Source organism: Paraglaciecola sp. 2405UD69-4 (assembly GCF_047525415.1).
Taxonomy (GTDB): Bacteria; Pseudomonadota; Gammaproteobacteria; order Enterobacterales; family Alteromonadaceae; genus Paraglaciecola.
The window spans coordinates 57,672-115,342 of the sequence record NZ_JBLIXM010000006.1; the positions used below are offsets into that span (position 1 = coordinate 57,672).

Genomic DNA, 57,671 nt, shown 5'->3' on the forward strand with positions numbered 1-57,671 from the left:
TGAAAACCCTACTTGACAATTTGCCCATAAAAAACAAATTGAAACTATTTAGATAATATAAGACGCTAAATTTCTATATATTCGAGCGCGCCAATGCTGATCTTAAAACCGCTATTAAATCACATCCTGTAATTAACACGAAACTTAAACTGGTCTTAGAAGTCTAGTCTGCCATAAAAAGCGGCCCTAATGGATGCTTTGGTAAACTAAATGGCTCAGGATAAGTAACATGTACTAAGTACAATCCATGGGGCTTAGCTGTAGCAGCGGCTTTAGTGCGGTCTTTACCTTCTAAAATACTCTTCATCCATTCAACAGGCTGTTCTTTTTGACCAATAACAACTAAAGATCCAGTAATATTGCGTACCATATGATGCAAAAAAGCATTGGCTTGAACATCTATCAAAATATAATCACCAAAACGCTTCACACTAATATTGCTCAAGGTTCTTATTGGTGTGTTAGCTTGGCAATTTACAGCTCTAAACGCGCTAAAATCATGCTTGCCTACTAAATGCTGGGCAGCGTCATGCATTAATTGCGCATCTAGGTCGTTGTGAATATGCGTCACACCATGGGCCAAAATACTATTTCGCATACGGTTATTATATATAATATAGCGGTAGCGCCTCGCTGTTGCTGAAAATCTAGCATGGAAATCGTCATCCATACCTTTGACCCACTTTGCTGCAATAGAATCAGGTAAATAACGATTAATACCAATTGTCCAGGCTTTGTCTGGGCGCTGACAATCAGTATCAAAGTGGACCACTTGACAGGTAGCATGCACACCCGCATCGGTACGTCCCGCGCATACTATTTTAATTGGCTCATCTGCTATTTTCGACAAGGCCTCTTCAACATGTTGCTGAACACTCGCGACGTTTTGTTGGCGCTGCCAGCCATGATATGGCGCGCCGTTATATTCAATACCCAATGCAATTCGCATTAATGCCTGCTACCTCAAAAAAATTCCGCGTATTGTAAGGAAGTTAACTGTAAAATACAGCGATTTTTACAATCTATAGACAAACCGGTTGCATTAGCCATAAGTTAACTAATTAAGCTCTTTTGAAGTCAGAAGAATGTAAGTCATGCTTTTTCATTAGCTTGTGCATATCTGTGCGATTTCTTCCTGCTATTTCTGCCGATCGCGTTACATTTCCATCTGTCATTTTTAGCAACTTAAGTAAATATTGATGCTCAAAAGCGTCTCTAGCCTCCGTCAATGTCGGCCACTTTTTTTCGGTTGCAGACAAAGCCTGCTCTACTAAATGGGACGCAATAACTGGCGTTTGAGTCAAAGCAACGCATTGCTCAACGACATTCACTAACTGCCTGACATTTCCCGGCCAGTGAGAGGTTGTTAATATTTGTAATGCGTCGTCCGAAAAACGACTCACTTTAACTTGGTGCCTAGCTGCACTACTTTTAAGTAAATGTCTCGCTAGCAGAGGAATATCTTCTGAACGCTCTCTCAAAGTAGGTAACGTTAGGTTGACCACATTTAAACGGTAGTACAAATCTTCTCTAAAATTTCCAGCTGCCATTTCTTTACTAAGGTTTTTGTGGGTCGCTGAAATGACTCTAACGTCAATAGGAATTTGTTTACTGCCACCTACTGGTCGAATCATCTGCTCTTGCAGCGCTCTTAATAATTTTACTTGGAGCGGAATAGGCATATCGCCGATTTCATCTAAAAATAAAGTGCCTCCATCAGCCTCTCTGAACAAACCTTTGTGTTCATTAATTGCCCCAGTAAACGACCCTTTCGCGTGCCCAAACAATTCTGATTCAAGTAAGTTTTCAGGTAAGGCTCCACAATTAATAGCTACAAATGCTTTATTCGCTCGCTTACTGGCTTTATGGATGGCACCTGCTAATAATTCTTTTCCCGTTCCACTAGCGCCACTAATTAAGACACTCACATCCCTTTGAGCGACGCGAAAAGCCTGATCTAAAAGCTGCTCCATCTGCATCGAACGAGTAATAATATTTTCACACCAAGGCTCATTTTTGAGTGTTGATTTTTGGCTTACCGCCTTTGCCATTAATGTACGTAACTCATCATGATCGATTGGTTTAGCTAGAAAGCCAAACACACCTCTTTGAGTTGCTTCAACAGCATCCTGAATAGTTCCATGTGCCGTCATCAAAATAACGGGGATATCTTTTCGAAGCGCCATCATCTCTTCAAATAAACTTAACCCATCTAAACCTGGCATGCGTAAGTCGCTTAAGACTACATCAAAGTTTTGTGCACTAATTAACTTTAACGCTTCTCTACCTCCAGATGCACTTTGAACATTATAACCTTCACCCTGCAATCTAATTGTCATTAGTCTTAGCAGATTTTCATCGTCATCTACTAATAACACACTGGGATCTAGCTCATTGGTTTGACTCATTATTTGTCCTCTTGCCCATTTTTGATCATCGACGCTTCAATATTTAACAATTGTTCGATTTGATGCTGCTGCTCTTGCAACTTTTTCTTTTGTTGTTCGAGCTCTATGCGCCGCTCTTCAATACTCGCTACTTTTTGAGTATTTATTTTACTTAAGGTCACCAGGGCAGACTCTAATTCCAATAAACTCTGACTCGGTGTGTATAAGGCAACTTCTAGAAATGTCCTCATACTATCGTTTAATTTTGGAAACACTGATTCAGCCCACATCTGTGCTCGCAAACGGTTCTGATAAGGCGTACTTTTGCCTTGGCTCAATATTACTTTTCTAAGTACATCAGCATCACTGTCACTCAATGTGTCTATTTTGGCTTTACGCTCTGGCCAATCTATATTCTCTATATTCCCCCAATAACCAAGCCAGTAGTGGATATCGCAATCTGCCTCTGTTGCTTTAACTTTCCAAATACAATAGGTTTGCTTAAATTGTGTTTGAGTATTTTCCTGTGGAGTAGTTTTAAGTAGCTCACAACTAGTCATCAAAAACAGTACAGGGACAAATAAAAATTTTAACTTCATAAACTCACTTCTTTGTTACTTGGTATCTGCACCCTAAAACACACATCAGAGTAATCTACGTCTACCATAAATGCTTTACCAAACATCATTTTGGCACAGTCCGAAACAATAGATAACCCTAAACCTGAACCTGTCACCCGATCATTGCGCACCCCTTCTCCACGACTAAAGGGTTGAAACAAAATATTGCGCTGCTCCGGCTCAATTCGTTTCCCTCTGTTTGAAAAATCTAACACCTGCATATCACCATCATTGTAAAGGCGAATATCAATTGGCCTACCTTTACTTCCGTGTGCAATAGCATTGGACAACAAATTATCTACAATTCTCCGATATAATTTTTCATCGGCATACATAACCTCGATATCAAGTTGCATATTAATTTGGTTATCATGTTGTTGAATAGCTAAGCTATTATCTGTAAGAAATTCATCAAAAAAAGACTGGGTTTCAAACTCACAAAACACTGGCTTTGACTGCTGTAGTAAAAGGTTGTAATCAAGCAATTGAACAATCAAGAGATTGAGTCTATCTGTACTGCTATTAAGTAATTGCAACACCTCTTTTTGCTGCTCATTGACCCCACCAACGACTTCTTCAGTTAACAGAGAACATCCTTCTTTTATGCTGGCTAAAGGGGTTTTAAGTTCATGGGAAGCGTGGCGCAACAAGGCATGACGCAAATTTTCTAACTGCGATAATCGTGATGCTAGGCCATGAAGTTTATGCTCCAGTGAGATAAGCTCTTTTGGTCCAGACTTAGAAATTTTGGGTAAGTTTTCATCTTGGCTAGCTATAGCTCGAATGACTTCTTCTAACTTAGTGACTGGCTTTAATATTCTACTTATACCAATCACAATAAGTAAAAATGACACACTAACCAAAAATGCTGTCAACCAAAATTGTGTTTGCCTGACTGAACTTACATATAGCTGCTGATCGTGAATATTACGGTCTAATTGCGCATCAATTTGCACAACCAAGTCAAGTTGGCGGTTTCTAAACTCGGCGAATTGGGCATCAATTAAGAGCTGGTCTTCATGGGAAGAAAAGTCTGCAATCCAGGCTAATCTCTCATCTAAAGCCAAGCAATTCCTTTGGTCAACTACTTGTTTACAGATATACTCTTTGTATTCAATAAAGCGCGTAACAGACTTCTCAATTAGGTCCTTGAGGGCATCTTTTTCTAAGATACTGTATTGACGAACTAACCTTTCAATATCGACCGATAAGTTCTCCATCTTACTTACTCGACGAACTAAATTAACTGAATACTCTGCTTCATCACTCGCTATTTTTCCTATTTTACCAAAGGTAAGCTGGCTGTAGCCAACTAACATGGCTAGCGGCACTAACACCACGACAAAACTCACAAATGTCAGTTGCCGCAACGAGCCAAGTTGCATAAACATATCCTCAATTTATTATAGTTAGCACATTAAATAAAAAGGCCGATTGAGTCGGCCTTTTTGATGTACTGCTAGTTCCATATTTATTAACTAGACTCTAACGTGCTTCGCTTCTCTTCGGAACTAATTTTCGCTTTTTTAAGCTCTGTCTTACTGATTTTACCGTCATTGTTACGGTCAATAGTTCCAAACGTAACTAAAATTTTCGGCTCTGCTACCGCTTCTCTTATAGTAATATGCCCATCTTTATCCAAATCTAGTTTTTCAATTAATACCTGTGTCGCCATACATGGCATACTAAGCATTAAAACCAAAGAGCAGCCTAAGGATAAAACCCTAGTAATGCGATTTACTTTTTTCATTCCTTTACCCACGTAATTTGCTTTCATATTAACCATCCTTGCTAAAATAAAAAATATGCGTAATCCTGTTGAAGTGGTTATCACAGAACATGCCAAAAACAAAATATCCTTAATTATCAGCTGGTTAACGAAAAGCATTCGAATTAAACTAGCATTAAAGATATAGAATGTTTCCTTATGAAGACACTCTATCTTTATGACTTTATTTCACTAAAACTCAACAAATCATCATTGTTTTTGCTACTAAAGTATATAAAACCAACTTCAGGGATCAGTATAGTGAATAATTTTCACCTTATAAGGAAAAGCAAATAAATATTTGTGCAATAAACATTCAAATAAGAAGGAGTCTCAATGTGTTGTTTATTAAAGACAGTAAAAAATCAAAACAAAGGGACATTGCAAACAACTGGCTAGGATTTAGATTCGAGTTTACTTTGAATAAACTCACTATGTGGTAGATACAACAAATCAGCAATTTTTCTTATTGTATATTCTTCATTAGGATTAAGTTCATGATCTGCATAGGCTATTGACCATAGTGAGTCTAAAACCTTGCGCTTTTCGTCTACCCCATAAACATCATTAAGAACCCGTGTAAATTGCTGATAATCTGTCGCTTCTTCAGCTTCCTTCTTTGTTAAATCACATAGTGTAGAAAGTTGAGTAGCTGACAATGAAAAGTGTTTATTTAGTTGCTCTTCATAATTTTTAAATTCAAGCTCTGTAAATTCGTGATCTGCTCGCATTACTTCATATAGCAAAACCGCAGTCGCTAACTCAATACTTGGCTTTTCAGATTCATCATTTACGTCAAACTGCTGTGTAAACCACTTATTAATCGCTGATAACATGGATCCCCCAGTTACTTTAATATTATTGTTCAGTTGCCAGGTCTAAGTGGCAAATTATGACTATTTACAAGCTTGACTAATCAGTTGCCGAGAACACAATTAAATGTTCTAAGTCCAAACGGATCCCCCAGTTACTTTAATATTTTTGTTCAGTTGCCAGGTCTAAGTGGCAAATTATGACTAATCAGTTGCCGAGAACACAATTAAATGCTCTAAATCCAAACGGATCCCAAACTTTTCGCCTATTCCATGATCATGATGACTCAGAGCCAGACACAGTAATTTTTGATAATTAGGTTCTAATAGTTCCAATTCATAAAGAATATGAGAACCTTGGAACGTCCTAGCTACAACCCTTGCCACTGTTTTACTACTATCATCATGGACTATGTCATCAGGACGGACCAAAAAAACTAGGTTTTTCCCTTTTTCAAAGGCATCATCTGAATTTAGTTCAAATGTTCCTAATGGACTCTCGAGCAGATTATTTGCGCCTAACTTAGCAGGTAGAAATACACCTTCACCTATAAAACTAGCAACAAATTTATCAATCGGCTTATGGTACAGACCATATGCATTAGACCATTGCTTTAGATGCCCATCCGAAATAACACCTATCATATCAGCCATTGCAAAGGCTTCTTTTTGATCATGAGTTACTAGTAAGGCTGTGGTATTTTCGTGCTTTAATATTAAACGAATATCTTTAGCTAGTCCTTCCCTTAATTCGGCATCTAAACTAGAAAAAGGTTCATCTAATAATAATAAATCTGGTTTAGGTGCCATGGCTCTGGCTAACGCTATACGCTGCTGTTGACCACCTGACAATTCATGGGGGTAACGCTTTTCATAACCAGATAGATTAACTAAGTGTAATAATTCCAAAACTCGCTCAGATTTAAACAACTGACTTTTTTGATGTAAGCCAAATGCGATATTCTGAGCAACCGTAAGATGTGGAAACAATGCGTAATCTTGGAATACAATTGCAACTTTCCTATTCTCTGGTGGCACCATTATTTGCTGCTCATTCACCACTTTATCTCTAAGTATCAAGCTGCCTGAAGATATAGTTTGAAACCCTGCAATTGCCCTTAGTATTGACGTTTTTCCACAACCAGATGGCCCTAATAAACAACCTATCTGTCCAGTTTCAAGATTAAAACTAACACGATCAACCACCACCTTATCCTGATAGGCGACACTAATATCTTCAAGAATTAACATAGCAATCTTTGCCTATAAAAAAGTTAATGTGGCTATTCATGGTTACTTTTATCCATAATTTTAGTCAATAATATAACGGGTAATATACCTACAAAAACTATCGCTAGCGCTGGCAAAGCAGCATCCATCAAACGTTCATCAGATGCTAACTCAAATGTTTTGATAGCTAAGGTATTAAAATTAAACGGCCGTAGAATTAAGGTTGCTGGTAACTCTTTTAAAACATCAACAAATACCAACAATAAAGCGCTTAGCACGCTTCCCTTAAGTAAAGGAATATGGATGGACTTGAGAATTTGAAAAGGTTTATACCCTAAAGACCGAGCGGCCTCATCCATACTAGGTTTAATTCTCACTAAACCCGTTTCTATGTTGTGTTGTGCTACAGCTAAAAACCTGCAGCTATAAACTAAAACTAATGAAAATAATGAACCTGACAGTATCAAGCCCACACTAGTATCAAATAGAGTTTCAGTTAGAAAATTTAAACGTAAATCTAACCAAGTCAGTGATATTAAAGCCCCAATTGCGATAACCGTGCCAGGGACAGCATAACCAAGTTTAACTATGCTTATTGAGACTTGAATAAAGCCCATTTGGTTGAGTCGCTTTCCGTAAGCAAAAAACAAAGCCAAACTTACTGCAGATATAGATGCCAAGGCCGCTAAGTAAAAACTATTCCAAAGTAATGTTAAAAAGCTTTGATTAAATTGTGCATTGAATGTCTCTATTGCCCAAATTATTAATTGTAAACACGGCACTAGAAAACCAAACAAAACAGGAAGTAAACATAACAAGCATACCCATATACTTGGCGCTTTATTTAACTTTACCCTCGCACTTGGTTTAGCCACCTGCCCTTGTACATAATATTTAACTTTACGGCGAGAAAAAAACTCCAAAAACAATAATAAAATAACAAACCCAGTTAAAACTGCTGCTAATTGAGCTGCAGCTATTCCGTTATTTAAACCAAACCAAGTCCTAAATATGCCAGTTGTAAAAGTACTCACACCAAAATACTGAACCGTGCCGTAATCAGCAAATGCTTCCATCATTGCAAGTGCAGTACCCATGAGTATTGCTGGTCGCGCCAATGGAAACACAACCTTGAACCAATACTTAGTTGGAGTGACTCCTAGGCTTTTGGCTGTTTCTTCTAAACTTTTAGGTTGTTCACTAAAGGCAGTTCTAGCTAACAAGTAAACATAGGGGTACAACACCAAGGCCAACATAAAAATCGCGCCACCTAAAGAGCGAATTTCAGGAAAATAATAATCTCCATATTGCCAGGCATATTTGTCTCGCAACCAAGTTTGCACCGGCCCTGCAAAATCTAGTAACCCCGTATAAGTATAAGCAATAATGTAGGCTGGCATTGCCATAGGTAAAAGCAACAACCATTGTAGCTGCTTACGCCCAACAAACTCGTAGCGAGCAACACACCAAGCTACAGGAGCACCAATTAATACAACCAAGGCACCAACACCAAAAGCAAGGGTTAGTGAATTCACTACATAATCAGATAAAACAGTATTAAAAAGGTGCTGCCAAACTTCTAGCTGAGGAGAAAAAATACTGGCAAAAACCAAAGCTGTGGGCATTGCCAGTATAAAACAACTTATTCCAATCCCCCATACCCAAGGGTTAGCCCACTGAGATTTTTTCACAAAAATAACAGTACTGACCGAGACGCTTTATCAATGGTTGCTTGGCTTACTTCCACCCAGCGCGATCCATTATTTTTACAGCATCTGCGTTATATACGCCTAATTCTGTTAACGGAACTTGCTCCATTTTAAATGTACCAAACTTTTTCAATACATCACTCCATGCAATATCAGGTAAAACCGGGTATTCATGATTAGTCGTTGCATACCATTGTTGTGATTTCTCATTCAATAAAAAATCAATCAACTGAGAGGCCACCTCTGCATTTGGCGCATACTTAGTCAATGCTACGCCAGAAATATTTACATGAGCACCTCGTGAATCTTGATTTGGCCAAATCACATTAACTTTTTGAGCTTGAGATACAGTAGTTTCATCTTTAGAAGTTAGCATTCCAGCTAGATAATAGGTGTTTGCTATCGCCACATCACATTGACCAGCAGCAACCGCTTTAATCTGGTCCCTATCCCCTCCTTGTGGTGGACGAGCAAAGTTCTTAACAAACTGCTTTACCCATTCTTGGGTGTTAACTTCACCAATCTGACTAATCATAGATGCAACCATAGACTGGTTATAAATATTACTAGAGCTGCGGATACATATACGACCTTTCCATTCCGGCTTCACTAAGTCCTCTAAACGAGTAATCGCATTAGAGTCAACCCTATCAGCCGATACCATTATTGGTCTGGCACGCAACGACAAGCCTATCCAATGCCCCTGAGAATCTCGGAAATTACTCGGTACTGATGCTGTAGCTTGCGTAGTGTTAATGGCTTGAGTTAGCCCTTGCTGTTTTGCTCGATATAGCCTCCCGACATCAGTGGTCAACAACAGATCAGCTGGGCTATATTTGCCTTCATTGGCTAGTCTCGTAATCAAGTTGTCAGCATTCCCTGTCACTAAATTGACAGAAATCCCCGTCTCTGCAGTAAACTTATCAAGTAATGGCTTGATAAGCGCTTCTTTGCGGGCTGAATATAAGTTTATCTGTTCAGCCATAACAAATGGCGAAAGAAAAGATGCAATAACAAATATACTGGTGATTATTTTTTTCAAGGGAATACCTTCTAGGTCACTAAATATAGAGGAGCTGAGATGCTATTCTAATTAAGAATGTCTCTCAACAAAGATTTAATTATTCTTCAAACATTAAGTAATGGCTCTCATCCATGCCTAAAGAACGATAAGTTTTTTGTGCTACAAAATTATCTTTTTCTACGTAGAGCCTAAAACCACACACGCTTTGGTCCTTAGCAAGCTCTTTAACTTGATTATATAAGGCACTGTATAAGCCTTTCCTTCTACTCTTGGGTACTACATACACACTCTGTATCCACCAAAAAGTACTATTTCGCCAATCGCTCCACTCAGTGGTCACCATTAAACTCGCCACTACTTTGCCGTCTTGTTCAGCAACAAGATAAAACCCTTTATTCTTGTCTTCTAAAAGCCCTGCGACACCTCTCGTCAACAAAGCTTCATCAAGTGTTTTTTGTTCCGTTTCAAAAGCCATTAATTGATTAAACTCAACCAATGTTAATAAATCCACCTTACTTGCAATTCTTAAATTAAATCCCGACAACTCGTTACACCTCATTAAATTTTAAACAACACGCTTACTGAACGACCGCAATGACTATATTCAATTGTTTCGCAAAGACTTCTCACCAAGGGAATGCCTCTACCATAAGAGTTTTCGAGTGAGTTTCCTTGTGAGATTTTCTTCACATCAAAGCCAGTACCTGAGTCTTCTACCTGCAAACTTAAGCGCTTCTCTTTAGGTATATACTCAATTGAAATTGTAATTTTGGCTTGTACAATAGACGCTAGTTTTGCTTCTCTTAAGTTATAGTATTCATAAAACCCTTCATCGGTTTCCTTTAAGCTAGAATCTAAACCCAATACTCCATGTTCTAATGCATTGTTATATAACTCACTTAGAATAGTAAATAACTCCGAATGGTGAGCAAACAACCCTAACTCATTAGTTACAATATTCACCAGTTCAACTATGGGGTCGAATGCTTGCATATAATCGATTGAGATATCACTGATAATTTTTAGTGGTAACTGGGATACAGATTCAGGTTTACAAGACTGAGTTAGCTGCTGACTGGTATAAATAACCACAGTGACATCATCTTGTTGCTCTTCGCCAGCCAAATACTCCTTAACATTTAATAAAACTCCTTTTGTATCAATGTCAGGATTTTCGATTAGCCAACTCTCTAACCCTACCTCTCCTAACATTCGACCATCCCTTGGTTGTAACTCAATAATGCCATCGCTGAAACCAATAAGCCTTTCTCCGTAATTTAACTCATAGCGTTCGACTTCGGACTCAAATTCATGTTTCTCTAATATACCTAAGGCCATATGCCTAGACTCAAACCTACTCTTAATATTTCCATCACGTCCTTGCACTAATAGTGCTGGCATCCCTCCGTTCCATACATCAATTTGCTTACCAGAATGGCTCACTTCTACAATTAGAGCGGCAAAGAACATGTTATCTGGTAACAGAGAAAGAAGGATTTGATTAATCGTTTCTGACATTTCCATCAAAGATAAGCCTTTCTTAGACATTGCTTGAAAAGCCTGAGAGACGGGAATAGCGCCAATAGCCGACGCTAAACCATGACCAGTAAAGTCACCAATCAAAAAATAGAAGCCACCATTAGGGCTTGCACACGCTAAAAACAAATCACCATTGAAGGTGCTAGCTGGCGTTAAACAGTAATCTATATACTCAGTATAAAATTCATCAATAGCCAAGGCATTATTAAAAATATGTTCAACTATTTGATGTTCTCGTTCGATGGCATTTCGATAGAAAGTCAGTTGCTTGTTTTGCTCATAAGCTCTTTTACTTAATTGACGGGTTCTAGCATGGGCTCTTATCTTTGCAGACAAAATAACCTTATCAAATGGCTTTGCAACAAAGTCATCGCCGCCGACGGCTAAGCACTTAACTAACGCGGCCTCATCATCTAAACCAGTTATGAAAATTATTGGAAGATAAATATCACCGGCTTTTTTCTTCAACCTTTTTGCAACTTCATAGCCGTCTATACCCGGCATTACCACATCAAGTAAAACCAGATCAGGACTTACCTGAGCAGCAACCTTGAGAGCAGTTTCACCATCCTGAGCTTCAAAGGTATCTAAATAACCTTGCTGCTCAAGCATGTGAGTTAACAAAAATCGATTAAGGGAGTCATCGTCAATGATTAAAATGCGCATCTAACAGTTAACTAATAGTAAATTTTTTACTAAAGCGAGCGATACCTAAGATTTTAAGCACCTGGGGCCGACAGTTTACAATCTTAAAAGTAGATACCTGTGAACCAAGTGTTTTTTGCATGTTTAACAGCATTCCAAGTGCAGAGCTGTCCATATATTCAGTTTTGTGTAAATCAATTAAAATCGTAGACACAGTATCACTGTCTTCAGAATATGCCGCTCGGAATTCTTGCACTTGGTTAAAGTCAAATCTTTCATTCACAAAAATAGTTAACTGCGTCTTATCTTCAGAGAACTCTCGTTCTATACTCATATGCAACTCCAATACTCTATTAGAACTAGCCAAAACAATTAACATTAGATTATAGTTTTCTCACTTTTCCTACAATCAATAACATTTTTTTTATAAAATAGTTGAAAATCAATATTTGAGATGAATGGCATGAATGATAACAAGCTCGTTTACAGTACAGAAGTTGGACGAATTTCACCCCAAGCCCCTCCCAAACCAAAATTAAAAACAGATGGAATAATTCGTATAGGAAGAGAAACAAAAGGTAGAAAAGGTAAAGGAGTCACTACAATTAGTGGTTTGGCACTTTCAGCAGATGAAATCAAAGCATTATGTACCAAGTTAAAGAAAATGTGTGGCACTGGCGGTGCTGTCAAAGAGGGAGTAATTGAAATCCAAGGTGACAATAGGAATAAAATTAAGACAACATTGGAACAACTAGGCCATAATGTGAAGCTAGCAGGCGGTTAACTTTAAAATTAGTTGGAGTGTGAATGCACAATATATCTTTATCTGAAGTCAGCATTATTTTAGCAGAGCCCTCGGATACACAACGAAAAATCATTACAAAACAATTAGCAACAGCAGATATTTTACATGTACAAGCTGTTAGCTGCGTAAAAGATGCCCTAGAAGCTATCTCAAAGCACGGTGCTGACTTAGTAGTAAGTGCAATGTATTTTGAAGACGGTTCTGGATTAGATATCATCAAGCAGATTAAAAATGATGACTCGTTAGCGTCTACGCCATTTATGTTAGTGTCCAGTGAAAGTCGACCAGAAAAGCTTGAAGAGTTTAAGCAATCAGGTGTTGCTGCGATTTTACCTAAACCTTTTACTCCAGAAAATTTATCAAAGGCCTTAAGTGCCACATTAGATCTAATTAACTCTACAGAGTTAGATTTAGAGTTATTTGATGTTCATGATGTAAGAGTGCTATTAGTTGACGATAGTAAGCTCGCAAGAAACCATATTTGCAGGGTTCTCAACAATTTAGGTTTACAAAAGATTCAACAAGCTGAGAACGGAGCTCAAGCGTTAACCCTTTTGAAAGAGAATACATTTGATCTGGTAGTTACCGATTACAATATGCCCGAAATGGATGGCAGAGAACTTTCAGAATTTATTCGGTTTAACCCAGATACATCTCACATTCCAATCATAATGGTTACAAGTGAGTCATCATCGAGCCTGCATATGGCCAATATTCACCAAACAGGTGTAAACGCACTATGCGATAAACCCTTTGAAGTAAATGAAGTACGTTCAATGTTGGCTTCTTTATTAGATAATTAACAATAGAAACCTAATATTTTGATGGTTTAAGCGTTATTCTTAAATCATCAAAAAACTCGAAATTAGTCCTAAGTAAATGATTGACTTATATTAGGTGAATTTATAAATTTATGGGCGAATTCCCCACCTCGTAGCCAAAAGATAACGTTATTCATAAACAATAACGATAGGTAAGTTACCTATACGACTAGCCTGAACCGAGGTATTTCTTGAAAAATACAAGTGAGCATTATGCCGTCATCAGAATTAGAACAACTCAGAATTAACATCACTGAACTCGACACTCAATTGTTAACCTTTTTGGCGAAACGACAAAAATATACTAATCAAGTTGCTGAAACTAAAATTAAGAATCACATTCCTGTACGAGACCAAAAACGGGAAGAGCAATTGTTGATCAGGCTTATAAAAGAAGGCAAAAAACATGGGTTAGACCCACATTATGTCACCCAGCTTTTTCATGTAATTATCGAAGATTCTGTTTTAAACCAACAAGCCTTATTGGCAGCTAGAGCAAATCCAGGCAGCACCCTTCCATTGAACAGAGTTGCGTTCTTAGGTGATAAAGGTTCATATAGTTATCTTGCTACTCAAAAATACTTTTCACGGCGACCTGGCGAGCTTTTAGAGATTGGTTGCCAAAGCTTTTCAGAGATTATTTCTAAGGTAGAAACTAACGAAGCAGATTATGCTGTACTTCCTATAGAAAATACCTCTTCGGGTAGCATAAACGAAGTGTATGACCAACTGCAGCACACTAACCTGTCTATCGTAGGAGAGCTTACTCACCCTATAAAACATGCACTACTAGTCGCAACCGATACAGATATCAGTAAGATCAAAACTCTGTACGCACACCCTCAAGTTTTTGCCCAATGTAGTCACTTTTTAGCAGAACTTGGAAGCGTTGAAGTTAAGCCATGTGATAGTACGTCTTCAGCCATGTTAAAAGTTGCTGAACTAAATTGTGAAGACGCTGCAGCTATGGGAAGTGAAACAGGCGGGAGGCTTTACGGTTTACATTCAATTCAGTCAAACTTAGCCAATCAAAAAGAAAACCATAGTAGATTTTTTGTTGTAGCAAGAAAAAGCGTTAATGTACCTTTGCAGGTACCAGCCAAAACAACACTTGTGATGTCAACAGTACAAAAACCTGGTTCGTTAGTTGAAGCGCTTATGGTGTTGAGAGACAACAATATTAACATGACTAAGTTAGAATCAAGACCCATTCCTGGCAACCCTTGGGAAGAGATGTTTTACCTTGATGTAGAAGGTAATATTCAAGATGGACCTATGCAAAAGGTTTTAGAGTCCTTGCAAGCCATGACTCGTTATTTCAAAGTTTTAGGATGTTACCCTAGCGAAGAAGTAAACCCAACCAAGGTTGCAGCGGCGTCAGCCTTGGCTGAATAGTAAATATCCTTGCTAAATTACATAGAGCGAACCCATTAAGCGCTTTAACTAATCAAGCCCGATAATAAAACATTATCGGGCTTTTTATTTTCTAGACTTTAAATCGAGCAACCAAATCACCAGCCTTTTTAGCAATTTTTGCTAAATTTTGTGCTGCCTCACTGGTTTGTTCTGAGCCGCCTTCTACTGCCTCTGCTAACAAACTAATACTTTTAACATTCGCTACCACCGACTCAGATGCATTTGCTTGCTGTTCAGTTGCTGTGGCTACAGTATCAGTTAGCTGCAGCACTTGTTTAAGATTTTCAGAGAGCTCGTCTAATGCAACTGTCACTAAATCTACCAGATGAATCCCTCCACTAGCAGCCTCTGTAGCGCGCTCCATAGAACTGACTGATTTATTTGCTGATTGATTCATGACTTCAACCAAATTCGAAATCTCCACAGTACTTTCTCTAGAACGGGTGGCCAAAGCTCTAACCTCATCCGCAACAACGGAAAAACCACGACCAGCTTCTCCGGCTCTGGCGGCTTCTATCGCCGCATTTAAGGCCAATAGATTAGTTTGATCTGCGATACTGGTAATCACATTAAGTACTGTGGTTATCTGATTAACTTCATCTTTTAAGCTATATATTACCGTACTGGAATCATCGATAAGCTGCACCAATAGTTTAATATTATCGGCAGCTAGATCTGCCCTTTCCATATTTTCGTTTAAGCTTGTTTGAGCATCAATACTTTGTTTACTGGTTTTAAGGGTAGACTCATTAACATCAGATACCGCTAAGCTAAGTTGTTCCATCGCAGTAGAAACTGTTTTAGTTTGATCTCGTTGGTCTTGGGTTTTCTGAACACTGTCAGCTGTTATAACCAGCAATTGCTGAGAAGCAGTAGATAAACTATCTGCGTCAATTTTAACTTGTGCAATGATATCTCTAATCTGTTGTATAAATGTATTAAACCCATTGGATATGCGATCTATCTCAGGAATACCTGAGTGAACAATCTGTATGGTTAGATCCCCTTCCCCATCAGATAACTCTTCACAGGTTTGACCCAAATTTTCTAATGGACGAATTAATCGTGAAGCAATCCATAGAGTAATCACAATCGAGATACCAAGCAGAATAAAGCTTTCTACTAAAGTAAACTTTATAAGACGAGAGCTTACGGTAGTTGCTGCACGCAAAGCTTCTTCCACATCCATTTCAGCCAAAAGTGCATAATTATACTTCCCAATTTTCAAAGGAGAATAAGAAACAAACACTTCAACACCTTGGTAATCTTTCATACGAGCAAACCCTTTGTCACCCGACAAGGCTTTTTGAGCAGCCTCTGATTTAAGTGATTGAATACCGACTGTTGTTCCTTTTGCTGAAATTTGTGATGCTAAATCAGAAGAGTTTTTATTAATTATTTCTAGATATAGAGGTTTATCTTCAATGAAGAAGCGGGGTTCAGTAACCAAGTAACTTTCATCGTTAAGTAAGTAGGTTTCTCCTGTTTCTCCAAAACCATTATCAGCCCAGTGCTCCGAATGAGTCAGTACACTATTTATTTTATCCATAGGCATTTGAAAAATAAGTACTGCGATAGCCTTACCTTGAGAATAAATAGCAGTCGATGCAAATCCTGCTAATGCATCATAAGAAGGGCGATATTTTTCAAAGCGGCTATAAAAAACCTTGCCTTCTTCTGAGGAGTTTGCAGCTTGAGCGAATGCTCTACCTATACCGCTATCTGCATAAGGGCCAGTGCTTATATTTGTTGCATAATCGAGCTCTTTAAACACACTGTATACAATATTTCCCGTCTGAATATCAGCTATAAAAATATCGTAATACCCAAACTCCTGTAGATAATTTCGAAAACTAGGGTGATACCTAGAGTGAAGCGAGGCGTAAGTTGAACCATTATTGAGATCATATAATGTGTCTTTTTCGCCCAACGGATAAGGAGATCCGGCGATAAAGTCATACTGTAATGTTAAAGTTGTATTACTAAAATTACTTAAGACATTTTCAACATTAGCTGTTGGAGTAGGATTACTCGCGTTGTACTGCTGAGTAAAATCCTTGGAATAATAGTTTTCTAATTGTTGCTTTTGTGTTGAATCAAGAACACCGCGTTGTGAAGTGTATTGATTAAATGCATTAATAAATCCTTGGGTCGCCTCTACTACGGAAATATCAAATGCTTTGGTTCTAATTTGCGATGTTATAAAGTTAAAGTACTCTAGAACAGCTTCATTGGTTTGTACATTTTGAGAAACGAGCCGATCTTTAGCTGCGTCCGTTAACGCAGCATTTGAACCATTTACCGCTACTTGAACTGATACTACCCCCATCAAGACAATTGAAAATAAAACTAATGATAGGGTAGCTAGTAGTAACCGTGATTTTAAAGACATTATTGGCTCTCCAGTTAAAATACAAATCTCTTAAAACTTCGCGAAAACAAATTTCGACAATGGACACCAACAATAACTGATTGATTACTTATTTTTAACAATTATCTATCAAAGTTCGATCATCATCAGCTTTTAATAAAAGCTGTTTACTGTCGACAAGGCTTTGCTTTGCATACTCACCAAACCAAGCACTTACCTGATTAAATTGCTCTATAAACTTTTCTTTATCATTACTCTCCACTAAAGACAGTGCTTGATTAAATTTCACACTAAACTCAGTTAGCATAGCAACACTATCTTTGTTGTCGAAAATAATATCGGCGTATAAAGCTGGAGCTTGAGCAAATAATCGCCCAACCATACCCAACTCTAAACGATAAATAGGAGAACTTAATGAAATTAACTGCTGTAAGTCAGGATCTTCTCCCGCTAGATGAGACCCAAATACAAAACTACAGAAATGTCTCATTACTTGGATAAAGACCATAGCATCATCATGCTCTTTCGCTTCGCATTGCTGTAGAACGCCGCCCCAGTTTCTTATTTGTTGCAGTAACCAATCATATTGCTCAGGCTCTCTTCCATGGCACACAACCACCACTTGCTTCACTAAACTAGGAACATCAGGCCCAAACATCGGGTGTAAGCCTACAACTGGACCTTGGTGAGCCTTAATCATTGCCGCTAATGGCTTTTGCTTAGTACTTGTTACATCAGCCAAAACACAATTTTTAGGTAGGTTGGTTAACCGAGATATAATACTCTCTGTAAGTTTAATAGGCACTGCAACCAGAACTAAACCTGCGTCGCCTAAGATAACCTCTGACCGTTCCCAATCAGCTTCTTCTAACACTTCAACCCTGTAACCACTGCGCTTAAACAAATCTACAAAGATCCTTCCTAAGGCTCCAGCTCCTCCAATCACAACAACCTTTTTAAGATCAGGATTAGTACACAGGAACTCAGAACTCTTTGTATGATAGGACTCACGCATAATTCTACGCATCAAATCTTCAACCAAAGTAGGTGAAACACCTAGGCGTTGAGCCTCTTCTTTACGAACAGAAAGGGCATCAACCTCTTTTTCTGCCACATAAATAGGCGAACCCGCTCTACTTTTATAATGTCCAATTTTTGTAGAAATTTGAGCCCGTTTTGCTAAAAGTGCAACGAGCTGTTTATCTATAGACTCTAAATCATCACTTAATTTATCAATTTCAACTGGTAACACTGACATACATTTCCTAATGCTAAGCTTAGTTCACTCTATTTAAACGCATAGGTAGTACTGTAATCAATTTATCCCTCATATGGTTAATTAATTCTTCAGTTGTTGACCAATTAATACAACCATCAGTGATTGAAACACCGTAATCTAGCTCAGCGGGAGTTTTACCGTTACTACTTTGATTGCCATGATTTAAATGACTTTCAAGCATTATACCTAATACAGATTGATTACCTTCTAGAATTTGATTAACTACATTTTTAGCTACTAGAGGCTGACGCTTAAAGTCCTTACTAGAGTTGGCATGACTGCAGTCAACCACTAGTGCCGCTTCGAGCTTTGCATCAGCTAGCTCTTGTTCACACTCAGCAACACATACTGAATCGTAGTTTGGTTGCTTACCACCCCTTAAAATAATATGCCCATCAGGGTTACCTTGAGTGGTAATAACACTCACTTGGCCTTCACCATTAATTCCCATAAAGCTATGGCCAGATGCCGCAGATTGCAATGCATTAATTGCTATTCCTAAGCTCCCGTCAGTTCCGTTTTTGAAACCTACTGGCATTGATAAACCACTAGCCATTTCTCTGTGGGTTTGCGATTCAGAAGTACGAGCACCGATTGCTGACCAACTAAAAAGCTCAGCTAGATACTGTGGACTGATAGGATCTAAGGCCTCAGTTGCTACCGGTAATTCCAACTCTGCCAACCATATGAGAAGCTCTCTGGCTTTACGCAGCCCAGCTTCTATATCAAACGTTCCGTTTATATGGGGGTCATTAATTAAACCTTTCCAGCCTACAGTAGTTCTAGGTTTTTCAAAATACACTCTCATCACAATGTACAAAGTATCTTTACAGCTTTCATGTAGCTCTTTTAGTTTCAGTGCATATTCTTTAGCAGCATCAATATCATGGATGGAACACGGTCCACAAATAACTAGAAAGCGATGATCTTCTCTGTGCAAAATATTACTTATGACTTTTCTAGAAGATTGAATCACCTCTAGGGCAGATTGACTGACTGGGAGTTCATTTTTTAACGCTTGAGGGGTAACAAGTACCTCTTCAGACGATACGTTTATATTGTTTATACTGTCTCTTAACATGACTAGGCTCTTTCAAATTCAAATATTAGGAGTATTAAGCGTAAAATTCGAACCGCTCAACACCAATTAATTCTTACTAATAAAAATGTACAGTTATCTTTACGCTAAAAATTATTTTATTTACGGTGAATTTATTGACTTTTTAACAGTAAATGATAAATACGACAACCTTTAATTGAAAACATTGTTAAAGTCGATTGTTTTTCAAGCAGTTAAACAGTTATTTAAAGGTTTTTAATGACTTTTGCGGGCACTCCAGCAACTAAAGAATTTGCAACAACATCTTTGTTCACCACAGCACCAGCAGCAATTACAGCATTATCACCTATAACTACGCCTTCTAAGATCTTAGCGCCCATACCTATCCAGACATTGTTTCCGATTGTAATAGGTCGAGCTATTTCAATGCCCTTCTTTCTTTTCTCAGGATCCAAGGGGTGAGTTGACGTTGAGATAAGTACACTTGGCCCTATCATTACGTCATCTCCAATTTCAACAGGTCCAGCATCAAGTATTATTAAACCGTGATTAGCATAGAAGTTTTTCCCCGCTTTAATGTTGTACCCATAATCGCAGTAAAAACTTGGCTCTATCCATGCCCCCTCATAGGAGCCGAATAGTTCTTTTATAAGATTTCGGCTACCTTTTCTGTCATCAAGATCATGTTGATTGAACTGCTGACACAGTTTTTTAGCGATTGCTCTTTCTTTTTGTAAAACCTTATTACTCGGATAATATTCTAGACCCGCCAACATTTTTTGTTTCTCGGTTAAATCATCCACATGCTTTCTCCACTTAAAAATTTAAAAGCGCCACGCAATGAAGCGACTAACTTTTTGGCCCTGTGACATATTAATCACTCTAACATCTGTTATTGATGCTTTTTTCAAATGTAATTTCACCTTGCTTAAATTCTCTTTCTTAGAAACTAAACAAGTAAACCAATCTATCTGTGTCCTAAACTTGAGGCTTTCTTTAATCATGGTTCGGATAAATTTTAGCTCTCCACCATCACACCATAATTCATTAGATTGCCCACCAAAATTCAAATGGTTTGACATCGCTTTTTGAGTAGAAGCTAGACCTTGCTTATTTTGATTTTTATGCAAATTAGCATTCTTGCGCGCAGATCCTTGAGCTGCTTCAGCGGCACTTGAGTGAAAAGGTGGGTTACACATGCAGAATGTGAAATGCTCTCCAGGCTCGACAATACCTGCAAATATATTTGATGTGTTCGACTGAGTACGTACCTCTATATGACTACTCAGAGCAGGATTTGAATGAATGATTAAGTTAGCGTTTTTGATTGAAACTGGATCAATATCAGTAGCTACCCATTGCCAATCATACTCACACACTCCTACAGTGGGATAAATTAAGTTGGCTCCTGTCCCTATATCTAAACCTCTAACCTTTTTACCTACTGGAATCCTACTGCCACAATCTTTTGAAAGTAAATCTGCGATGTAATGAATATAGTCAGCTCGCCCAGGAATGGGAGGACATAAGTAACCTTTAGGGATATCCCAATGCTGAATTTTATAATAATGAGCTAATAAAGCAGCATTCAAGGTTTTAACTGCTTCTGGATCAGAAAACTGAATAGTCTTTTGGCCATCAGGTTTAGACTTGATAAATCTCTTTAACTTAGGATAAGACTCAACAAGCTGTGCCATAGGGTAACCGTCTTTATGTACGTTTCGATTATGTGGCAAAATGAGACCTAAATAATTGAGAAGTTTATTAAAAGCAAAAACCCGCCAGAAGGCGGGTTTTCTTATAAGTTAACGGTAACGCAAAAATTAAATTAACCTAGCTTCTCTTTAATACGTGCAGAACGACCAGAGCGTTCACGCAAGTAGTAAAGCTTAGCACGACGAACAGCACCACGACGTTTCACTTCAATAGAACTGATTGCCGGGCTGTGTGTTTGGAATATACGCTCAACACCTTCGCCGTTAGAAATCTTACGAACTGTAAAAGCAGAGTGTAGGCCACGGTTACGTTTAGCGATTACAACGCCTTCGTAGGCCTGAAGACGTTCTTTGTCGCCTTCTTTAACGCGTACTTGCACAACTACTGTGTCACCAGCACCAAATGCTGGAACGTCAGTTTTTAGCTGCGCTTCTTCAATTTTCTTGATGATATCTTGATTTACTTTACTCATCATATCCTCTCATTCTAGATTAACTGTCATCATGCTGCGGCAAATCCTTTAGATATAAATCTAATAATCTTTGCTGCTCCTCAGTCAGAGCTAGATCGTTTAATAATTCAGGGCGTCGTTGCCAAGTTCTACCTAGCGACTGTTGTAAACGCCACTGCCTGATTTTTTCGTGATCACCACTCAACAAAACCTTAGGAACCAGCTCTCCGTTCAAGTTTTCTGGCCGAGTATAGTGTGGACAATCCAATAAACCATGACTAAAAGAGTCTTGTTCAGCAGATTGCTCATGCCCTAATACACCGGGTACAAATCTTGACACTGCATCCATTAAGATCATCGCAGGTAATTCACCGCCACTTAACACGTAATCACCAATCGACCATTCCTCGTCGACTTGTGTTTGTATTACCCGTTCATCAATACCTTCATATCGACCAGCAACTAGAATTACGCTTTCATTTTCAGAAAGCTTTTTCACACCTGTTTGATCAAGCTTTTTCCCTTGGGGAGAAAGGTAAATCACTTTTGTTTTTCTTCCTGCAGCTTGTTTAGCTGCCAGAATAGCATCTGTTAATGGCTGAACCATCATCAGCATTCCGGGACCACCACCATATGGTCGGTCGTCTACAGTGCGATGTTTGTCATGGGTAAAGTCTCTTGGATTAAAACACTCTACTTGCAACAACCCGTTTTTCACGGCTCGCCCTACCACTCCCTGCTGGGTAAAAGTTTGAAACATTTCAGGAAACAAACTTATTACACCAAACCAACGACTTGGAACCCATTTAGGATCTTGCATTAAAAAGCAGGATCCCAATCAACTGTGACCATTCTAGCCTGCCGATCCACTTGCTTAATTACTTGTTCAAGCAAATAAGGGATCATGCGTTCTTTTTGACCAAAAGCGTCATTCAAATTAGCTTTGACTAACATAACGTCATTTGCGCCTGTTTCGAATAACTCTTTTATAACACCTAAGTTATAACCTTTATCAGTAACAACTTGCATGCCGACCAACTCACGCCAATAAACGTCGTTGTCATCTAATTGAGGTAGCAATTCTGCTTTAATAGAAATCTCAAGATTCTTGATACTTTCAGCATCATCTCGAGTTTCTACCCCAACCAGTTTGGCAACTAAACCTTTATTGTGGGTTCGCCACTGGTCAACGACGTACTCATTGCTTTCTTGCACTTGGCCCAATAGCCAAGGAGTGTAAGCAAACACGCCATCTAAATCATGGGTATAAGACGTGATTTTAACCCAACCTTTGACACCATAAGGTGCACCGATTTTGCCTATCACTAATGTGTCTACTGACGTATCAGACGCTTGACTCATTTCTTAAACCTTTTTTGCAACTGCAATTAAGCTGCTGCTTTTTGTGCATCTTTTACCAAGCGTGCAACACGGTCAGATAAGCCTGCGCCTACCCCAACCCAATGCTCAACACGGTCAAGATCTAAGCGTAAACGCTCTTCTTTGCCCTGTGCCGTTGGATTGAAAAAACCAATGTTTTCAATAAAACGACCATCGCGTGAACGACGGCTGTCTGCAACCACAACTTGATAAAATGGACGCTTTTTAGCGCCACCACGCTGTAAACGAATAGTAACCATATATGCCTCAAACTCGTTGTAGCGTTAACGTTAACTTATGTACCTTGTCCTAACCATTATCAGTCAGATAAAAGGCCGCCGTATTGTACGGATTTAGAACGGTTATGCAACAATAAATATTAGTTCTCTCTAGATTGCAATCATTTAACTAAAGATCAGGTATGTAACAGCATGCTAAAATGCTCATTATTAGCTATTTCTCGTAGCCGTATTTGGTAAACTGCGATAGGTTATTTACAATTAATATCCAGTAATTCACTCCCTATCATAAAGAAAGCCAACTATTTTGACATCGACACCTCAACAAATTGCCCCCCTAGTTCAACATAGAGTTGAGCAATGCTATTTAATTGCTGAGGATTACTTTAAACGTAACTTCGAACGTCCTAAAGTATTGTTAAGCCAAAGGGGCAAGGTGGCAGGAAGTGCGAGATTACAATCCAATGAGTTACGTTTGAACCTCAGGTTATTAGAAGATAACTTTAATGAGTTTATGATTGAGGTTATTCCCCATGAAATTTGCCATCTACTTACATATGAAATATATGGTCGGGTCAAACCTCATGGTAAGGAGTGGCAAGCTTTAATGATCCACTTATTCAAGTTAACACCTAAGACACGACATAATATGGATGTCAGTAAAGTAGCAGGAAAAACCTTTTCTTATTACTGTAGCTGTGGTTCAGTTGACCTAAGTATCAGGCGTCACAATAAGGTTGTACGCGCAAAACAACAATATGTATGTAGGCGCTGCAACGACATACTTAAACCTTCGCTTGGCTAAAATATTAAAACCAACGCTTGGTAAACGTTTTATCTAATTCATCAAAGGCTGTTTTTAGTAATCGAGCTAATTCTTTGTATTGGGGTTTTACTCTTGGGCTTTGTAAGGCGCAACCATGTAACTGCATTTTATGATGGATATCTAAATACCAAGAATTAAGTGATGGTGGCAAAGGCTGATTAGCACGATGCCCCAACCAAAATAGCCCTTGCATCGGCAGAGACATAAAAAATGCACCTAAAGCTAAGGCTTGCGGTAACATTTCATACCCTTGGATATTAAATAAAATAGCAACAGTGATAACCGCTAACGCAGGCATAACTTTAATAGATAATTTAGTTGCAACTATTACTCGAGATTCAGGAAACATAGCATACAACTGTTTTTGCATTGGCCAAGTCTGCATATATTGCTGACCATCTTTAAGCATTGAAGTAATTGTATGAGCCAAATTTCCACTCCATCTATAGTCGCTTGTTTAGGGGGTGTAGCCGTTTAGTATGTATATTATATACAAAGCCATAGCTTTTTAGTTGTAGCGCTGGTTCATATGCCTACTGGCAAAATCAAAATTCTACAACAAAAGTTAACAACACCAAGTGTAACTAGTATATTTATGTTCTGCTAACACATTCAAGTTATATACAATGGCTTAATGATTATTAGCAAATAAATTTAATCAAAATGTACTGATAATAATAAATTGTTTTTAACTTGTCATTGAAACTAAAAGACATGCCCTCATGTCTAGCAACAAAGAGTTTATAGATTACCAAATAGAAATATTCGACAATTTGTGGAGAGTAAAATGTCTGAAGCACGACACGTTAAATTATTAATTTTAGGTTCAGGGCCTGCGGGATATGCAGCTGCAGTTTACGCAGCACGAGCTAACTTAAACCCTGTACTGTTAACAGGGATTCAGCAAGGCGGGCAACTTACTACAACAACAGAGGTTGAAAACTGGCCAGGAGACCCTGACGGGCTTACAGGACCAGATTTAATGGTACGTATGCAAAAGCATGCTGAGAAATTTGATACAGAAATCATATTTGATCACATTAACAAAACAGATTTATCAAAGAGACCGTTTACCTTAACAGGCGATCAAGGCACCTACACTTGTGACTCTCTAATTATTTGTACTGGAGCTTCAGCTAAGTACTTAGGTATGGAGTCTGAAACTGCGTTTATGGGTAAAGGTGTTTCAGCTTGTGCAACATGTGATGGCTTCTTTTATAGAAACCAGAAAGTTGCAGTAGTTGGTGGAGGTAATACAGCCGTAGAAGAAGCCCTGTATTTATCTAACATAGCGTCAGAGGTACATGTCATTCACAGACGAGATTCATTTAGAAGTGAAAAAATCTTAGAGGACCGTCTATTAGAAAAGGCTAAAAATGGAAATGTCGTACTACATTTAAATAGGCAACTTGATGAAGTGCTAGGTGACGACATGGGTGTCACTGGCATTCGCATAAAAGACACTCAGTCTGATGCGACTGAAGAAGTTGATATTATGGGACTATTTATAGCTATCGGACATCAACCTAACACCGCAATTTTTGAAGGTGAGCTTGAGATGAAAGATGGATATATAAAAGTTCAAAGTGGTACCGAAGGCAATGCAACTCAAACGAGTGTAGAAGGTGTGTTTGCAGCTGGTGACGTAAGTGATCATATCTATCGTCAGGCAATTACCTCTGCTGGAACTGGTTGTATGGCAGCGTTAGATGCTGAGAAATTTTTAGACTCAATAGAATAATACCGTCTAAAACGTTATCTTTAAGGCCTCTTTTGAGGCCTTTTTTATTAGGAATACAAGCTCAACACAATGTTCACACTAACGAAACTTGATCATCATTTGCAATTTCCCAATACTGATATTGCGTTACAAGACCCTAATGGTTTACTAGCTTTTGGTGGTGATCTCTCGGAACAACGATTATTACTTGCATATTCACAAGGGATCTTTCCTTGGTTTAGTCAAGGCGAGCCTATTATGTGGTGGTCTCCTGAACCAAGAGGTATCTTGCCGTTAGACAAGTTTAAATGTAGCAAAAGTCTAGCTAAGTTTTCACGTAATTGTGGTTATGCTATCTCTGTTAATAGAAGCTTTAACAGTGTTATTGAAGCATGCGCCAGTATCCCAAGGCAGGACTCGGGAACTTGGATCACCGAGCAGATGATAAATGCATACAAGCACCTTCACGCTAAAGGCCATGCCCACTCCATTGAGGTTTGGGACCAAGATAATTTAATAGGCGGCCTATACGGTGTTGTTGTCGGAAAAGTTTTTTGTGGTGAGTCTATGTTTCATAGTGTAACCAATGCTTCTAAATTGGCATTTATGCATCTTGTTAATTTACTTAAAGAAAACCACTGCAACTTTATTGATTGTCAAATGCAAAACCCACACCTCGAAAGCCTTGGCTGTATAGAAATACCAAGAAATGAGTTTTTAAGATTACTTAAAATAGATAGTAAAGCTACCCTAGAGCCAAGTATTTGGGACCCTAGGTTTATAGAGCCAAAATTATGTCAATGAAATTTGGTATTACTCAACCTAACCCATGCAGCTATTTACCTGAGGAAAAAGAACAGATACTGGTTTTAGTTTCAGATACCCCAGCAACACGGCACCAATATGATTATTTAATTAGTATGGGGTTTAGGCGTAGTGGTGAGCAGGTTTATCGTCCCCATTGCCAGGCGTGCAAAGCATGCGTACCAATTCGTTTACCAGTTGCGCAATTTTCACTATCCAAAAGCCAAAAACGTATTCTTAAACGCAATCAAGATTTAGAAGTAAAAGTCAGTACTCAAGATAAACCTGAATACTACACACTTTTTGAATCCTACATAAAGCAACGTCATTCAGATGGCAGCATGTTTCCCCCCAGTAAAGCTCAATACCAAGGTTTTGTACCTAGTCCGTGGGGAGAAACCTTATTTATTGAGTTCTATGCAAAACAAGACTTAATTGCAGTTGCAATTACAGACAATCTTTTTACATCATTATCAGCAATGTATACCTATTTTAAACCGGAAGAAGATAAACGCTCACTGGGTACATTTGCGATTCTAAAACAAATAGAGTTAGCCCAAACGATGGGAAAAGAGTTTTTGTACTTGGGATATCAAATCGATAACTGTCAAAAAATGCGCTATAAAGAAAATTTTCTTCCCAATGAGCGCTTTTTTGAAGATAAATGGCAACTAATTACAAAAAAGTCAGTGTAAAGCTTTACACTCAGTCGCTTATTGGGCAAAATCTGCGCGGCATTTTTTGACACTTATTTTATTTATTAGAGGTAGCATAGTTAGATGGCGAAAGAAGATTGTATTGAAATGGAAGGCACTGTGTTGGATACCCTTCCAAATACTATGTTTCGAGTTGAATTAGAAAACGGTCACGTAGTGACTGCGCATATATCTGGTAAAATGCGTAAAAACTATATTCGAATTTTGACTGGTGACAAAGTAACAGTCGAAATGACACCATATGACCTTAGCAAAGGTCGCATCATCTATCGTGCTAGGTAAAAGATAAAATAGCTTTTATTTTTACGTTAGAAGTTATTTCAGTAGACACAAAAAAACCGATAGCATCTGCTATCGGTTTTTTTATTTCTAATGTTAAATTTAAGAGTTTAACGCTTCTGGTTTTTCTTTATTGTCTGAAAAGAACTCAAAACTTAATCCATCTTTCTTAAAGTCTATTTTAACACTACCACCTTGTGTTAGTTGCCCAAACAATAACTCATTAGCTAACTCTTTTTTCACTTTTTGCTGAATAACACGGCCCATTGGTCGCGCACCCATATTTTTATCATATCCTTGTTCGGCTAACCATTCTCGAGCCTGATTAGTAACTTCAAGAGATACTCCCTTGTTATCTAACTGTACCTGTAGCTCAACAATAAACTTATCAACAACCTGCAAGATAACGTCTTTATCAAGGTGATTAAACCATACGGTTGCATCTAATCTATTTCTAAACTCAGGCGTAAACAACTTCTTGATCTCGGACATAGCATCATGGCTGTGATCTTGTTGTTTAAAACCAATTGAGGTTCGAATTGTCTCTTGTACACCAGCATTAGTGGTCATAATTAAAACAACATTTCTGAAGTCTACTTTGCGGCCATTATTGTCAGTCAAGGTTCCATGATCCATAACCTGCAATAAAATGTTGTATATATCACTATGAGCTTTCTCTATCTCATCCAACAAGACTACAGAGTAAGGCTGTTTAATAACGGCATCCGTTAATAAACCACCTTGATCAAAGCCTACATACCCTGGAGGTGCACCAATTAGGCGACTAATGGCGTGGCGCTCCATATACTCAGACATATCGAAGCGAACCAACTCAACGCCCATAATTTTTGCTAGCTGCGCAGACACCTCTGTTTTACCCACACCCGTTGGGCCGGCAAACAAAAAGTTACCAATAGGTTTAGTTTCGTTTCCTAAGCCCGAACGGGATAAACGTATCGCATCTGTCAATGTTACAATTGCTTCGTCCTGTCCAAACACGACTAACTTAAGGTCTCTGTCTAGGTTTTGTAGTACTTCTTTATCGGATGCAGACACCGACTTTTCTGGGATCCTTGCAATCTTAGATATGACCTGTTCAATATCTGTAACGTTAATTGTTTTCTTACGCTTAGACACGGGTAACAAACGCTGACTAGCACCGGCTTCATCTATGACATCAATTGCTTTGTCAGGCAAATGACGCTCGTTAATATACTTAGCCGACAACTCTGCTGCTGCACGAATTGCTTTGTGTGTGAAGCGCACACTATGATGCTCTTCATATCGAGATTTTAATCCCATCAAAATCTTAGTTGTATCACTTACAGATGGCTCAACTACATCAATCTTCTGGAAACGACGGGCGAGTGCCCTGTCCTTCTCGAAAATCCCTTGATACTCCTGATAGGTTGTGGAACCAATACAACGCAACTCACCACTGCTTAATTTAGGTTTAAGTAGATTAGAGGCATCCATCACACCGCCAGACGCAGCTCCAGCGCCAATTATGGTGTGAATTTCATCAATAAACAGTATGGCATCAGGTTTTTCAGATAACTCTTTCAAAATACCTTTAAGGCGCTTCTCAAAATCACCTCTATATTTAGTGCCAGCAAGTAAGGCTCCCATATCCAATGAGTGCACAGTTGCATCTGCAATAACCTCAGGAACATCGTTATTAACTATCCGATATGCCAACCCTTCTGCAATGGCTGTTTTTCCAACTCCAGCTTCACCAACTAATAAAGGGTTGTTCTTGCGACGACGACATAACACTTGAATGCTACGCTCTACCTCTTTGTCACGGCCAATAAGTGGATCAATTTTCCCCTCTTTGGCACTCACATTAAGGTTAGTTGAATACTTATCAAGAACTGAAACAGACTCTTCTTGTTCTGAGTCATGCTCAGTTTCACCCGCCGATGTCGCCTCATCATCCACTTTAGATACGCCGTGCGATATAAAATTAACCACATCCAAACGAGTAACATCTGATTTTTTCAGAATATATACAGCTTGTGACTCTTGCTCACTGAAAATAGCCACTAACACATTAGCGCCTGTTACTTCCTCTTTTCCAGAAGACTGCACGTGAAACACGGCTCGTTGAAGAACCCTTTGAAATCCTAGAGTGGGTTGAGTTTCTCGCTCATTTCCCTGCTCATCTAACAAGAGTGGAGTCGTATCTTTTACAAAATCAGTAAGCTCTTGCTTAATAGTCTCAATATCAGCACCACAGGCCTGTAGCGCCTCTTTAGCAGCACTGTTGTCTAATAGGGCAAGTAGTAAATGTTCTACCGTCATAAACTCGTGACGGTGCTCCCTAGCAAAAATAAACGCATCATTTAGCGTTTGCTCTAAATCTTTATTTAACATAAGAATGCCCTCTAACTGCTAGCCTATAGGATAGATTTATTAACATCTCCATTATGCCTGTTCCATAGTACACATTAATGGATGTTGATTTTCTTTAGCGTACCTGCTGACTTGCATTACTTTAGTTTCAGCTATCTCTGCTGTATATATGCCACAAACTGCCCTGCCATGATAGTGCACAGTTAACATTATTTGTTGCGCCTTTTCTCCTTCTAAATTAAAAAAGCGCATCAACACATCCACTACAAAATCCATAGGTGTGTAGTCATCATTATTTAATATCACTTTGTACATAGGTGGCGGAACAGCTTTCTTTCGTTGCTCTTCCCTATTTTTTTGGCGTTCTATATCAATGGTATTATCTTTACTCATAACTTAATTATTTTGTCCAAAAATCACAAATAAAACCTTAATGTTTGCAAAATACCTTGGTTATAGCATTCTTTCAATGATGCAAAATTTAAAATTCGACTTGACAAAAACGGCTTAAAAAACCTACATTTTACTTGGGGGAGCTGTATTAAGCTGTTTCTAGCTCTTTCCCCTCATAGTAAGTGTGGGGTCAAAGTGGTATTAGTTCAAGGGATTTAAGGAAGCAGAAGTATGGCAGTCGGCAAAGTAAAATGGTTCAACAATGCAAAAGGGTTTGGCTTTATTGTACCTGATGATGGCGGAGAAGATATTTTCGCTCATTATTCGACGATACAGATGGAAGGTTACCGCTCGTTAAAAGCTGGTCAAGAAGTCAAGTACGAGGTACAACAAGGTCCTAAAGGGTTACATGCTGAAAACATTGATTTCAATGGTGAGCCTGAACGATAAATGATAGCTGAACTTCAATAGTTCAACTCATTGCCCTAAATAAATAAAAAAGCAGACTTTCGTCTGCTTTTTTGTAGCAATAAAAATACACTCTATAAAAATATAAAGTGCATTATTTAACCTAAGATAATGCAGCGTTTAAAGTTGCACTTGGGCACATTGCTTTAGTAGCTAACACTTCATCTGGATAGTAGTAACCGCCAATATCTGCAGCAGCGCCCTGCGTAGCATCAATTTCAGCGATAATTTTTGACTCATTTTCAGACAGTGTCTTGTAAAGCGGAGCAAATTTTTCAGCTAGTTCAGCATCTTCTGTCTGGCTAGACAACTCTTGCGCCCAGTATAGAGCTAGATAGAAGTGGCTGCCTCTATTGTCCAACTGACCAGCTTTACGAAGAGGTGACTTACCATTTGTTAACAAAGACTCTGTTGCTTTATCTAAAGCAGTTGCCAAAACTTTTGCTTTACTGTTTTCAGTTTTAATAGCTAAATCTTCTAGTGATACAGCTAATGCTAAAAACTCACCTAATGAATCCCAGCGTAAGTGACCTTCTTCAACAAATTGTTGAACATGCTTTGGAGCAGAACCACCAGCACCTGTTTCAAACAGGCCACCACCAGCCATTAGTGGAACGATTGAAAGCATTTTAGCGCTCGTTCCCAGCTCAAGAATAGGGAACAAATCAGTTAGGTAATCACGTAAAACGTTACCTGTAACAGAAATAGTATCAAGACCTTTAGCTGCTCTTTCCATAGAGAAACGAATAGCTTTAACAGGTTCCATAATAGAAATATCTAAACCAGTTGTATCGTGATCTTTAAGATACTCGTTCACTTTAGCAATCAACTGTGCATCATGGGCACGGTTTTCATCTAACCAGAAAACTGCAGGAGTAGCTGAATGGCGAGCACGTGTAACTGCAAGCTTAACCCAATCACGAATAGGTGCATCTTTAGCTTGTGCCATTCTCCAGATATCGCCTTCTTCTACTTCGTGTTGCATTAACACATTGCCATCTTGATCGATAACTTTAACTGTCCCATCTGCTGGAACTTCAAAAGTTTTATCATGAGAGCCGTATTCTTCAGCTTTTTGAGCCATCAAGCCAACATTTGGTACTGTCCCCATAGTGGTTGGATCAAATGCACCATTTTCTTTACAAAAATCAATAGTTTCTTGGTAGATAGTTGCGTAGGTAGCGTCTGGAATCGTTGCTTTAGCATCTCCTGCTTTGCCATCAGGTCCCCACATAAAGCCAGAACCACGGATCATTGCTGGCATTGAAGCGTCAACGATAACATCACTTGGCACGTGTAAGTTTGTTATACCTTTGTCAGAATTAACCATGGCCATATCAGGACGTTTTGCATAACAAGCTTCGATATCTGCTTCAATCTCTGCTTTTTTATCTGCAGGTAAAGAGGCAATTTTATCATAAACGCTTCCTAGACCATTCTTAGTGTCTACACCAATTTCATCAAATAACTCGCCATGCTTTGCAAAAACATCTGCAAAGAAAACTTTTACACAGTGACCAAAAATGATTGGATCAGATACTTTCATCATGGTCGCTTTCATATGTAATGAAAACAAAATACCTTGCTGTTTAGCATCTTCAATTTCTTTCTCAAAGAACTCACACAGTGCTTTCTTGCTCATGAAACTTGAATCAATTACTTCACCATCTAAAAGTGGAACCTTTGATTTAAGTACGGTTGTTTCACCAGCTTTATCAGTTAATTCAATTGATGCGTGACCAGCAGAGGCAACAGTGACTGACTGTTCTGAAGAATAAAAACACCCAGACTTCATATATGCCACATGGCTCTTAGAGTCTTTGCTCCAAGCACCCATTGAATGTGGGTTATTTTTCACATAATTTTTAACTGCAGCTGGTGCACGTCTATCTGAATTACCTTCACGTAAAACAGGGTTAACAGCACTACCTAACACCTTGCTATAACAAGCTTTGATGTCTTTCTCTTCATCAGTTTTAGGAGATTCTGGGAAATCAGGTAAAGCTATGCCATGAGATTGCAGTTCTTTAATAGCAGCGACTAACTGTGGAATTGAAGCGCTAATATTCGGTAATTTAATAATATTAGTTGATGCGTCTTGGGTAAGTGCACCCAACTCACTTAACGCATCTGGAACTTGCTGTTCTGCCGGCAGATATGCACTAAGATTAGCAAGAATACGTGCAGCTAAAGAGATATCGCTAAGTTCAACGTCAACGTCAGCACTAGCAACAAAACTACGGATAATAGGCAATAAAGAATAAGTAGCAAGAGCGGGTGCTTCGTCTGTTTTAGTATATATAATTTTTGACTTAGAAATAGTCATTATGAGCCTCATGGTTGTGGTAACGCACTGACAATCCATATTCCTAGAGCATTAACTAATTACTCTATCATCCACTACACTGTGGCACTATGAACTGATGTATTGTACCGAAGTTTAAAATTATCTAAGGTAAATTAGACAGCCAAATATATATGGGTAAAGTAAATAAATACAAGTTTTGCTTGCATATTATATTCTGTAAATCACACTTCCATCCACCTATCAATGCAATTTTGTAATACTTTTATTTTATAGCTTACTATGTCTAGCCCATTTTATTCCCGTTCTCATCCTAAAAATAAAGGCAAGGTGTCTTCTTCTGACGCTTCAAAAAAAGTAGTACTTTTTAATAAGCCTTTCAATGTGTTAACTCAATTTACTGACCAAGAAGGTAGGCAAACACTGAAAGATTTCATTCCGATACCAGAGATTTATGCGGCAGGTAGATTAGATAAAGACAGTGAAGGCTTGCTAGTTCTGACCAATAACGGAAAACTGCAAAATAAACTAGCGTCACCAAAACACAAAACAACTAAAACCTATTGGGTACAAGTAGAAGGGATCCCCGCACAATCTGATATTGATAAATTAAGCAAAGGTGTTGAGTTAAAAGACGGAATGACGCTGCCAGCAAAAGTGATGCAAATTGAAGAACCTGATATTTGGCCTCGAACACCGCCTGTACGTTTTAGACAAAACAAGCCCACTAGCTGGTTATCTATTAGTATTACTGAAGGCAGAAACCGCCAAGTTAGACGTATGACGGCTCATATTGGCTTTCCAACTCTCAGACTCATTCGCTACCGCATCGGGAACTGGACTATAGACGGTATTGAGAATGGAAAATATATCGAGATTTAAAGGATGAATGTTACTTCACTCGCTCTTAGCAACTATCCCTTTGGCCCCTATGACTTTACTTGATGTTCATATACTAAATAAAAAAGGCTGCGTTATACGCAGCCTTTTACCTTATACGCCAGTTACCTTACATGAATTGATTCATGGTATTTGATTCTCCAGAGGCTTTTAACGCTCGGCTTCCAGAAAAATACCCTTTGTGCTCATCTCCAATATTCGAACCAGACATATCTTGGTGCTTAACACAGGCCAAGCCTTGGCGAATTTCCTTACGCTGCACTTCAGCTACATACCCCAACATACCTTGGTCACCAAAATAATCTTTGCTCAAATTGTCCGTTGATAAAGCCGCAGTATGATATGTAGGTAACGTAATCAAATGATGGAAGATCCCAGCTTGTTGGGCTGCTTCTTTCTGAAAACTACGTATCTTGTCATCTGCTTCTTTTGCAAGAGCTGAGTCATCGTAAACTTTGGACATCAATTGATCTCTTTGGTATTCAGAAACATCCTTACCTTCAGCTTGCCATGCGTCAAAAACTTGCTGACGAAAGTTTAGCGTCCAGTTAAATGATGGGCTGTTGTTGTATACCAACTTGGCATTGGGTATTACCTCACGAATACGATTTACCATAGAGGCTATTTGACCAATATGTGGCTTTTCAGTCTCAATCCACAGCAAGTCAGCACCGTGTTGTAAGGAGGTTATGCAATCCAATACCACTCTATCTTCACCAGTATTAGGCTTAAATCGAATTAAACCATTATCTAAGCGAGTTGGCTTAATCACTTGCTTGCCTATTTTAATAGCCATGTCACCGGTATTTAACTCTTCAATTGAATTAACTTCTTCCCCATCAATATAAGCATTGTATTGCTCTGCTAAATCACCAGAATATTGGGATACTGGGATTTTCTGGGTTAAACCTGCACCCAATGAGTCTGTGCGCGCAACGATCACGCCATCTTCAACACCTAGCTCCATAAAGGCATAACGTACCGCATTAATTTTTGCTAAAAAGTCTTCATGGGGTACAGTTACTTTACCGTCTTGATGGCCACATTGCTTGGCGTCAGACACCTGATTTTCAATTTGAATGCAACATGCCCCAGCCTCTATCATTTTTTTCGCTAATAAATAAGTCGCTTCCTCGTTACCAAAACCTGCATCTATATCTGCAATAATCGGCACAACATGGGTTTCAAAATTATCAATCTCATTTTGAAGTGCCTTCATCTTTATTTGATCACCAGACTCTGTTGCAGCGTCCAATGCTACAAATAGGTGTTGTAACTCCCTAGCATCGGCCTGTTTTAAAAAGGTGTATAGCTCCTCAATTAAACTAGGTACTGAAGTTTTTTCATGCATAGACTGATCCGGTAAAGGTCCAAATTCGGAGCGCATTGCCGCAACCATCCAGCCAGATAAATACAGGTATTTACTGCGGGTGGTACCAAAATGCTTTTTAATTGAAATCATTTTTTGTTGACCAACAAATCCATGCCAACACCCTAAAGACTGTGTGTAATTAGCGGGATCATTATCATAACTCGCCATATCCTCACGCATTATTTTTGCAGTGTAATTGGCAATATCTAAGCCCGTTTTAAAGCGATTTTGTAAGCGCATTCTTGCAATGCTTTCTGGATCAATTCCATTCCAAGTCATCCCTTGTTGATTAATAGTTTTACCGGCATTTTGTGTTTCAGTTTTGTAAGTATTCATAAATAATCCCATTTTAGTTTGTAGGCCTTAGCCAAATTAAGAAAAAACTTTATCTAACTTGCTGTTTAGCAGTTACTCGATGCCGATGAAGCAAAGGTTCGGTATATCCATTAGGTTGCTGCGCCCCTTTAAAAATTAGGTCGTGGGCAGCCTTAAATGCTTGATTTTTATCTATATTCGGCGTCATCGCCCGATACCCTGGCAAGTGCACATTTTGCTCATCAACCACTTTTGCCATTTGTCGCATCACCCGCTCCACTTGGGCTTCGCTGCAAATACCATGGGTTAACCAATTAGCAATATGTTGGCTAGAAATACGCAATGTTGCTCTGTCTTCCATCAAGCTAACATTGTTAATATCAGGGACCTTGGAACAACCTACTCCATCATCAATCCATCGAACCACATACCCCAAAATACTTTGAATATTGTTTTGTAGCTCAGCCAAGACTTGCTCTTCAGTTAAAGAAAAGTCTGGGCCCATTAAAGGTATTAACAGTAAATCCTCAAGTCCCATTACTTGCTGCTTTAGAATTTGCCTTTGTTCTTCAAAAACATCTACTTGATGGTAATGCAGAGCATGTAAAGTGGCCGCAGTAGGAGATGGTACCCAAGCGGTATTTGCACCTGACTTTGGATGAGCTATTTTTGTATGCATCATTTTTTGCATTTCATCCGGCATAGCCCACATACCTTTGCCAATTTGTGCTTTGCCCGACAAACCACACTGCAAGCCAATTTGCACATTGCGTTTTTCATAAGCCTCTATCCAAGCTTGAGTTTTAATGTCCTCTTTGGGTAAAAACGCACCCGCTTGCATGCTGGTGTGTATCTCATCACCGGTGCGATCTAGAAAACCAGTATTAATAAACACAACACGCTCTTTAGCTGCTCGAATACACTCTTTAAGATTAAAGCTAGTGCGGCGCTCTTCATCCATAATGCCAATCTTGATGGTATTTTCTGCAAGCCCTAACATCAGCTCTACCCTGCGAAACAACTCACAGCTAAACGCCACTTCTTCTGGCCCATGCATTTTAGGCTTTACAATGTAAATACTTCCGCAGCGGCTATTACGAATGCCTTTCTCTCTTTTTAAATCAATAGCACCAATTAATGCGGTAACAACGGCATCTAAAATCCCTTCTGGTACAAAGTTCCCTAAGTGATCTTCCATTAAATCACTTTCCATCAAATGCCCAACATTGCGGATCATCAATAACGAACGACCATGTACTCGATATTCCTCCCCTTCTAACGATGTATAAACATGGTCTTTATTCATACAGCGAACAATTGTCTCGCCACCTTTTTCAAATTTAGTTTTAAGAGTCCCCTGCATTAGTCCTAACCAATTTCGGTACACTTCAAGTTTGTCTTGTGCATCAACTGCAGCTACCGAGTCTTCACAATCCACAATGGTGCTAATTGCTGATTCAACTAATATGTCCTCTATATTTGCTGAGTCGCCTGCGCCATTAGTGCCATTTCGATTGAATACGATTTCTACATGTAATCCATGGTTTTTAAGGAGAACAGATTCAGGATCTGATTTTGGCCCAGTAAGGGCAACAAATTGACAAGGCTGCAGCAAACCAGTCTCTGAGCCATCAGCAAAGAAAGCGAGTAAATGCTGATAGTAAACAACATAACTGATTACATCATGGTGAGAGCCAGAAGCGAGAGGAAAGCTACTGTCAAGAAAGTCCCGTGCCATAGAAATAACTTGCTGTCTTCTAGCATCATTTTGAGTTGCACCAGATGTTAGGCTGTTATCATGAGAAGTAAGGTCCGTACCATAAAATGCATCGTACAAACTTCCCCATCTTGCATTGGCTGCATTTAACAAAAAGCGGGCATTCTTCGCAGGCACAACTAACTGTGGCCCAGCCATAGATGCTATTTCTGCGTCTACATTATTGGTAGTAACACTGAAGTCTTCACCCTCTTCGACTATATAACCTATCTCTCGCAGAAAACTCTCATATTCATGTGTATCAATCTCCACCCCATTGCGGCTCAGGTGCCATTGATCAATTTTATGCTGTAATGACTTTCTAGTTGCCAAAAGTTGACGATTCACCGGCGCTAAGTCAGTAACTAACTGGCCTAAGTTTTCCCAAAATATGGCTGGGGTTAAGTTGTGAAGAGGCAATACTTCTTCGTTGATGAAGTTGTAAAACCCTTCGTTTATCAAACTTGTTTTCTGCTGGGGTATATTCATCTTCTTTAACCTTTTTATCCAAAGTTGTTATCTTTTTATCGTTTAATAAGCGCTCTATGTTCGCTCGATTTGTAGTCTATGACACTTTAAGTTAAAATTTCACAATGGAAATTACACAGTGTTAATTTTACAAAATGAAAACTAAAAAAAGCTTAATGCGTAAAGCCCACTTTTTAGGCACGAAAATCCGAAACCTAAGAAAAAGAAACCGCTTAACCATGGAAGACTTGTCAGCAAGGTGTATCAAACTTGATCCTGAATCAGCGCCTTCCGTGTCGTATCTATCCATGATAGAGCGAGGAAAAAGAGTACCAAGTGAGGAAGTATTAGCCCTTATTGCCAGCATTTTTCAAAAAGACATAGATTGGTTCTTAGATGATGTACCTGAAGAAGATGCCATCACTCCGAACAAGGGCACAAAAGGTGGAATAAACGGTATGGCTCTAGAGCCTAACTTTTTATTTTCTAAAGATATTTTACAAATCGCGATTCCAGAAATGTTGTCGCAAACTGGTACCACTGGCCGTCAATTTGCACATTTACTGATCCGTGCCCATCAAGAGCATAATCAAAACCATTTTCCAGATTTAGAGCGTGCAGCTGAAGATGTTGGGCTTAAGCGTTTGCCTTTAAGTTTAGACGACATAGTTGCCATCACTAAAAATATGGGCCTACAAATCAAGTGGTTCCACAAGACCCCGCAAGCAGCATTAGATGGCGTAGGCATAGATACACAAAGTGTAGTTACGTCATTTTTCGATCCTCCTAATCAAATCAATATCAATCAATTAATGAGGAGCCAACCCCATAGATTGAAATACGACTTAGCAGTACACATAGGACATTGCGTGTTGCACGACAAAGACGGCCTAAGGAATGTATTGGTTGCAGGTCGAAATGAAATATCTCCGTTGCAAGACCCAACAGTTCAAAGTCAATCATCAAATGTTGCCCCACATGACATTTTGCATGCTTGGCGAGATTTTGAATGTAGCTTTTTTGCAGGCGCACTTTTGTGCCCTAAAGTCCCATTTAGACAATTGTTAGATAGAAACGGTTATGAAATAAATAGTGGCCAAATAGCAGGGGTATCCGAATCTGTCGCAATGAGGCGTATGACAGCAGTATCGCCCTACCCACACTGGCATTATTTCGATGCATATGCACCGGGTAAACTTAAGGCGGTTTACCGAGGAAACGGCATACCTTTACCTTGGGGGAATATGCGTTTAGTACAAGACCCTTGTCAACATTGGGCAGTTTTTAGGATGATAAACGCTCCACTTGAAGGTACTTCATCTCAAATATCAATTTTAAATGTTGGAGATGAGCCTCGAATTTACTCCTGTGAATCAGTAAAAGTTCAAGACTTTGCCGGAAACAAACACGTACTATGTGCAGGAATTGACCTAAACCCAGCAATAAATGCTCAAGGTAGAGACGCACTGTCATTAGCCAATGATTTAAAACAAGTCTGTGTAAAGAATGGAGGTTCATCTGCTATTCCAAAAGCTATCAAAAGTGACTTAATGAGCATTGCAAAAATATTAAATATTAACTGGGTTGAAAGAGGGATAGATAACGAGGCGAGATTAATTTGCTCAAGAGGCGCGGTATGCCCTAGAACTCCGAGCTGTTATCAATAAGTTGTGATGTATTACACACAATTGCCAAACCGCCATTAAAAACGAAGGTGTTTTCAATTTAAAATGATGAATGAATCAAATACTAACAGCAGGTAATATAAAGCAAACGCAGTAAACGTTACGTCCACCAATAAGAACAATAACAAGTGAGGAATGTATGAAGTTTCGTAATTTTATCCTAAGTGTGGTTTTGGTTCTGATATCTGCAATATCATCTTGGGTCAATGCTCAAAGTTTTAAAGAATTTGAAGAAGACTTTCCAGAGTCATTAAAGGTTATGTACCATGTTCCTGTTGCTATGGGTGATGGAGTCAAACTAGCAACAGATATCTACTTACCCAATAAAACTGGGAGTTACCCAAGCCTATTGATCCGCGATATGTATTCCAATGGTTCAACCAATACACGTCAGAGATATGCAAAATTCGCTACATCTAACGGTTATGCATTAGTGTTCCAATCTGTCCGCGGCCGTTATGACTCAGAAGGCAAATGGTACCCTTATTTTCAAGAAATAAATGACGGGAACGACACATTAAACTGGATTGCATCACAACCTTGGTCTAACGGTAAAGTTGGCATGTTCGGCTCTTCGTATCTAGCCTCTGTTCAATGGTTGGCTGCGATAAACAAAAATCCAGCCTTGGTGGCTATTGCTCCAGCAGTAAGCCCGGGCAACTATTATCGAGATGTTGCCTATCCTGGTGGCGCATTTTCATTGTTATCAAGAGCAAGCTGGGGAATTGGGTTAGTTGGTAGCCGAACCAATATGTCCTTTCCAGTGGATTGGGTAAACGGTATTAATCACTTACCAATAGAAACATTAGGAGAAAGCGTAGGTTTTAAGGTACAGCATTTTCAGGATTGGATAGCTCACCCTTCGTATGATGATTATTGGAAACCACTGAACCTTGAGAATCGAGCGTCAGAAATGAATGTTCCTGCACTCAATATTGGTGGGTGGTTTGACGTATTTTTACGTAGCACAATTGGAAGCTACAAAACTATGACAGAAGAGTCTGCATCTGAAACATCAAGGAAAGGCCAGCGCCTGATCATCGGACCTTGGCCCCATGGCTGGAATCAATCCACTAAGTTAGGCGACGTAGACTTTGGAGAAAACTCACTGATTAATGTCCCTGATATGCTATTGGACTGGTTTGATTATTGGATGAAAGACACTCACAAGCCCACAAATTTAACGGCTGGCACAGCCCCTGTGCGTATATTTGTGATGGGCGAAAACGTCTGGCGTGATGAACAAGAGTGGCCTCTAGCAAGAACTGAATATCGTCCATTCTATCTTAATGACAACAACACACTTTCCGAAACACCATCAACCAAAAACAACGCAACGTTGCAATATACTTATGATCCTAAAGACCCAGTCCCTACCCTTGGTGGCAATATTATGATGCCCAAACTTAGGGGCCCTTACGATCAAAAACCCCTTGATGACCGTAAAGACATTATCAGATTTACCACCTCTGCATTCAAAGAAGCTACCGAATTTACTGGTCCTATTAGTGCTGAAATTTACGCATCAAGTAGCGCTATGGATACTGACTTTATGGCAAAGTTAATTGTTGTTAAACCTGATGGAACGGCATTTAATCTAGTAGATGGAGTAATTCGTGCTCGTTATAGAGAAGGATTTGAAACTCCTAAATTGATAGAACCTGGCAAAGTGTATAAATATAAAATAGACATGTGGGCAACTAGTTATAAATTATCTGAGGGTGATCGTATAAGAGTGGATATTACAAGTAGTAACTACCCTAGGCTTGCTAGAAACCTAAATACAGGTGCTGAATTTGCAAAAACATCCAAAATGATAGTAGCCAAGCAAACTCTACATATGAGCAAAAAATACCCTTCAAAAATAGTTCTGCCTATTATTCCGAAGTAATAAACAATTAGGGGCTGTTTGCTCAGCCCCGCCCGACAACAATTAATAAGCAGGTAGCCAACGTACACCATAAAAACAGAGCTTAATAATGCCACTATCTGAGGTGATTTTAAGCTAAATAACTGCTAGACTTCGGCTCCGATTTTTAGCGCATTACCAATTAAATAATTTACCTATGACTCAACAATCTAAATCTACGGCTCCTACCCTAGACAATAGCCAAATAAAAGTAATAGTTGGCATGTCTGGAGGTGTCGACTCTTCAGTCTCTGCATACCTTTTGAAAGAACAGGGTTATCAAGTTGAAGGCCTGTTTATGAAAAACTGGGAAGAAGATGATAATGATGAGTACTGTGCTGCTGCTGAAGATCTAAAAGATGCGCAAGCGGTGGCTGATAAACTTGAAATCCCTTTACATACCATCAACTTTGCAGCCGAGTATTGGGACAATGTTTTCGAGTATTTTTTAGAAGAATATAAAGCAGGTCGCACGCCTAACCCGGATATAATGTGTAATAAAGAAATTAAGTTTAAAGCATTTTTAGAATTTGCAGCCGAAGAGCTTAATGCTGATTACATTGCTACTGGGCACTATGTGCAACGTTCTAACGAGTCTGGGCAGTGGCAAATGTTGCGTGGCCTTGATGGCAATAAGGACCAAAGCTACTTTTTATACACCCTAGGAGAAAAACATGTTGCGCAAACATTGTTTCCTATTGGCCACCTAGAAAAACCACGTGTTCGAGAAATCGCGCTAGAACAAGACCTAGTCACCCATGATAAAAAAGATAGTACGGGTATATGTTTTATTGGTGAGCGCAAGTTTAAGGACTTTCTGGGTCAATACCTTCCAGCCCAGCCAGGCGAGATAGAAACGGCTGAAGGCCAAGTAATTGGCAAACATGAAGGCTTGATGTATCACACTTTGGGTCAACGTAAAGGTTTACTCATCGGTGGTATGAAAGAATTTGGTGAAGAGCCATGGTATGTAGTAGATAAAGACGTTGAACGTAATGTGTTAATTGTAGGACAAGGTGCTAATCACCCTCGCTTGTATTCAAAAGGCCTAGTGGCCAACCAATTACATTGGGTCGACCGACAAGGCCCATCGCAACCAATAAAGTGCGCAGTGAAAACCCGATATCGCCAACAAGATATCCCTTGCTTAGTTACACCACGAGAGGACGGTATTGTACTAGTCGAATTTGACTCGCCTCAAAAGGCCGTAACCCCAGGACAGTCAGCGGTATTTTATCAAGGCGCCACATGCCTAGGTGGCGGTATTATAGAGAATTACATTCGTTAATGAATAATAAACAATCAACACGCTTCACTGAGAGTAATATTGCACTGGCAGGCGTTTGCCAAGCTGCTGCGCTGGTTAAAAAAATAGCTAGGGGCAATGATTACAATGAACAAGCATTAAATGCTTCTTTGAACAGTATTTCAGTGACAGAAAGTGACAATACTGAACAAGTATTCGGAGATATTAGCCAGTTGAAATTAGGATATGAAACAATCCTCAGTCAATTGGGTAACCAATCGAATTTGAAAGATGTAGAAATCACTAGATACATAGCCAATTTACTCTCGATAGAGCGTAAGCTAAGTACAAAGAAAAAAACAATGGCAGTTTTAGGCGAGCGAATATCAAATATTCAACGTCAAAAATTACATTTAGAGTTACCAGAAAGCCAAATGCTTAGTAATTTAGACAGCATTTATGCCGATGTTATCAGCCCCATAACTCGAAAAATTCAAGTAGCTGGAGACCCAAAAGTACTGCAACGGCCTGAATGCCAACACAAGGTTCGAGCCACCTTACTTGCAGGAGTAAGAGCTGCTGTTTTATGGAGACAAGTTGGCGGAAAACGCAGACATATATTGTTAAATAGAACACAAATATTAAATAGCGCAAAACACACTTTAAACCACATAAATACACTCAATTAGGAGAATTTCATGGAGTTATCTGCATTAACCGCGGTATCCCCCATAGATGGTCGTTATGGCAGTAAAACAGCGGAATTAAGAGACATTTTTAGTGAATTTGGTTTGCTAAAATATCGTGTGGTCGTTGAGGTTCGCTGGTTACAAAAATTAGCAGCCACTCCAGAAATTCAAGAAGTTCCAGCCTTCAGCTCTGAAGCGAATACATTACTAGATGAAATAGTAACTAATTTTAATGAACAAGATGCAGCACGCATTAAAGACATAGAGCGCACTACTAATCACGATGTTAAGGCTGTTGAATACTTTCTTAAAGAAAAAGTAGCAAACAATCCAGAACTTCACGCAATAAACGAGTTTATTCACTTTGCTTGCACATCTGAAGACATTAATAACCTGTCTCATGCATTAATGCTCACAGAAGCTAGAGATCAAGTCGTTTTACCCTACTGCGACAAACTGGTTTCTGAACTTAAGCGCTTGGCTATTGAGTTAAAATCTATTCCTATGATGGCCCGTACCCACGGTCAGCCAGCCTCACCTACTACTATGGGTAAAGAGATGGCGAATGTGATGATCAGATTACAGCGCCAGCGTGAGCAAATCTCTGCGGTAAGTATTTTAGGAAAAATTAATGGTGCTGTGGGTAACTACAATGCCCATTTATCTGCTTACCCTGAGTTTGATTGGCATAACTTTGCAGATGAATTTGTAACTAGTTTAGGTGTAACTTGGAACGCCTTTACAACACAAATTGAGCCTCACGATTATATCGCAGAGTTATTTGATGCCATTGCGCGCTTTAACACAATATTGCTTGATTTTGACCGTGATGTTTGGGGTTACATTGCATTGGGTCACTTTAAGCAAAAAACTATCGCGGGTGAGATTGGCTCGTCAACTATGCCACATAAAGTCAACCCAATAGACTTTGAAAACTCTGAAGGTAATTTAGGGCTAGCAAATGCGATGTTTGGGCATTTAGCCACTAAACTTCCAGTATCTAGATGGCAGCGAGATTTAACCGACTCCACCGTACTAAGAAACTTAGGTGTGGGTGTTGGCTATTCAGTTATCGCTTATCAAGCCTCTTTAAAAGGGATCAGCAAGTTACAAGTTAACGAACAAAGCTTACTAGATGAGCTTGATGACAACTGGGAGTTACTTGCAGAACCAGTGCAAACAGTGATGCGTCGTTACGGTATCGAAAAGCCATACGAAAAACTCAAAGAGTTAACCCGTGGCAAAAAAGTTAACCAGCAAATTATGGCTGAATTTGTTGATACATTAGAGCTACCAGACGTTGCTAAAGAGCAGTTAAAAGCACTTACGCCAGCAAACTACATCGGCCGCGCTATTGAGTTTGTTGAGCAACTAGAGAAATAAATTCAACCAAATCCTTTTGCATAAATTGGAGTGAACTACACTTACTTTCTATAGGAACATAAGTACTCACTCCAATTTTAAAAGGATTTAAAATGTTGAAGCGTTTTTTAAAGCTATGGGTTTGGGCAGGTATTGCCCGTTATCCCAATGAATATTTCCCCCCTGTTCGTATCACCAATATTATTGCCTGTATCGTAATTGCGGTGTCTTTATTACAAATTCCCAGTGCTATTTGGTTTTGGCAAGGTCAAGGGGCATTTCAATTTCTCATAACCTGCCTCACTATTTTTTCACTGATTTGGGTGCCTATACTCAACCACAATGCATTGTATCTAGCCGCTAAAATGTGGTTAATCACTGTTTATATCACTAACCTAATTACAACCTGCGTATTATGGGAGCTTGATTTATATATTCACTTTTTCTATTTGCTTGCAGTAATTTGTTGTCCGTTCTTTTTCACCGAACGAGAGAACATTTATAAATGGAGTTTTTCAATACTATTTTGTGGTTTGTTCCTTGTTACAGAAACTTATTATCAAATTTATCTACAACAAAATTACGACGCAGCGCAGCAAAGCTTTAAGTTTGCAAGCGCCTGCCTATTAGCCCTAGCTAGCATTTTATGTAGCTATCACATTCAGAAAAATGTCAGTAAAAGTTGGAAAAAGCTCGCCCATGAGCGTAAGCGTTCCGAGCAGCTATTACTAAACATTTTGCCAAATAGCATTGCACAAAGATTAAAGAATTCAAATGAGCCCATTGCAGACTACTTTGCACAAGCCAGTATTTTATTTGCTGATATTCAAGACTTTACCCCTCTTTGTAAAAAGCGCACACCACAACAATTATTCAAAATTCTAAATGAAATATTTTGTCGTTTTGATGAATTGTCACTCAAGTATGGACTTGAAAAAATTAAAACCAGTGGCGATGGATATATGGCCGCAGGCGGGCTCCCTATTGCAACAGCAGAGCATGCTACACAATGCTGTAACTGCGCCTTAGATATGCTCCATGAATTTAAACAAATATGTAAAAAACAAAATCTCAATATAGGCCTGCGAATTGGCATTGGTTGCGGGGAGGTAGTTGCTGGTATAATAGGTAAAAGTAAATTCAGTTACGACATGTGGGGAGAAGCAGTAAACTTAGCCTCTCGAATGGAAAGCCAAGGTGAATCAAATAAAATTCAGACCACAGAATCTACCTATCAATTAACAAAAAGTGCCTTTCATTTTACGCAGCGTGGCAAAATAACTGTAAAAGGTATTGGCCCAGTTACCACTTATTGGTTACAAGGTCGTAAATAACTAACCGGATCAAGATGTACAGATTACAAAATATCGACACCAAAACCTTTCTTAATGAATATTGGCAAAAAAAACCACTGTTAATTCGCCAAGGCTTTATTGATTTTGAAGACCCTATTGATGAACATGAACTTGCTGGGTTAACCGAAGAACAAGGCGTAGACTCACGTATTGTTAGTTATCAAAGTGGCGCATGGGAAGTTGCACACGGCCCATATGAAAACATAAATGACCACTGCTTAGGCAAGTGGAGTTTATTAGTGCAATCGGTCGATCACTATTTACCAGACGCTGATAGCCTAATGAATACCTTTAATTTTATCCCAGTATGGCGTATGGACGACCTTATGGTGAGCTACTCTAATACTGGTGCAGGTGTAGGCCCCCATTTAGATCAATACGATGTATTTATCATTCAAGGTAAAGGCACTAGGCGTTGGCAAGTAGGCCTACCCGATCAATACGAAGCGGTAAGACCCCATTGTGATTTATCTCAAATTACAGGGTTTTTCCCCGTCATAGATGAGGTACTCAACCCTGGTGATATTATTTATATACCAGCCAATCATCCTCATAATGGCGTAGCACTAGAGCCATGTATGAACTACTCAGTGGGGTTTCGAGCTCCGTCACAGCAAGAAATGCTATCGTCTTTCGCAGATTACGCTATTGATAACAACCTACTTAGCAAACGCTTCAAAGATCGAGCATTATCACCGCGCAAATTCTCGGGTGAAATCAAACAACAAGAAGTAGCTCAGTTTAAAGCTTTACTTGCCGAAACCTTGCAAGGTGAAGCATTTGAAAAGTGGCTACCGATATTCTTAAGTGACAATAAAAAGTCTGAGGATGGCTTAAATCAACAAATTGAAGAGTTTTCTGTGCAAGCCATTATCGACATGCTAAACGACGGCGAATGTTTCTACCCTAGCCCTGGGGTTAAACCTATATTTGTCGAGCCAAGTGCAAATCAAGCTGAAAACACTTTCGTATTTTACATTAATGGAGAGAGCTACTCAGCCCCTATTCAATCAGCAAACGTCATTAAGCAACTTTTATCACAAGCTAGTATTTGTGAAGATAATGGAACAATTAAACTTAGCAAAGACCAAGAGGTATGCACTCTACTTACCACTTTAGTGAACAAAGGACATTGGTACATTGAATAACACTGTACCAATAACTGTTTTGCAGCTTGTGTGCTAAAAACTAACTTGTTAGTAGTGCCTGATTTAAAAAAGTATTAGCTAGATATTTCTGCAACCTCATCCCCTTTAAAGTGAGCCAGCGCACTTTAAATAATGTTTTAGTTACGCCACATGCTTATGAAGATTTTGGCTGATATTAATAAATTCGCTGGTGCATTTGATTTCTCCGGCACTTGCTAGTTTGTCAAATGCCTCACCTATTATATGAACATCATTCAGTGCTCTATGGGCTTTTAATTTTCGTTTTTGCGCTACTGCATGCTTTAGGCCTGGCCACTTTTCTATTTGCGATTCAGGCATAAAATACTCCATTGGCAAACAGTCGAAGTTTTTGCTAATACCACTCGCGTCGAACAATCTATTTAACCACATATTGTCCCATGTCCATCCATCACTGAAAAAAGTTTGCCCTTCGCATATGTTATTTAATGTTTGACATACCTCTATGATGTTTTTGCCTTTTAAAAATAATTCATCTCGCGTAATTCCATGAACGGCCTGGGCTTGATGTGACCAATCCTTCCATTCGTCTATGGGTTTTATCAGAGAATCATGGCTGGTTCCATCGCCGAGTCGCACAGCAATTTCAATTGGGTAACTATTCCTTGTAAGGCTAGAAGCCTCAATATCGATAACATTGCCAGAGTAATAGTGAACCATTTTTAAAGCCTTACAGATTATAATTAATAATTTTTTTGAGAATTTGCAAAAGCAATACCATTACGACAATGGAAGTATGAGAAAGGTTCTTTAATGGGCTTAAAATGTATTTAGGTCACTGCTAAAGCTTGTGTGGAGTGCAGTTCAGAAGGACGTTAGCTATAAACCCCAACTAGGATATATGCCTAACCTGTTGACTCCTTAAAGCCCTGCTGCGGCATTAAATGGAAAAATTTACATTACTTATTTTTAATTTGTGTAAAAAATACAAAATTCAGATCTATACAAACAAGTGCTAGTTTTCGTGTTGTAAAAGCCTTAAAAGATAAATGCGGTTCTGCAAACTCACGACATAAGAAGCCATATATGGGTAAAACTAGAATAAGACCTTTGCACTAAATGCAACCGCCTCAAACGTCATCACTGGTAACCTTCGAATAATAGCTTACAGGCTTTCAAATTCGCGGGCTTAGTTTTTCTAAAGTGTTAACTTTAACGCTAAAATCAGCGGGAAAGAACTAGATTGTGTTACCTTTGAAAGAATATAAATTCCAAAGGGAAAGGCACTATGTTGAAAGTTTTGATGACCTTAATATTGGTACTGCAAGTTAATTCGACCACGGCTGAGTATGTTGGTACTTCTTTGGTTGATAGTTCAAAGTATCCCGCTAATGCTAACAAAGGAAAGGTATCAAAGTGTTTTCTTGGAATGTATCAGGAGATGCATTCGTAAAAGCCCCAATAATATTTAAATCACTGCTAGAAAACACTGAGGCAAATATAATATTGCTTGATGAAGTTTCCAATAAAACCATTGGCTCTCAAATACGAAAGGTATTGCCCAATTCCACCATAAATAACGAAACTAATTGGGACGTCATTATTGGCTCAAGTGGAGGCAGGCAAAGAAATGTCATTGCTAGCAGCCTCCCCATAGAAACATTGCCCGAGTTTTCCAAGATAGTACCTTACCCTGAATCTGAGAAAATACGTTTAAAAAAGCGGATTATAAAAGCGGGAGAAATTAAGTATTCACAACAACTAGACTCTGGTATTCCAGTTAATGGCGCTATTGTCATTGATGCAGATAAACGATTATTGGTTATTTCACTTGATTTAGAGTGTTGTGGTAATGACCCTAGCAGTTGGGAGGAAGATAAACGCCGAGTTGAAGTGCGAGAAATTAAGAAGCTCATACAAACCATAGCCACGCGAGTTCAAATCGATGGAATTATTGTCGCAGGTGACTTTAACTTAGTTAGTACGGTTATTCCCTTGATTATTATCTCGGGGCCATATAAAAAGCCCCACTCAGGTCTTATTGCGGCTGAGCTAATGCACCTTGATGGCACACAAACTTGGACATGGGATGGGCGTGGGACATCCTACCCATCTAGGGTAATGGATCTAGTCATTTATAGTCCAAAAACCTTAAACTTAACTAGCGGAAATATTTTCAATCCCGACAACATATCACTTCAAGAACAACAGAAATTAGGATTATCTAAAAAGGGTTTTACGGGGATATCAGAACACTTGCCACTAATTATCGAATTCATTTGGAATTAGTAATTGGTCTATTATTGATAAAATACTTTTGACAGCTATTTCGAAAAAGGCAGCAATATTTCTGTTCTTACATTTAAGTCATATACATAACAAAAGATGCCTGTCATGCCTTAATCCTGAAAAGGCTGAATAATTACTGACAGCTGGATTTTACTAACAATTATCTAAGTTCCCCCTGTCCTCATCAATGGTTCTAAAGGTCAGATTCACTCTAGGTGAGTCCACTTTTTTAGTGGGGGGTAATCTATGTAGCCAATGGCTTTGGGTTTCCCCTTTCATCACAAGCAAACTGCCATGTTGCAATGATACCGATAGCGTTTTTTGGGTGCGTTTATGTTTAAAAGAGAACTTACGCTCTGCACCAAAGCTTAGTGAGCCAATAGCACCGTTTTTAAGTAAATCTTTTTCACCATCACTGTGCCAAGCCATGCCCTCTTCACCAGTGTGATATAGGTTGAGCAAACAAGAGTTGAATTTAGTGCCGGTTTTGTCTTCAACAATGCCTTTAAGTGTGACTAGTTCATCAATCCAAGGCAGCGCCATTTTTGTAGAGTTCGAATAGGTATAACTAAAGGGTTTATCACCATACCAAGCCACCTTTCGCTTAGTTAAAATCTGTTTTCCAAAAATGTTAGCTTGGTCACTCTGCCACTCTATTTTTTGAAGTAAAGCATCAAAGTATTGATTAGCCTCTTGAGCAGGAATAAGCAATCCGTGGTATTCCACCAGCCCATCGTAATCAATCACATTAATAGGTGTGGACTCTGGCTCAGCGAATAAATCTAAATTGTGCAATATTTCACTCCGTCAAAAATTTATTATTCTTTAGTAAATTTGTAATTACCCCCACCCTGCTTAAGTTGAAACCTAGTGTAATCAATCTTGTCGCCATCCGTACCAAAAAGCATCACAATTCCAGCTGGTTCAAAACGAAACTCTGAAGTTGAAAATGGTGTGAGGTTGAGGGGACCTTGCCCTGTAGCTTGAGCAGTGAGCTGACCATCACGAAACCTTAAAGTAATTTTAAGGGGAATGTCTTTAGAAGAAAACACCCCTTCATACTTAAGAAGATTTTTTTCTGAAAGGCTAATCGGCTTTTGAGTAAAATCAGGTATATCAAAAGGTCGGCCATAATAAATACTTAACAGACCAATACTGATGTCGTTCAGTTTGTAATTCAAACCATTTGAAGTGAGTGTAAAAGCTACATTATCGGCTGGAAAATAACCGGCTTGTGACACAAAGCCATCTATTCCACCGGTATGGCCATAAATCTCTTTTTCGTAAAACGGAAACTTAAACATTCCTCGGCCATAACCTTGATTAATCTCTTTCATTTTATCTAATGAATTGGCAGAAATTAACTTACCGTTAAAAAGCCCAGTTAAAAACAGCCCTACTTCTGAAGGCGTTGAAATAATCGCGCCAGCACTAAAGGGAATACTCATATCAGTCTCTGTAGCGGGCACCCAATATCCAGACTCATAAGTATAAGATTTGGCTTGGTTAGCTTTAACGTCAATAGGTTTAGCGAACATGGTTCTCTTAAGGTTCAACCTAGCCGTAATACGGTTTTGCAGTTGACTTGCGTATGAGTCTTGAGTGACATCTTCTATAATAAAACCCAGCAGCACATAGGCACTATTTGAATAGCTAGCTTTACTGTCAGGCTCAAAATCACTGCCTAACTCCTCTATCAGATTCACCATTTCAGCTTTAGTTTTACCCTGCTCCATATACTCTGGGTAGTCTGAAGCATTGGTGAAATTAAAAATACCACTTCTATGGTTTAACAACATAGAGATAGTAATTTTGTCGGCATTTTTGACCTTAGGATAATAGCTTGCCAACTTGGTATCTAGTGAAAGCCTACCTTCATCAATCAATTGAAAAATCATAGTAGAGGTAAACACTTTGGTGATTGAGCCAATGTAATATTGGGTATCTTTGTTGGCTTGTTGCTTACTTGCAACAACTGTATAGCCGATAGCCCTTTGATAAGCAGGCTTGCCGTCTTTTACAATGGCTAAACTAAGCATTGCCTTTTGGTTTGTGTCTAAGGCATCTAGATATTGATCAAGTTTGGCTTTCTCAAAGCCCTGAGTAGAAACACTGAACAAACAAATAAATAAAAATAGGTAAACATTCTTTTTCATAGGGCCAGACCTTCCTTGATATTGAGTAAAAACAATAAAGGTTCTGGTTAGCCCATGCAATGTATTTAGTGAGGCTTCAAGCTATGTATTTTAGAGTCAAAGTAGATTGATAAATATATAAAACAAAACGCTAAGTATAAAACTTAGCGTTATGTTATTTGGGGGGGTTAATTCACTTTAAGAAATAACTCTATTTGCTCAATCATCCATTCAGGTTCGTCTGCCATAACAAAATGTTTAGCCGTTTTTGCATAAGCCATATGCTTGAATTTTTCAGGTATGTTTGCCAGTTGGGTCAAGTAGTTGTTTTTGGTTGCTTCAAAACTAGCATAAGGCACAGCCTGGGCAGGTGCAGCTATGGTAAGCACTGGGTGTTCGATTTGACTAAGGTCATCTCTAATATCAAGTTGCATCAGTTCACCAAAAGCGCGCCCTGATGTCATTGGGTCCGACGTCATCATGTCCTTAAGCATTTGCTCATGCCAAGCCTCATTATTGGCCATAGACTTCACCATACTTTTAGGGTCAAATGAACGAGGCGCATCACCACTCGAAGCTTGCTGACTGCCAAGTAAGGCACCCAAGGCTGGTAAGCCATCAATGTTAATTACCGCAGATATTTGTGGGTGCTGCTCGGAAGCTAACCACAAACCTAAGGTTCCCCCTAACGAGTGACCAATAATCACAACCTCTTCTAACTGATTTACACGAATATATTCTGCAATCGCATTTTTTTGAAATTCAAGATAATTAGCGCCAACCAATCTTGGTGCTGCGGGTTTCACCCCAGCAAATCCCGCCAATGATAAGGCATGCAATTGATACCTGTCAGACAATGCCTCAATAGTACGCTCCCAAACCGCCGCCGAAGAAGAAACACCTGGAATTAAAACAATAGGTTGACCGCTGCCCACAACCGAGACATTAAATGCTTGGTATGTTTGGTTAAACTGAGTGACAGAACTTGCACTTTGTGCACTAACGAATAATGGCTTAACTAAACAGATACAGCATAAGGTTAAAAGAGTAGTAAGTTTCATGGTAATCCCCTAAATGATTTGAGGCTTAACTTTACGTCTCTTACTCAAATGACAATATTGTCTATTGTCACTAGTTCGCTATGACAAATGTCACTTTCTTAAAAAGTGGGTTTATAAAAATAGATATTGGGATAGACCTAAATACTAAATAAACAATAGCTAACTATAGAAATGTATGCCGAACAGACATTGGAGACATTCTATAGTGTGTCTAAAGCGGCATACTAATACAGTTGATACTTCACCGCGAATCCATAGGGCTAATTGCACCGGATTTATGCTTACCCAAGACGTGGGTATAAATTTGCGTGATTTTAACATCATCATGCCCCAATAACTATTGTACTACTCTGATGTCACGCCCTGTCTCAAGTAATCGCGTTGCGAAACTATGCCAAAAGGTATGTGAGGTAACTCGCTTCAAAACACCCGCCTCTTGCACTGCTTTTTTTAACCCCTTACGAAATCCAGTTTGATGAAGGTGGTGGCGACATATATAACCATCGTAAGGGTTAACACATCGAGTGGTTGAAGGAAATATATATTGCCAAGATAAGTTAGTCGCTGCTTTTCCGTACTTACGAATTAGAGAAGGTGGAAGTGAAGACAACCCATACCCTTCATCCATATCTTTTTGATGGATACTCTCTACTTTTTGAATTTGTTTAAAAATATCAGTCTTGGCTAATTCTGGAAACATAGTTAAGCGGTCTTTTTGGCCTTTTGAACGAAAAATAAAAATAGTGTTTCGGTCAAAATCAAAGTCTTTTATACGTAACCTCAACACCTCTGATATGCGAAATCCTCCACCATACATAAGTGTGCCAATAGTATGATGAACTCCTCGTAACTTATCGATTATAGCAATTGCATCACAATGACTTAATACTTTAGGTACTCGAACAGGTGTCTTAGCAAACGTAAAATTTATGTTGGTTAAGTCCTTTTCTAGCACATGCCGATACATAAAAATAACGGCGCACAAAGCTTGATTTTGAGTCGATGGTGAGACTTTTAGTGTTATAGCAAGATGTGTTAAAAACTGCTCAACCTCCAACTCCCCCATATCTTTAGGATGACGTTTTCCGTTGAAATAAATAAATAAATCGTCGAATCCAGTGAAGATAAGCCTTTTCTGTTTTTAAGCTATACCTTTTAGTCCGTAAAATAAATCGTATAGATTCTATAAAAGGTGATTTTGGCATAATAATTCCTCCCAAGCCAAAGGCTGTACATAAATACAGGTATAATATATTTTTTAATATAATGCCAATATCACTTCCTATTATGTAAGTTTTGATATCTCGCTTTGTTTTTCCCATAAACGCTAAGTTGTTAATTTAATTGTGGAAAATATTTTTCACATAGTTTTTAATAGGAAGCGGATAAGTATCGTTAAAGTCAGGTCTCCTTTTGCTTTTGCAACACTCTGTAGTTTTTATAGCATGAAGGTAAAAAAGATTAATAAAATCAAAAGGTAAGTTCTAAAATGGCGACAATTCATGTCAAATCGAGAAGTTACATATACGACATGCTCGATAATAAGCGTTAGTTTGATTGGGATATATCGGCGTTAATATGAAGTTCAATGATATTCAAAAATCCTCTCTAATTTGCACACTTATCGGGCTTGGGTTTCTCTTTTTGTTTGCTTTTAGCGGTAAGGTTTTACCGCGCGCGGAATTAACTCTAATTGAAGGCGAAATCGATTGGGTAAAAGCTACAGGTAAACATGGTAATAATCTTCGATTTAAGTTTCTTGGCGAGAATATACATCTTATTTATCACTCTATTGGCGGGCAAACGAGTAAAACACATTCAGCTTTAGCCAGTGAGGACTCTATAATCTCTGTTTTATACGATGATACGGATTCCCATTCACCGCCTTGGGATGAAAACAGTTACTATTCTGTTTATGAGCTATCCAAAGACGGAAACATAGTCCGAAGTTATGAAAGCATGGTTGTAGCATATGCTTCAAATAGTAGGCTCGCTGGTTGGGCGGGTGTGGTAAGTTTATTTCTAGCTGGTTTATTCTTGCTCTTTGATAGGCATAAGAAAAATCAAACTAACAAAGCAATTAAATAACGGACACGTAATAGTTGGCTCGGTTCCACTTCGCTTCACATTTTAGCCAACTATTACTTAGCCGTTTATTGCGGCGTTATACGTCTATGGAGTATGAGTTTGCTATCTGATAATGGAGCTCTTTCTTATATAAAAGAAAGATACAATGAAGAAGTCATAAGATTTGAATCCATAGAAAATAAGTCAACTCGATTTCTAACTCTTATTACAATAATGATTGCTAGTTTTGGAGCTATTCTTGGTTATCAAAACGATCAACTTTTTAATCCAGAAACGGCTATCGAATATATTATTTTGCTTGCTGCATTATTTGCTATATTTTCCTTAACTTGCGCGTTTGGGCACTTACTATTAAGTATAAAAATAAGATCAAGTATTGTTGTTCCAAGAGGTATAGAAACATCTGAGTGGTTAAAAAGACAGGACAAAGAAAAAGCACTGTCATACGTGTATGATTGCTATGCAAACGCAGTTATCAAACAATCAGAATTTAATAATGATAAATTGAAACCACTTAAATTAGCTTACGATGAGCTGGTGATTGCCGTTTGGCTAATAAGTATATTCTCAGTTTTTAAAGTAATAATGGAAATGATGAAATGTTAGTGAATAATGAAAATGAAGACCGTCCTGATATCGAAGAAAGACAAGAGAAAGAAAATCCAACTCCGATGGAAAAAAAGTAGTCAAAACGTATAACAAACCAAGTCATCGGAAAACCACTCACTGGCTGCGCCAAAACGTTCGTGTTTTCCGCTGCTTGGGGCGTTAGGCCCACTAAAAGCACCATAAGGAGATTGGTATGGAGAACGAAGTAAAAAGCCGAAGTATCGATTACGTATGGCATTTTACAAAAATTGAGAATATGGATTCGATTCTCACCGATGGGCTTGTACCTAGAGCTACACTTGAGGCTCAAGGAGCTGCTGTAGCATACAACGATCAATATCGAATGGATGGGCAAAGAACAGCTAATTGCCTATCAGTAGGCCACCCAAACTATAAGATGTTTTATAGCCTCAGGAGCCAAGACACTAGGCAGGCTTGGGTTGTTGTGGCTTTTAAGCCTGAAATACTTTGGCTTAAAGATTGTGCTTTTTGTTGTGAAAATGCAGCTAGTAATAATGTGAGAGCTATTCCAATACAAAATAGGAAAGGTGTAGCTGCTTTTCGAAGAATGTTTGACCCCGTAGCGGGAAAGCCGGATAGAGCGACTTTAGAACTACCAGATGATTGCCCGACCAATCCACAGGCTGAGATACTGGTCTTTGACACAATTGAGCCTGAGTACATAGAAGGAGTGATTGCACCTGACAAGCAAACAGAGCAGGCTTTAGAAGCAAAACACCCAAATTTTGATTTTCTTTATCACCGAGCGTTTTACTATGCTCGATTAGATTATGAGCATTGGTAATGGCCACAAGACCCTTATTTATTCCAAATTTAACCGGGGAGCCTGGAGCAGAAGAAAGGCTTTTAGAGTTCAAGTGGCACCCTGGGATGGCAAAGTCTCAAAAACAAAAGTCGATTTGTGAACTTCACAGTGTTGCACACAGCTTTGGTTTTGATCGAGTATTAGAAATATCCAGTAAATCTGAAAATGAACTAGGAATAAAGCTTTCTGCTTTCAATTTACTTATTGAAACTAAAAAGAAAAAAAATATTTTCACTGTAGAAACAGCTTTTCAAGGAAGCAAGGTGTTTTCAAGAGGCGGTCCTTATAAAGACCTATTTGGTCTTGATTCTTTATCGGCCAAAAAAGACATTAGGCTTAAAGAGTCTGGAAATCTTATTGGTTTCGAGTTTTTTGGAAAGATGTTTCCTCTTGAGCCGAGAACCTATTTCTATGACTGGATATATATTAATGCGTTAGCAAACAATGAAGAATTGTCGAAAGAAGTGCTTTCGTACGATGCCTTTACTGATATCGAATTTAACCCTAAAAAATCAATTAACTGTCAAGCACATTCCGTGGCTGTGTATCTAAGCCTAGCTAAAATCGGAATGATTAGTGATGCACTGTCATCGCCAGAGGACTTTTTAGAAATTTTAAAATCTCATTATACAAAGCAGGAAAGGAACGTTGGTGTACAAGATAGCCTCATATAGGCCTAACAAGGCGCTGCTGTCGGACAAATCTTCCGCTGCGCTCCAAATTTGCCGCAGAGCGCGGCGTTAGGAGACTTAGGGAATTGAGTGTAGGTTCGCAGATAGAAAAATTTTATAAGGAAGTGTCCGAAACTCAGATTCTGTGGTTTGCTGAATTTCCAGATGGAACGATATTGGAATTTGATGTATCTGAACACCAAGTATCCTTTCCTGTTTGGTCTTCAAGATCTAGGATTCTAAGGTTAAAGAAACTGGCTCCTGAATTATTGAGTGAAGTAGAACCTATTCAAGTGTCTTGGAGTGAGTTCAAAGAATCAATGGTGCCTATTCTTGAGGAAAAAGAAAGGCTGGTAAATTTGAATTTAAGTGGCAAAGACTTAACGGGCTTTGACTTGAAGTTAAGTTCTTTAATTTCCAATTTGGACGCGCAAATTAACGTCTCCTAACAAGCGCATCAAGTAACGGGACTGCTATTAAGTTGGCTCAGTTTCGCTTCGCTACACAAGTTTAGCCAACTTATTATCAGCCCCTTATGTGGGCGTTAAGTGCACAAAAAATGATGAGAGTAGAACCGGTAAAGGAAGTACCAGATTTTGGTGAAAATGTTGAAGTTACAGAGTTGCTCTGGGATTTCGATAAAACTAAGGTGTGCATTTATTGTCCGAAA

Annotated in this window: 57 protein-coding genes (1 of these 57 only partly in view); 25 read left to right on the forward strand and 32 right to left on the reverse strand. The window is 38.9% G+C overall.

Annotation, left to right across the window (positions count from 1 at the left end):
* Positions 1-163 precede the first annotated feature (163 nt).
* The 12 genes from truA to ACMUMK_RS16755 form a co-directional block, all read right to left on the reverse strand.
* Positions 164-949 (reverse strand): tRNA pseudouridine(38-40) synthase TruA, encoded by a 786-nt coding sequence (gene truA / locus ACMUMK_RS16700; protein WP_414702291.1) that lies wholly within the window; start codon positions 947-949, stop codon positions 164-166.
* 112 nt (positions 950-1,061) lie between these two features.
* Entirely contained in the window at positions 1,062-2,408 is a 1,347-nt protein-coding gene (locus ACMUMK_RS16705) for a sigma 54-interacting transcriptional regulator (RefSeq protein WP_414702292.1), read from the reverse strand.
* A complete protein-coding gene (locus ACMUMK_RS16710) occupies positions 2,408-2,986 on the reverse strand; it encodes a hypothetical protein (protein ID WP_414702293.1) in 579 nt (192 codons plus the stop codon). The genes ACMUMK_RS16705 and ACMUMK_RS16710 overlap by 1 nt, the downstream gene beginning before the upstream one ends.
* Entirely contained in the window at positions 2,983-4,392 is a 1,410-nt protein-coding gene (locus tag ACMUMK_RS16715; RefSeq protein WP_414702294.1) for a sensor histidine kinase, read from the reverse strand. Before ACMUMK_RS16715 ends, ACMUMK_RS16710 begins: the two co-directional genes overlap by 4 nt.
* 89 nt (positions 4,393-4,481) lie before the next feature.
* The gene (locus tag ACMUMK_RS16720) at positions 4,482-4,784 is read right to left on the reverse strand and encodes a hypothetical protein (protein WP_414702295.1); all 303 of its coding nucleotides are present in this window, start codon (positions 4,782-4,784) and stop codon (positions 4,482-4,484) included.
* 386 nt (positions 4,785-5,170) lie between these two features.
* Positions 5,171-5,611 (reverse strand): TerB family tellurite resistance protein, encoded by a 441-nt coding sequence (locus ACMUMK_RS16725; RefSeq protein ID WP_414702296.1) that lies wholly within the window; start codon positions 5,609-5,611, stop codon positions 5,171-5,173.
* Between the two features lie 180 nt (positions 5,612-5,791).
* Positions 5,792-6,838: an ABC transporter ATP-binding protein gene (locus ACMUMK_RS16730; protein WP_414702297.1), complete on the reverse strand. Its 1,047-nt coding sequence runs from the start codon at positions 6,836-6,838 to the stop codon at positions 5,792-5,794.
* Between the two features lie 32 nt (positions 6,839-6,870).
* Positions 6,871-8,508 (reverse strand): ABC transporter permease, encoded by a 1,638-nt coding sequence (locus ACMUMK_RS16735; RefSeq protein ID WP_414702298.1) that lies wholly within the window; start codon positions 8,506-8,508, stop codon positions 6,871-6,873.
* Between the two features lie 46 nt (positions 8,509-8,554).
* On the reverse strand, positions 8,555-9,568 hold the full coding sequence (locus ACMUMK_RS16740; protein WP_414702299.1) for an extracellular solute-binding protein: 1,014 nt from the start codon (positions 9,566-9,568) through the stop codon (positions 8,555-8,557).
* Positions 9,569-9,647: 79 nt separating this feature from the next.
* Positions 9,648-10,109, reverse strand: coding sequence for a GNAT family N-acetyltransferase (locus ACMUMK_RS16745; RefSeq protein WP_414702300.1), 462 nt, complete (start codon positions 10,107-10,109; stop codon positions 9,648-9,650).
* A complete protein-coding gene (locus tag ACMUMK_RS16750) occupies positions 10,109-11,755 on the reverse strand; it encodes a SpoIIE family protein phosphatase (RefSeq protein ID WP_414702301.1) in 1,647 nt (548 codons plus the stop codon). Before ACMUMK_RS16750 ends, ACMUMK_RS16745 begins: the two co-directional genes overlap by 1 nt.
* A 7-nt stretch (positions 11,756-11,762) precedes the next feature.
* On the reverse strand, positions 11,763-12,068 hold the full coding sequence (locus ACMUMK_RS16755; RefSeq protein ID WP_414702302.1) for an STAS domain-containing protein: 306 nt from the start codon (positions 12,066-12,068) through the stop codon (positions 11,763-11,765).
* A gap of 129 nt (positions 12,069-12,197) precedes the next feature.
* On the opposite strand from ACMUMK_RS16755, the gene yciH reads away from it, so the two are divergent.
* From yciH to pheA, 3 genes are all read left to right on the forward strand, one after another.
* Entirely contained in the window at positions 12,198-12,518 is a 321-nt protein-coding gene (gene yciH, locus ACMUMK_RS16760) for a stress response translation initiation inhibitor YciH (RefSeq protein WP_414702303.1), read from the forward strand.
* Between the two features lie 23 nt (positions 12,519-12,541).
* Complete coding sequence (locus ACMUMK_RS16765; RefSeq protein ID WP_414702304.1) at positions 12,542-13,342, forward strand: response regulator; 801 nt, start codon at positions 12,542-12,544, stop codon at positions 13,340-13,342.
* Positions 13,343-13,573: 231 nt separating this feature from the next.
* A complete protein-coding gene (gene pheA, locus ACMUMK_RS16770; RefSeq protein ID WP_414702305.1) occupies positions 13,574-14,755 on the forward strand; it encodes a prephenate dehydratase in 1,182 nt (393 codons plus the stop codon).
* A gap of 91 nt (positions 14,756-14,846) precedes the next feature.
* Here the strand turns inward: pheA and ACMUMK_RS16775 are convergent, their stop codons facing one another.
* The 9 genes from ACMUMK_RS16775 to rpsP form a co-directional block, all read right to left on the reverse strand.
* Positions 14,847-17,168: a methyl-accepting chemotaxis protein gene (locus tag ACMUMK_RS16775; protein WP_414702306.1), complete on the reverse strand. Its 2,322-nt coding sequence runs from the start codon at positions 17,166-17,168 to the stop codon at positions 14,847-14,849.
* A 94-nt stretch (positions 17,169-17,262) separates the two neighbouring features.
* Positions 17,263-18,405, reverse strand: a complete 1,143-nt coding sequence (gene tyrA / locus ACMUMK_RS16780; protein ID WP_414702307.1) for a bifunctional chorismate mutase/prephenate dehydrogenase — start codon at positions 18,403-18,405, stop codon at positions 17,263-17,265.
* Between the two features lie 19 nt (positions 18,406-18,424).
* Positions 18,425-19,507 carry a 3-deoxy-7-phosphoheptulonate synthase gene (locus ACMUMK_RS16785; protein WP_414702308.1) on the reverse strand — a complete coding sequence of 361 codons (1,083 nt, stop codon included), beginning with the start codon at positions 19,505-19,507 and terminating at the stop codon, positions 18,425-18,427.
* 224 nt (positions 19,508-19,731) lie between these two features.
* Positions 19,732-20,289 (reverse strand): sugar O-acetyltransferase, encoded by a 558-nt coding sequence (locus tag ACMUMK_RS16790; RefSeq protein ID WP_414702309.1) that lies wholly within the window; start codon positions 20,287-20,289, stop codon positions 19,732-19,734.
* A gap of 21 nt (positions 20,290-20,310) precedes the next feature.
* Positions 20,311-21,222, reverse strand: a complete 912-nt coding sequence (gene rlmF, locus ACMUMK_RS16795; RefSeq protein ID WP_414702310.1) for a 23S rRNA (adenine(1618)-N(6))-methyltransferase RlmF — start codon at positions 21,220-21,222, stop codon at positions 20,311-20,313.
* Positions 21,223-21,314: 92 nt separating this feature from the next.
* Positions 21,315-21,674 carry a 50S ribosomal protein L19 gene (rplS, locus tag ACMUMK_RS16800; protein WP_414702382.1) on the reverse strand — a complete coding sequence of 120 codons (360 nt, stop codon included), beginning with the start codon at positions 21,672-21,674 and terminating at the stop codon, positions 21,315-21,317.
* Between the two features lie 19 nt (positions 21,675-21,693).
* A complete protein-coding gene (gene trmD, locus ACMUMK_RS16805; RefSeq protein WP_414702311.1) occupies positions 21,694-22,473 on the reverse strand; it encodes a tRNA (guanosine(37)-N1)-methyltransferase TrmD in 780 nt (259 codons plus the stop codon).
* The gene (gene rimM, locus ACMUMK_RS16810; protein WP_414702312.1) at positions 22,473-23,015 is read right to left on the reverse strand and encodes a ribosome maturation factor RimM; all 543 of its coding nucleotides are present in this window, start codon (positions 23,013-23,015) and stop codon (positions 22,473-22,475) included. Before rimM ends, trmD begins: the two co-directional genes overlap by 1 nt.
* Positions 23,016-23,041: 26 nt before the next feature.
* Positions 23,042-23,293 (reverse strand): 30S ribosomal protein S16, encoded by a 252-nt coding sequence (rpsP, locus tag ACMUMK_RS16815; protein ID WP_414702313.1) that lies wholly within the window; start codon positions 23,291-23,293, stop codon positions 23,042-23,044.
* Between the two features lie 286 nt (positions 23,294-23,579).
* Here rpsP and ACMUMK_RS16820 point away from each other — a divergent pair, with 286 nt between their 5' ends.
* Complete coding sequence (locus ACMUMK_RS16820) at positions 23,580-24,077, forward strand: SprT family zinc-dependent metalloprotease (RefSeq protein WP_414702314.1); 498 nt, start codon at positions 23,580-23,582, stop codon at positions 24,075-24,077.
* A gap of 4 nt (positions 24,078-24,081) precedes the next feature.
* Here ACMUMK_RS16820 and yfbV read toward each other — a convergent pair whose 3' ends face one another.
* Positions 24,082-24,528 carry a terminus macrodomain insulation protein YfbV gene (yfbV, locus tag ACMUMK_RS16825; RefSeq protein WP_414702315.1) on the reverse strand — a complete coding sequence of 149 codons (447 nt, stop codon included), beginning with the start codon at positions 24,526-24,528 and terminating at the stop codon, positions 24,082-24,084.
* A 357-nt stretch (positions 24,529-24,885) separates the two neighbouring features.
* On the opposite strand from yfbV, the gene trxB reads away from it, so the two are divergent.
* The 4 genes from trxB (at position 24,886) to infA (ending at position 27,620) form a co-directional block, all read left to right on the forward strand.
* Positions 24,886-25,839, forward strand: a complete 954-nt coding sequence (gene trxB / locus ACMUMK_RS16830; RefSeq protein WP_414702316.1) for a thioredoxin-disulfide reductase — start codon at positions 24,886-24,888, stop codon at positions 25,837-25,839.
* Between the two features lie 69 nt (positions 25,840-25,908).
* Complete coding sequence (gene aat / locus ACMUMK_RS16835; protein ID WP_414702317.1) at positions 25,909-26,622, forward strand: leucyl/phenylalanyl-tRNA--protein transferase; 714 nt, start codon at positions 25,909-25,911, stop codon at positions 26,620-26,622.
* Complete coding sequence (locus tag ACMUMK_RS16840) at positions 26,619-27,317, forward strand: arginyltransferase (protein WP_414702383.1); 699 nt, start codon at positions 26,619-26,621, stop codon at positions 27,315-27,317. The genes aat and ACMUMK_RS16840 overlap by 4 nt, the downstream gene beginning before the upstream one ends.
* Positions 27,318-27,401: 84 nt before the next feature.
* Entirely contained in the window at positions 27,402-27,620 is a 219-nt protein-coding gene (infA, locus tag ACMUMK_RS16845; RefSeq protein ID WP_006010397.1) for a translation initiation factor IF-1, read from the forward strand.
* Positions 27,621-27,719: 99 nt separating this feature from the next.
* Here infA and clpA read toward each other — a convergent pair whose 3' ends face one another.
* On the reverse strand, positions 27,720-29,993 hold the full coding sequence (clpA, locus tag ACMUMK_RS16850; RefSeq protein ID WP_414702318.1) for an ATP-dependent Clp protease ATP-binding subunit ClpA: 2,274 nt from the start codon (positions 29,991-29,993) through the stop codon (positions 27,720-27,722).
* A 51-nt stretch (positions 29,994-30,044) separates the two neighbouring features.
* Positions 30,045-30,365 carry an ATP-dependent Clp protease adapter ClpS gene (gene clpS / locus ACMUMK_RS16855; protein WP_414702319.1) on the reverse strand — a complete coding sequence of 107 codons (321 nt, stop codon included), beginning with the start codon at positions 30,363-30,365 and terminating at the stop codon, positions 30,045-30,047.
* A 231-nt stretch (positions 30,366-30,596) separates the two neighbouring features.
* On the opposite strand from clpS, the gene cspD reads away from it, so the two are divergent.
* Entirely contained in the window at positions 30,597-30,815 is a 219-nt protein-coding gene (cspD, locus tag ACMUMK_RS16860) for a cold shock domain-containing protein CspD (RefSeq protein WP_339721772.1), read from the forward strand.
* A 121-nt stretch (positions 30,816-30,936) separates the two neighbouring features.
* On the opposite strand, the gene ACMUMK_RS16865 is transcribed toward cspD, so the two are convergent.
* Positions 30,937-33,159: an NADP-dependent isocitrate dehydrogenase gene (locus ACMUMK_RS16865; protein ID WP_414702320.1), complete on the reverse strand. Its 2,223-nt coding sequence runs from the start codon at positions 33,157-33,159 to the stop codon at positions 30,937-30,939.
* 261 nt (positions 33,160-33,420) lie between these two features.
* Here ACMUMK_RS16865 and ACMUMK_RS16870 point away from each other — a divergent pair, with 261 nt between their 5' ends.
* On the forward strand, positions 33,421-34,020 hold the full coding sequence (locus tag ACMUMK_RS16870; RefSeq protein ID WP_414702321.1) for a pseudouridine synthase: 600 nt from the start codon (positions 33,421-33,423) through the stop codon (positions 34,018-34,020).
* A gap of 127 nt (positions 34,021-34,147) precedes the next feature.
* On the opposite strand, the gene ACMUMK_RS16875 is transcribed toward ACMUMK_RS16870, so the two are convergent.
* Positions 34,148-35,746 carry an isocitrate lyase gene (locus ACMUMK_RS16875; protein ID WP_414702322.1) on the reverse strand — a complete coding sequence of 533 codons (1,599 nt, stop codon included), beginning with the start codon at positions 35,744-35,746 and terminating at the stop codon, positions 34,148-34,150.
* Positions 35,747-35,795: 49 nt separating this feature from the next.
* Complete coding sequence (locus tag ACMUMK_RS16880) at positions 35,796-37,970, reverse strand: malate synthase G (protein WP_414702323.1); 2,175 nt, start codon at positions 37,968-37,970, stop codon at positions 35,796-35,798.
* A gap of 134 nt (positions 37,971-38,104) precedes the next feature.
* On the opposite strand from ACMUMK_RS16880, the gene ACMUMK_RS16885 reads away from it, so the two are divergent.
* From ACMUMK_RS16885 to ACMUMK_RS16915, 7 genes are all read left to right on the forward strand, one after another.
* Positions 38,105-39,616: a DUF3612 domain-containing protein gene (locus tag ACMUMK_RS16885; protein ID WP_414702324.1), complete on the forward strand. Its 1,512-nt coding sequence runs from the start codon at positions 38,105-38,107 to the stop codon at positions 39,614-39,616.
* Positions 39,617-39,773: 157 nt separating this feature from the next.
* Positions 39,774-41,525 (forward strand): CocE/NonD family hydrolase, encoded by a 1,752-nt coding sequence (locus tag ACMUMK_RS16890; protein WP_414702325.1) that lies wholly within the window; start codon positions 39,774-39,776, stop codon positions 41,523-41,525.
* A 175-nt stretch (positions 41,526-41,700) separates the two neighbouring features.
* A complete protein-coding gene (mnmA, locus tag ACMUMK_RS16895; RefSeq protein WP_414702326.1) occupies positions 41,701-42,831 on the forward strand; it encodes a tRNA 2-thiouridine(34) synthase MnmA in 1,131 nt (376 codons plus the stop codon).
* Positions 42,831-43,478, forward strand: a complete 648-nt coding sequence (gene hflD / locus ACMUMK_RS16900) for a high frequency lysogenization protein HflD (RefSeq protein ID WP_414702327.1) — start codon at positions 42,831-42,833, stop codon at positions 43,476-43,478. The genes mnmA and hflD overlap by 1 nt, the downstream gene beginning before the upstream one ends.
* Before the next feature lie 9 nt (positions 43,479-43,487).
* Positions 43,488-44,861: an adenylosuccinate lyase gene (purB, locus tag ACMUMK_RS16905; RefSeq protein WP_414702328.1), complete on the forward strand. Its 1,374-nt coding sequence runs from the start codon at positions 43,488-43,490 to the stop codon at positions 44,859-44,861.
* 92 nt (positions 44,862-44,953) lie between these two features.
* Positions 44,954-46,174 (forward strand): adenylate/guanylate cyclase domain-containing protein, encoded by a 1,221-nt coding sequence (locus ACMUMK_RS16910; protein WP_414702329.1) that lies wholly within the window; start codon positions 44,954-44,956, stop codon positions 46,172-46,174.
* 14 nt (positions 46,175-46,188) lie between these two features.
* The gene (locus tag ACMUMK_RS16915; protein ID WP_414702330.1) at positions 46,189-47,343 is read left to right on the forward strand and encodes a JmjC domain-containing protein; all 1,155 of its coding nucleotides are present in this window, start codon (positions 46,189-46,191) and stop codon (positions 47,341-47,343) included.
* Between the two features lie 141 nt (positions 47,344-47,484).
* On the opposite strand, the gene ACMUMK_RS16920 is transcribed toward ACMUMK_RS16915, so the two are convergent.
* Positions 47,485-48,042, reverse strand: a complete 558-nt coding sequence (locus ACMUMK_RS16920; RefSeq protein WP_414702331.1) for a hypothetical protein — start codon at positions 48,040-48,042, stop codon at positions 47,485-47,487.
* Between the two features lie 568 nt (positions 48,043-48,610).
* Between ACMUMK_RS16920 and ACMUMK_RS16925 the strand changes: the two genes are divergently transcribed.
* Both ACMUMK_RS16925 and ACMUMK_RS16930 read left to right on the forward strand, forming a co-directional pair.
* Entirely contained in the window at positions 48,611-48,775 is a 165-nt protein-coding gene (locus ACMUMK_RS16925; protein ID WP_414702332.1) for a hypothetical protein, read from the forward strand.
* Positions 48,739-49,611 (forward strand): endonuclease/exonuclease/phosphatase family protein, encoded by an 873-nt coding sequence (locus ACMUMK_RS16930; RefSeq protein ID WP_414702333.1) that lies wholly within the window; start codon positions 48,739-48,741, stop codon positions 49,609-49,611. The genes ACMUMK_RS16925 and ACMUMK_RS16930 overlap by 37 nt, the downstream gene beginning before the upstream one ends.
* A 153-nt stretch (positions 49,612-49,764) precedes the next feature.
* Here the strand turns inward: ACMUMK_RS16930 and ACMUMK_RS16935 are convergent, their stop codons facing one another.
* The 4 genes from ACMUMK_RS16935 to ACMUMK_RS16950 all read right to left on the reverse strand — a co-directional run bounded on the left by ACMUMK_RS16935 (position 49,765) and on the right by ACMUMK_RS16950 (position 53,873).
* Positions 49,765-50,406, reverse strand: coding sequence for an alpha-ketoglutarate-dependent dioxygenase AlkB family protein (locus ACMUMK_RS16935; RefSeq protein ID WP_414702334.1), 642 nt, complete (start codon positions 50,404-50,406; stop codon positions 49,765-49,767).
* Positions 50,407-50,429: 23 nt separating this feature from the next.
* Positions 50,430-51,767 (reverse strand): serine hydrolase domain-containing protein, encoded by a 1,338-nt coding sequence (locus tag ACMUMK_RS16940; RefSeq protein ID WP_414702335.1) that lies wholly within the window; start codon positions 51,765-51,767, stop codon positions 50,430-50,432.
* 167 nt (positions 51,768-51,934) lie between these two features.
* Positions 51,935-52,807 (reverse strand): alpha/beta fold hydrolase, encoded by an 873-nt coding sequence (locus ACMUMK_RS16945; protein WP_414702336.1) that lies wholly within the window; start codon positions 52,805-52,807, stop codon positions 51,935-51,937.
* 337 nt (positions 52,808-53,144) lie between these two features.
* Positions 53,145-53,873 (reverse strand): integron integrase, encoded by a 729-nt coding sequence (locus ACMUMK_RS16950; RefSeq protein WP_414702337.1) that lies wholly within the window; start codon positions 53,871-53,873, stop codon positions 53,145-53,147.
* A gap of 512 nt (positions 53,874-54,385) precedes the next feature.
* On the opposite strand from ACMUMK_RS16950, the gene ACMUMK_RS16955 reads away from it, so the two are divergent.
* The 6 genes from ACMUMK_RS16955 to ACMUMK_RS16980 all read left to right on the forward strand — a co-directional run.
* Positions 54,386-54,895, forward strand: coding sequence for a hypothetical protein (locus ACMUMK_RS16955; RefSeq protein ID WP_414702338.1), 510 nt, complete (start codon positions 54,386-54,388; stop codon positions 54,893-54,895).
* A 99-nt stretch (positions 54,896-54,994) separates the two neighbouring features.
* Complete coding sequence (locus tag ACMUMK_RS16960) at positions 54,995-55,501, forward strand: hypothetical protein (RefSeq protein ID WP_414702339.1); 507 nt, start codon at positions 54,995-54,997, stop codon at positions 55,499-55,501.
* Positions 55,502-55,697: 196 nt separating this feature from the next.
* Positions 55,698-56,309, forward strand: coding sequence for a DarT ssDNA thymidine ADP-ribosyltransferase family protein (locus tag ACMUMK_RS16965; RefSeq protein WP_414702340.1), 612 nt, complete (start codon positions 55,698-55,700; stop codon positions 56,307-56,309).
* On the forward strand, positions 56,309-57,004 hold the full coding sequence (locus ACMUMK_RS16970) for a DUF6977 family protein (protein WP_414702341.1): 696 nt from the start codon (positions 56,309-56,311) through the stop codon (positions 57,002-57,004). Before ACMUMK_RS16965 ends, ACMUMK_RS16970 begins: the two co-directional genes overlap by 1 nt.
* Positions 57,005-57,087: 83 nt before the next feature.
* The gene (locus tag ACMUMK_RS16975) at positions 57,088-57,450 is read left to right on the forward strand and encodes a DUF2750 domain-containing protein (protein WP_414702342.1); all 363 of its coding nucleotides are present in this window, start codon (positions 57,088-57,090) and stop codon (positions 57,448-57,450) included.
* A 110-nt stretch (positions 57,451-57,560) separates the two neighbouring features.
* Positions 57,561-57,671, forward strand: the start of a protein-coding gene (locus tag ACMUMK_RS16980) for a hypothetical protein (protein WP_414702343.1). 309 nt of this gene lie beyond the right edge of the window; only the first 111 of its 420 coding nucleotides appear in the window; it begins with the start codon at positions 57,561-57,563; its stop codon lies beyond the right edge, outside the window.

Excerpts from the sequence above, each read along its gene's own strand:
- truA (WP_414702291.1), bottom strand. The coding sequence starts at position 949 with ATGCGAATTGCATTGGGTATTGAATATAACGGCGCGCCATATCATGGC.
- ACMUMK_RS16705 (WP_414702292.1), bottom strand. The coding sequence starts at position 2,408 with ATGAGTCAAACCAATGAGCTAGATCCCAGTGTGTTATTAGTAGATGAC.
- ACMUMK_RS16710 (WP_414702293.1), bottom strand. The coding sequence starts at position 2,986 with ATGAAGTTAAAATTTTTATTTGTCCCTGTACTGTTTTTGATGACTAGT.
- ACMUMK_RS16715 (WP_414702294.1), bottom strand. The coding sequence starts at position 4,392 with ATGCAACTTGGCTCGTTGCGGCAACTGACATTTGTGAGTTTTGTCGTG.
- ACMUMK_RS16720 (WP_414702295.1), bottom strand. The coding sequence starts at position 4,784 with ATGAAAGCAAATTACGTGGGTAAAGGAATGAAAAAAGTAAATCGCATT.
- ACMUMK_RS16725 (WP_414702296.1), bottom strand. The coding sequence starts at position 5,611 with ATGTTATCAGCGATTAATAAGTGGTTTACACAGCAGTTTGACGTAAAT.
- ACMUMK_RS16730 (WP_414702297.1), bottom strand. The coding sequence starts at position 6,838 with ATGTTAATTCTTGAAGATATTAGTGTCGCCTATCAGGATAAGGTGGTG.
- ACMUMK_RS16745 (WP_414702300.1), bottom strand. The coding sequence starts at position 10,109 with ATGAGGTGTAACGAGTTGTCGGGATTTAATTTAAGAATTGCAAGTAAG.
- ACMUMK_RS16750 (WP_414702301.1), bottom strand. The coding sequence starts at position 11,755 with ATGCGCATTTTAATCATTGACGATGACTCCCTTAATCGATTTTTGTTA.
- ACMUMK_RS16755 (WP_414702302.1), bottom strand. The coding sequence starts at position 12,068 with ATGAGTATAGAACGAGAGTTCTCTGAAGATAAGACGCAGTTAACTATT.
- yciH (WP_414702303.1), top strand. The coding sequence starts at position 12,198 with ATGAATGATAACAAGCTCGTTTACAGTACAGAAGTTGGACGAATTTCA.
- ACMUMK_RS16765 (WP_414702304.1), top strand. The coding sequence starts at position 12,542 with ATGCACAATATATCTTTATCTGAAGTCAGCATTATTTTAGCAGAGCCC.
- pheA (WP_414702305.1), top strand. The coding sequence starts at position 13,574 with ATGCCGTCATCAGAATTAGAACAACTCAGAATTAACATCACTGAACTC.
- ACMUMK_RS16775 (WP_414702306.1), bottom strand. The coding sequence starts at position 17,168 with ATGTCTTTAAAATCACGGTTACTACTAGCTACCCTATCATTAGTTTTA.
- tyrA (WP_414702307.1), bottom strand. The coding sequence starts at position 18,405 with ATGTCAGTGTTACCAGTTGAAATTGATAAATTAAGTGATGATTTAGAG.
- ACMUMK_RS16785 (WP_414702308.1), bottom strand. The coding sequence starts at position 19,507 with ATGTTAAGAGACAGTATAAACAATATAAACGTATCGTCTGAAGAGGTA.
- rplS (WP_414702382.1), bottom strand. The coding sequence starts at position 21,674 with ATGAGTAAAGTAAATCAAGATATCATCAAGAAAATTGAAGAAGCGCAG.
- trmD (WP_414702311.1), bottom strand. The coding sequence starts at position 22,473 with ATGCAAGATCCTAAATGGGTTCCAAGTCGTTGGTTTGGTGTAATAAGT.
- rimM (WP_414702312.1), bottom strand. The coding sequence starts at position 23,015 with ATGAGTCAAGCGTCTGATACGTCAGTAGACACATTAGTGATAGGCAAA.
- rpsP (WP_414702313.1), bottom strand. The coding sequence starts at position 23,293 with ATGGTTACTATTCGTTTACAGCGTGGTGGCGCTAAAAAGCGTCCATTT.
- trxB (WP_414702316.1), top strand. The coding sequence starts at position 24,886 with ATGTCTGAAGCACGACACGTTAAATTATTAATTTTAGGTTCAGGGCCT.
- aat (WP_414702317.1), top strand. The coding sequence starts at position 25,909 with ATGTTCACACTAACGAAACTTGATCATCATTTGCAATTTCCCAATACT.
- ACMUMK_RS16840 (WP_414702383.1), top strand. The coding sequence starts at position 26,619 with ATGAAATTTGGTATTACTCAACCTAACCCATGCAGCTATTTACCTGAG.
- infA (WP_006010397.1), top strand. The coding sequence starts at position 27,402 with ATGGCGAAAGAAGATTGTATTGAAATGGAAGGCACTGTGTTGGATACC.
- clpA (WP_414702318.1), bottom strand. The coding sequence starts at position 29,993 with ATGTTAAATAAAGATTTAGAGCAAACGCTAAATGATGCGTTTATTTTT.
- clpS (WP_414702319.1), bottom strand. The coding sequence starts at position 30,365 with ATGAGTAAAGATAATACCATTGATATAGAACGCCAAAAAAATAGGGAA.
- cspD (WP_339721772.1), top strand. The coding sequence starts at position 30,597 with ATGGCAGTCGGCAAAGTAAAATGGTTCAACAATGCAAAAGGGTTTGGC.
- ACMUMK_RS16865 (WP_414702320.1), bottom strand. The coding sequence starts at position 33,159 with ATGACTATTTCTAAGTCAAAAATTATATATACTAAAACAGACGAAGCA.
- ACMUMK_RS16870 (WP_414702321.1), top strand. The coding sequence starts at position 33,421 with ATGTCTAGCCCATTTTATTCCCGTTCTCATCCTAAAAATAAAGGCAAG.
- ACMUMK_RS16875 (WP_414702322.1), bottom strand. The coding sequence starts at position 35,746 with ATGAATACTTACAAAACTGAAACACAAAATGCCGGTAAAACTATTAAT.
- ACMUMK_RS16880 (WP_414702323.1), bottom strand. The coding sequence starts at position 37,970 with ATGAATATACCCCAGCAGAAAACAAGTTTGATAAACGAAGGGTTTTAC.
- ACMUMK_RS16885 (WP_414702324.1), top strand. The coding sequence starts at position 38,105 with ATGAAAACTAAAAAAAGCTTAATGCGTAAAGCCCACTTTTTAGGCACG.
- ACMUMK_RS16890 (WP_414702325.1), top strand. The coding sequence starts at position 39,774 with ATGAAGTTTCGTAATTTTATCCTAAGTGTGGTTTTGGTTCTGATATCT.
- mnmA (WP_414702326.1), top strand. The coding sequence starts at position 41,701 with ATGACTCAACAATCTAAATCTACGGCTCCTACCCTAGACAATAGCCAA.
- hflD (WP_414702327.1), top strand. The coding sequence starts at position 42,831 with ATGAATAATAAACAATCAACACGCTTCACTGAGAGTAATATTGCACTG.
- purB (WP_414702328.1), top strand. The coding sequence starts at position 43,488 with ATGGAGTTATCTGCATTAACCGCGGTATCCCCCATAGATGGTCGTTAT.
- ACMUMK_RS16910 (WP_414702329.1), top strand. The coding sequence starts at position 44,954 with ATGTTGAAGCGTTTTTTAAAGCTATGGGTTTGGGCAGGTATTGCCCGT.
- ACMUMK_RS16915 (WP_414702330.1), top strand. The coding sequence starts at position 46,189 with ATGTACAGATTACAAAATATCGACACCAAAACCTTTCTTAATGAATAT.
- ACMUMK_RS16920 (WP_414702331.1), bottom strand. The coding sequence starts at position 48,042 with ATGGTTCACTATTACTCTGGCAATGTTATCGATATTGAGGCTTCTAGC.
- ACMUMK_RS16925 (WP_414702332.1), top strand. The coding sequence starts at position 48,611 with ATGTTGAAAGTTTTGATGACCTTAATATTGGTACTGCAAGTTAATTCG.
- ACMUMK_RS16940 (WP_414702335.1), bottom strand. The coding sequence starts at position 51,767 with ATGAAAAAGAATGTTTACCTATTTTTATTTATTTGTTTGTTCAGTGTT.
- ACMUMK_RS16945 (WP_414702336.1), bottom strand. The coding sequence starts at position 52,807 with ATGAAACTTACTACTCTTTTAACCTTATGCTGTATCTGTTTAGTTAAG.
- ACMUMK_RS16950 (WP_414702337.1), bottom strand. The coding sequence starts at position 53,873 with ATGGGGGAGTTGGAGGTTGAGCAGTTTTTAACACATCTTGCTATAACA.
- ACMUMK_RS16955 (WP_414702338.1), top strand. The coding sequence starts at position 54,386 with ATGAAGTTCAATGATATTCAAAAATCCTCTCTAATTTGCACACTTATC.
- ACMUMK_RS16965 (WP_414702340.1), top strand. The coding sequence starts at position 55,698 with ATGGAGAACGAAGTAAAAAGCCGAAGTATCGATTACGTATGGCATTTT.
- ACMUMK_RS16970 (WP_414702341.1), top strand. The coding sequence starts at position 56,309 with ATGGCCACAAGACCCTTATTTATTCCAAATTTAACCGGGGAGCCTGGA.